Origin of the sequence: Streptomyces sp. NPDC048415, assembly GCF_040651675.1 — a bacterium.
Classification (GTDB): Bacteria; Actinomycetota; Actinomycetes; order Streptomycetales; family Streptomycetaceae; genus Streptomyces.
Genome location: NZ_JBEZKJ010000043.1, coordinates 1 through 57541, shown reverse-complemented (window position 1 = coordinate 57541; position 57541 = coordinate 1). Strand labels below are relative to the sequence as shown.

General features: G+C 72.3%; 46 protein-coding genes and 4 pseudogenes (1 of these 50 cut by a window edge). 18 read left to right on the top strand and 32 right to left on the bottom strand.

Annotation, left to right across the window (positions count from 1 at the left end; all coding sequences use genetic code 11):
• The 12 genes and pseudogenes from AB0D27_RS25795 to AB0D27_RS25740 form a co-directional block, all read right to left on the bottom strand.
• On the bottom strand, window positions 1–145 hold the 5' end (the start) of the coding sequence (locus tag AB0D27_RS25795) for a hypothetical protein (protein ID WP_362513155.1). The gene continues 3974 nt to the left of window position 1, outside the view; 145 of the gene's 4119 nt are visible here — the first part of the coding sequence; the start codon lies at window positions 143–145; its stop codon lies beyond the left edge, outside the window.
• Window positions 142–1917, bottom strand: a complete 1776-nt coding sequence (locus AB0D27_RS25790; RefSeq protein ID WP_362513154.1) for a toll/interleukin-1 receptor domain-containing protein — start codon at window positions 1915–1917, stop codon at window positions 142–144. Before AB0D27_RS25790 ends, AB0D27_RS25795 begins: the two co-directional genes overlap by 4 nt.
• Entirely contained in the window at window positions 1914–3791 is a 1878-nt protein-coding gene (locus AB0D27_RS25785) for a hypothetical protein (RefSeq protein WP_362513152.1), read from the bottom strand. The genes AB0D27_RS25790 and AB0D27_RS25785 overlap by 4 nt, the downstream gene beginning before the upstream one ends.
• Window positions 3788–4090, bottom strand: coding sequence for a hypothetical protein (locus AB0D27_RS25780; RefSeq protein ID WP_362513149.1), 303 nt, complete (start codon window positions 4088–4090; stop codon window positions 3788–3790). The genes AB0D27_RS25785 and AB0D27_RS25780 overlap by 4 nt, the downstream gene beginning before the upstream one ends.
• Window positions 4071–5621 carry a hypothetical protein gene (locus tag AB0D27_RS25775; protein WP_362513148.1) on the bottom strand — a complete coding sequence of 517 codons (1551 nt, stop codon included), beginning with the start codon at window positions 5619–5621 and terminating at the stop codon, window positions 4071–4073. The genes AB0D27_RS25780 and AB0D27_RS25775 overlap by 20 nt, the downstream gene beginning before the upstream one ends.
• Window positions 5618–7111 (bottom strand): hypothetical protein, encoded by a 1494-nt coding sequence (locus AB0D27_RS25770; protein WP_362513145.1) that lies wholly within the window; start codon window positions 7109–7111, stop codon window positions 5618–5620. The genes AB0D27_RS25775 and AB0D27_RS25770 overlap by 4 nt, the downstream gene beginning before the upstream one ends.
• Before the next feature lie 8 nt (window positions 7112–7119).
• Entirely contained in the window at window positions 7120–9090 is a 1971-nt protein-coding gene (locus AB0D27_RS25765; protein WP_362513142.1) for an Hsp70 family protein, read from the bottom strand.
• 16 nt (window positions 9091–9106) lie between these two features.
• Window positions 9107–9559, bottom strand: coding sequence for a hypothetical protein (locus AB0D27_RS25760; protein WP_362513139.1), 453 nt, complete (start codon window positions 9557–9559; stop codon window positions 9107–9109).
• Window positions 9560–9923: 364 nt separating this feature from the next.
• Entirely contained in the window at window positions 9924–10199 is a 276-nt protein-coding gene (locus AB0D27_RS25755) for an iron-containing alcohol dehydrogenase (RefSeq protein ID WP_362513136.1), read from the bottom strand.
• Between the two features lie 44 nt (window positions 10200–10243).
• A pseudogene (locus tag AB0D27_RS25750) lies at window positions 10244–10555 on the bottom strand (iron-containing alcohol dehydrogenase); the annotation flags it as partial.
• A complete protein-coding gene (locus tag AB0D27_RS25745) occupies window positions 10552–11523 on the bottom strand; it encodes a lysylphosphatidylglycerol synthase transmembrane domain-containing protein (RefSeq protein WP_362513182.1) in 972 nt (323 codons plus the stop codon). The pseudogene AB0D27_RS25750 and the gene AB0D27_RS25745, both read right to left, overlap by 4 nt.
• A 156-nt stretch (window positions 11524–11679) precedes the next feature.
• Window positions 11680–13026, bottom strand: a complete 1347-nt coding sequence (locus AB0D27_RS25740) for a hypothetical protein (protein WP_362513134.1) — start codon at window positions 13024–13026, stop codon at window positions 11680–11682.
• Window positions 13027–13139: 113 nt separating this feature from the next.
• Here AB0D27_RS25740 and AB0D27_RS25735 point away from each other — a divergent pair, with 113 nt between their 5' ends.
• Window positions 13140–14366: a molybdopterin-dependent oxidoreductase gene (locus AB0D27_RS25735; RefSeq protein ID WP_362513131.1), complete on the top strand. Its 1227-nt coding sequence runs from the start codon at window positions 13140–13142 to the stop codon at window positions 14364–14366.
• A gap of 319 nt (window positions 14367–14685) precedes the next feature.
• Here AB0D27_RS25735 and AB0D27_RS25730 read toward each other — a convergent pair whose 3' ends face one another.
• Genes AB0D27_RS25730 through AB0D27_RS25720 form a run of 3 tightly spaced genes read right to left on the bottom strand, consistent with a single transcriptional unit; the run spans window position 14686 to window position 16966 of the window.
• The gene (locus AB0D27_RS25730; protein ID WP_362513128.1) at window positions 14686–15621 is read right to left on the bottom strand and encodes a methyltransferase domain-containing protein; all 936 of its coding nucleotides are present in this window, start codon (window positions 15619–15621) and stop codon (window positions 14686–14688) included.
• Window positions 15618–16235 carry a DUF2064 domain-containing protein gene (locus AB0D27_RS25725; protein ID WP_362513125.1) on the bottom strand — a complete coding sequence of 206 codons (618 nt, stop codon included), beginning with the start codon at window positions 16233–16235 and terminating at the stop codon, window positions 15618–15620. The genes AB0D27_RS25730 and AB0D27_RS25725 overlap by 4 nt, the downstream gene beginning before the upstream one ends.
• Window positions 16232–16966: a glycosyltransferase family 2 protein gene (locus AB0D27_RS25720; protein WP_362513122.1), complete on the bottom strand. Its 735-nt coding sequence runs from the start codon at window positions 16964–16966 to the stop codon at window positions 16232–16234. Before AB0D27_RS25720 ends, AB0D27_RS25725 begins: the two co-directional genes overlap by 4 nt.
• A gap of 104 nt (window positions 16967–17070) precedes the next feature.
• On the opposite strand from AB0D27_RS25720, the gene AB0D27_RS25715 reads away from it, so the two are divergent.
• A complete protein-coding gene (locus AB0D27_RS25715; RefSeq protein WP_362513119.1) occupies window positions 17071–17847 on the top strand; it encodes a response regulator transcription factor in 777 nt (258 codons plus the stop codon).
• Entirely contained in the window at window positions 17840–18952 is a 1113-nt protein-coding gene (locus tag AB0D27_RS25710; protein WP_362513116.1) for a HAMP domain-containing sensor histidine kinase, read from the top strand. Before AB0D27_RS25715 ends, AB0D27_RS25710 begins: the two co-directional genes overlap by 8 nt.
• Window positions 18953–18977: 25 nt before the next feature.
• On the opposite strand, the gene AB0D27_RS25705 is transcribed toward AB0D27_RS25710, so the two are convergent.
• The 7 genes from AB0D27_RS25705 to AB0D27_RS25675 all read right to left on the bottom strand — a co-directional run bounded on the left by AB0D27_RS25705 (window position 18978) and on the right by AB0D27_RS25675 (window position 27502).
• Entirely contained in the window at window positions 18978–19973 is a 996-nt protein-coding gene (locus tag AB0D27_RS25705; RefSeq protein WP_362513114.1) for an NAD-dependent epimerase/dehydratase family protein, read from the bottom strand.
• A gap of 174 nt (window positions 19974–20147) precedes the next feature.
• Window positions 20148–20909: a hypothetical protein gene (locus AB0D27_RS25700; protein WP_362513111.1), complete on the bottom strand. Its 762-nt coding sequence runs from the start codon at window positions 20907–20909 to the stop codon at window positions 20148–20150.
• Between the two features lie 300 nt (window positions 20910–21209).
• Window positions 21210–21851: a DUF305 domain-containing protein gene (locus AB0D27_RS25695; protein ID WP_362513108.1), complete on the bottom strand. Its 642-nt coding sequence runs from the start codon at window positions 21849–21851 to the stop codon at window positions 21210–21212.
• A 95-nt stretch (window positions 21852–21946) separates the two neighbouring features.
• Complete coding sequence (locus AB0D27_RS25690; protein ID WP_362513105.1) at window positions 21947–22369, bottom strand: DUF6153 family protein; 423 nt, start codon at window positions 22367–22369, stop codon at window positions 21947–21949.
• Between the two features lie 54 nt (window positions 22370–22423).
• A complete protein-coding gene (locus tag AB0D27_RS25685; protein WP_362513103.1) occupies window positions 22424–24808 on the bottom strand; it encodes a SpoIIE family protein phosphatase in 2385 nt (794 codons plus the stop codon).
• 188 nt (window positions 24809–24996) lie between these two features.
• Entirely contained in the window at window positions 24997–27228 is a 2232-nt protein-coding gene (gene katG / locus AB0D27_RS25680; RefSeq protein WP_362513100.1) for a catalase/peroxidase HPI, read from the bottom strand.
• On the bottom strand, window positions 27221–27502 hold the full coding sequence (locus tag AB0D27_RS25675; RefSeq protein ID WP_362513098.1) for a hypothetical protein: 282 nt from the start codon (window positions 27500–27502) through the stop codon (window positions 27221–27223). The genes katG and AB0D27_RS25675 overlap by 8 nt, the downstream gene beginning before the upstream one ends.
• A 159-nt stretch (window positions 27503–27661) precedes the next feature.
• On the opposite strand from AB0D27_RS25675, the gene AB0D27_RS25670 reads away from it, so the two are divergent.
• The gene (locus AB0D27_RS25670) at window positions 27662–28072 is read left to right on the top strand and encodes a Fur family transcriptional regulator (RefSeq protein WP_362513096.1); all 411 of its coding nucleotides are present in this window, start codon (window positions 27662–27664) and stop codon (window positions 28070–28072) included.
• A gap of 91 nt (window positions 28073–28163) precedes the next feature.
• Here the strand turns inward: AB0D27_RS25670 and AB0D27_RS25665 are convergent, their stop codons facing one another.
• Both AB0D27_RS25665 and AB0D27_RS25660 read right to left on the bottom strand, forming a co-directional pair.
• Window positions 28164–29414 (bottom strand): cytochrome P450, encoded by a 1251-nt coding sequence (locus AB0D27_RS25665; RefSeq protein WP_362513094.1) that lies wholly within the window; start codon window positions 29412–29414, stop codon window positions 28164–28166.
• 204 nt (window positions 29415–29618) lie between these two features.
• Complete coding sequence (locus AB0D27_RS25660; RefSeq protein ID WP_362513093.1) at window positions 29619–30026, bottom strand: DUF6114 domain-containing protein; 408 nt, start codon at window positions 30024–30026, stop codon at window positions 29619–29621.
• Here AB0D27_RS25660 and AB0D27_RS25655 point away from each other — a divergent pair.
• Window positions 30015–30398 (top strand): annotated as a pseudogene (locus AB0D27_RS25655) (Tat pathway signal sequence domain protein); the annotation flags it as partial. The gene AB0D27_RS25660 and the pseudogene AB0D27_RS25655 overlap by 12 nt on opposite strands.
• A gap of 4 nt (window positions 30399–30402) precedes the next feature.
• Here the strand turns inward: AB0D27_RS25655 and AB0D27_RS25650 are convergent.
• On the bottom strand, window positions 30403–31332 hold the full coding sequence (locus tag AB0D27_RS25650; RefSeq protein ID WP_362513090.1) for a lytic polysaccharide monooxygenase: 930 nt from the start codon (window positions 31330–31332) through the stop codon (window positions 30403–30405).
• 351 nt (window positions 31333–31683) lie between these two features.
• Between AB0D27_RS25650 and AB0D27_RS25645 the strand changes: the two genes are divergently transcribed.
• Together AB0D27_RS25645 and AB0D27_RS25640 are read left to right on the top strand one after the other, a co-directional pair.
• A complete protein-coding gene (locus AB0D27_RS25645; RefSeq protein WP_362513088.1) occupies window positions 31684–33483 on the top strand; it encodes a S8 family serine peptidase in 1800 nt (599 codons plus the stop codon).
• Between the two features lie 85 nt (window positions 33484–33568).
• Window positions 33569–34759 (top strand): damage-control phosphatase ARMT1 family protein, encoded by a 1191-nt coding sequence (locus tag AB0D27_RS25640; RefSeq protein ID WP_362513085.1) that lies wholly within the window; start codon window positions 33569–33571, stop codon window positions 34757–34759.
• A gap of 7 nt (window positions 34760–34766) precedes the next feature.
• On the opposite strand, the gene AB0D27_RS25635 is transcribed toward AB0D27_RS25640, so the two are convergent.
• Complete coding sequence (locus AB0D27_RS25635; protein ID WP_362513082.1) at window positions 34767–36029, bottom strand: cytochrome P450; 1263 nt, start codon at window positions 36027–36029, stop codon at window positions 34767–34769.
• Between the two features lie 254 nt (window positions 36030–36283).
• On the opposite strand from AB0D27_RS25635, the gene cyc2 reads away from it, so the two are divergent.
• The 3 genes and pseudogenes from cyc2 (at window position 36284) to AB0D27_RS25620 (ending at window position 40152) form a co-directional block, all read left to right on the top strand.
• Complete coding sequence (gene cyc2, locus AB0D27_RS25630; protein ID WP_362513079.1) at window positions 36284–38461, top strand: germacradienol/geosmin synthase Cyc2; 2178 nt, start codon at window positions 36284–36286, stop codon at window positions 38459–38461.
• A gap of 127 nt (window positions 38462–38588) precedes the next feature.
• Window positions 38589–39454, top strand: a pseudogene (locus AB0D27_RS25625) (LysR family transcriptional regulator).
• Window positions 39455–39546: 92 nt separating this feature from the next.
• Complete coding sequence (locus AB0D27_RS25620) at window positions 39547–40152, top strand: PDZ domain-containing protein (RefSeq protein WP_362513076.1); 606 nt, start codon at window positions 39547–39549, stop codon at window positions 40150–40152.
• A 2-nt stretch (window positions 40153–40154) separates the two neighbouring features.
• On the opposite strand, the pseudogene AB0D27_RS25615 reads toward AB0D27_RS25620, so the two are convergent.
• Window positions 40155–40926: pseudogene (locus tag AB0D27_RS25615) on the bottom strand (metallophosphoesterase).
• Between the two features lie 194 nt (window positions 40927–41120).
• Between AB0D27_RS25615 and AB0D27_RS25610 the strand changes: the two are divergent.
• Window positions 41121–42242, top strand: a complete 1122-nt coding sequence (locus tag AB0D27_RS25610) for an aminopeptidase P family protein (protein WP_362513073.1) — start codon at window positions 41121–41123, stop codon at window positions 42240–42242.
• 128 nt (window positions 42243–42370) lie between these two features.
• Entirely contained in the window at window positions 42371–43303 is a 933-nt protein-coding gene (locus AB0D27_RS25605; RefSeq protein ID WP_362513070.1) for an aminoglycoside phosphotransferase family protein, read from the top strand.
• 212 nt (window positions 43304–43515) lie between these two features.
• Here the strand turns inward: AB0D27_RS25605 and treZ are convergent, their stop codons facing one another.
• Entirely contained in the window at window positions 43516–45261 is a 1746-nt protein-coding gene (gene treZ, locus AB0D27_RS25600; protein ID WP_362513067.1) for a malto-oligosyltrehalose trehalohydrolase, read from the bottom strand.
• A gap of 193 nt (window positions 45262–45454) precedes the next feature.
• Here treZ and AB0D27_RS25595 point away from each other — a divergent pair, with 193 nt between their 5' ends.
• From AB0D27_RS25595 to AB0D27_RS25585, 3 genes are all read left to right on the top strand, one after another.
• Entirely contained in the window at window positions 45455–46006 is a 552-nt protein-coding gene (locus tag AB0D27_RS25595) for a DUF1707 and FHA domain-containing protein (RefSeq protein ID WP_362513065.1), read from the top strand.
• A gap of 353 nt (window positions 46007–46359) precedes the next feature.
• A complete protein-coding gene (locus tag AB0D27_RS25590) occupies window positions 46360–47685 on the top strand; it encodes a M14 family zinc carboxypeptidase (RefSeq protein WP_362513062.1) in 1326 nt (441 codons plus the stop codon).
• Complete coding sequence (locus AB0D27_RS25585; RefSeq protein ID WP_362513059.1) at window positions 47682–48095, top strand: SSI family serine proteinase inhibitor; 414 nt, start codon at window positions 47682–47684, stop codon at window positions 48093–48095. Before AB0D27_RS25590 ends, AB0D27_RS25585 begins: the two co-directional genes overlap by 4 nt.
• Window position 48096: 1 nt before the next feature.
• On the opposite strand, the gene AB0D27_RS25580 is transcribed toward AB0D27_RS25585, so the two are convergent.
• Together AB0D27_RS25580 and lpdA are read right to left on the bottom strand one after the other, a co-directional pair.
• Entirely contained in the window at window positions 48097–49344 is a 1248-nt protein-coding gene (locus tag AB0D27_RS25580; RefSeq protein ID WP_362513056.1) for a M14 family zinc carboxypeptidase, read from the bottom strand.
• A gap of 220 nt (window positions 49345–49564) precedes the next feature.
• On the bottom strand, window positions 49565–50989 hold the full coding sequence (lpdA, locus tag AB0D27_RS25575; protein ID WP_362513053.1) for a dihydrolipoyl dehydrogenase: 1425 nt from the start codon (window positions 50987–50989) through the stop codon (window positions 49565–49567).
• Between the two features lie 99 nt (window positions 50990–51088).
• On the opposite strand from lpdA, the gene AB0D27_RS25570 reads away from it, so the two are divergent.
• Window positions 51089–52033 carry a LysR family transcriptional regulator gene (locus AB0D27_RS25570; protein WP_362513050.1) on the top strand — a complete coding sequence of 315 codons (945 nt, stop codon included), beginning with the start codon at window positions 51089–51091 and terminating at the stop codon, window positions 52031–52033.
• A gap of 61 nt (window positions 52034–52094) precedes the next feature.
• Here the strand turns inward: AB0D27_RS25570 and AB0D27_RS25565 are convergent, their stop codons facing one another.
• Window positions 52095–52379 (bottom strand): hypothetical protein, encoded by a 285-nt coding sequence (locus AB0D27_RS25565; protein ID WP_362513047.1) that lies wholly within the window; start codon window positions 52377–52379, stop codon window positions 52095–52097.
• A gap of 79 nt (window positions 52380–52458) precedes the next feature.
• On the opposite strand from AB0D27_RS25565, the gene AB0D27_RS25560 reads away from it, so the two are divergent.
• The gene (locus AB0D27_RS25560; RefSeq protein ID WP_362513044.1) at window positions 52459–53463 is read left to right on the top strand and encodes a cytochrome P450; all 1005 of its coding nucleotides are present in this window, start codon (window positions 52459–52461) and stop codon (window positions 53461–53463) included.
• Here the strand turns inward: AB0D27_RS25560 and treY are convergent.
• Window positions 53423–55783, bottom strand: coding sequence for a malto-oligosyltrehalose synthase (gene treY / locus AB0D27_RS25555; protein ID WP_362513180.1), 2361 nt, complete (start codon window positions 55781–55783; stop codon window positions 53423–53425). The two genes, AB0D27_RS25560 and treY, sit on opposite strands and share 41 nt — an antisense overlap.
• 381 nt (window positions 55784–56164) lie before the next feature.
• Between treY and AB0D27_RS25550 the strand changes: the two genes are divergently transcribed.
• On the top strand, window positions 56165–57541 hold the full coding sequence (locus AB0D27_RS25550; RefSeq protein ID WP_362513041.1) for an MFS transporter: 1377 nt from the start codon (window positions 56165–56167) through the stop codon (window positions 57539–57541).

The following is a 57541-nucleotide window of genomic DNA, read 5'->3' as shown; positions in this document are numbered from 1 at the left end:
GCACACCGATCCGGAAGCAGGCCTCGACGACCGCGTCCAACTGGCCCTGGGTGAGCGGCAGCCCCTGTTCGAGGTTCGACCACAGCCCGGAGACCATGCGCCACAGCACATCGGGCCGGTTCTCCAGCGGCGTACGGGACGTCATGCAGGCTCCTCCCGCCCGCTCCCGGGATCCGCGCTCCCGTCGGCGGCGTCCAGCTCCTCGGACGACAGGATCAGCAGCCGCTCCCCGTCCGACACCGCCGCCAGTCGCCCGTCCGGGGAGACGGTCATCGGGTGCCCGGAGACATAGGTGGTACGGCCGTCGCGGACCAGGGCGTGGGAGCCGTCGGGGTATTTCAGGACCAGCAGTCGCCCGTCCCGGCCGGAGCCCACCGGCCGGGCGCCCGGCACGGTGCGGAACCCGACGCGCACCGCCAACTCGGCATCGAAGGAGACACCTTGGCCCGCCGCGTCGACGATCGCGGTCAGTTCGCCGCCCGGCAGCGTCCCGGTGATCGCCGTCACGGGCTGGGTGACCTGCAGCAGCCGTCCACCGGCCAGATCCAGCCGGTGGATTCGGTGTTCGCCGACGACGAGTGCGAAGTCCCGCACGCGCGTGAGGGCGAGAAGCACCGGTTCCAGAGTGCGCTCCGCTCCGGCCCGGCCCTCCGCGTAGTCCTCGTAGCCGGTGAGCTTCCCGTCGAGACCGCCCACCAGCAGCCCCGCGCCGTCGGCCGCCAACACCTGGACGCCGGACCGGTGTTCCAGCGCCAGCTCCGGCTCCTCGGAGTCGAGGGACAGGGACCACACGGCCCCTCCCCACATGCCGACGTGCAGGACGTCCCCGGCGAAGGCCAGCGCTCCCGGCACGTTGAAACGCGCACCACGCGGCGTCGGGAGGTCCACGACCCGCACCGGCCGGTCCGGGGCCGCCAGGACCACCCGCCCCGACCAGTCGGCGACGGCCAGGCAGTGCTCCCCGCGCGCCCACAACCGCGGCCGCTCCCTGAGCCGCGCCGTACCCGTGACCTCGTACTCCGCCGAATGGAACGTCAGGGTCCGCCCGTCGCGTACGGCCAGCGTCCGGCCGTCGGGGAAGAAGACCGGCTGCCCGCGCGCGGCGAGGACGGGACGGTCGACCTCGTCCCAGGACGGCTGCTCGTCGGGTGCCCGCACCGGGAAGGGCGCCGTCATGGCCGGTTCGCAGCCGGGGGCGGTCGCGATGAGCCGCACCTCGGCCGTGGGCGTGCGGAACGCGAGGTCGCCGAAGACAGCCGTGCTCTCGGTGATCGGTGCGGACAGCGTCCCGGTCAGTTCGACGGTGGGCGGTTGCGCGGAGATCGCGACCGTCGCCCCGGCCGGCCACGGGGATACGCCCTCCGGGGTCGAGCCGGTCACCCTGAGGGGCGGCAGCGTGTGGCCCGCGACCGCGCCGGCGACCGATGTGTCGAATCGGAGGGCGGGGCGTGTCTCGGCAGCGCGCAGCCCCAGGACCTTGCACACCTCATCGATCCAGTGCGGCCTCGACGTGGGGATCCAGTTGATCCGGTGCACGAGGTAGGGGATCTTCTTGACGGCCCCCGGATCGATCAGCAGCGGGATGAGCCGACCGCCCTCCGGCGGGTTCAGCTTGTACGCCTCGTGCAGCTCCCACTGGCAGACGTCCTTGTCGAAGTACGTCTGCGAATAGAGCGCCACGACATGGCGGCTGCGGGGGAGGGCCTCCTCAAGGAAGCTCTGCCAGTCCGCGCCCAGGGGTGTGCCGCCGGTGCGGGACACGTCGAGGTAGATCCTCGGCGCCGCGCCGTCGGCGGTCACACACCCGCTCAGCGCGTCGTGCAGGTCCTTGGCCTGGATGTAGTCCTCGCGGGCGTAGCTGATGAACACGTCCCAGCGCTCGGCCCCGGACGCGGCCCCCGTCGTGTCCGTCGTCATATCCGCGTCCTCGTGATCGCGGCGATCAGCTCGTCGAGCAGCTCCAGGTCCCGCGGGTCCAAGGCGCGCTTGGAATCGCGACGCAACTTCTGGGCGTCGTCGCGGATGCTGATCAGCCTGGTCCGCATCGTGTACACATCCCGCGGTCCGAAACTGGTCGCCGTCAGCTCGGCCAGCTCGTTGAACCGTCTGACGAGAGCCGACACCTTCAGTCCCGTCTTCACCCGCTCGACCTCCGAGCGGCGCGCCGACACCAGTTTCGCCAGCTCCTCGAAGGAATCGCCTCCGGTGTTCTTCCCGGTGCCCCGGCGTCCGTCCTTGATCCGTGCGGCCAGTTCGTCGAGGGAGCGGGCGAGCCGGTCCGCCGCCGCGGCGTCAGGGACACCGCCTTTCACCGTGGACATGATGGCGTCGTACCGGTCGTAGAGCTCGCTGACGACCATGGCGTCAGCGATCTCCGCGAGCCGCTGGCCGATCGCCTTCCCGAGCTCTTGGACGGCCTGTCCGCCCCGCTCGGTCCGGGCCGCCCCCCGCAGCGTGGGCAGTTCGCGCTGCAGGTCGAGCAGCCGGGTGCGCAGGGCGGCCAGCCGGCCGGAGGACACCCCGCCGCTGACGGACTTCATGGCGGCGACGTACTCGGCGACCGCGGGGTTGATGACCGTCGCCTCCTGCCAGCCCCTGATGGCCTCCAGCAGCTCGCCGGCCTGGGTGATGGTGGGATCGCGCCGGGCGATCTCGGCGCAGGTCGCCGCACGCTCCGGATCGCGGCCCAGCCGCAGGAGGCAGGCCGCGTAAAGGAAGTTGAGCCAGCGGAAGCCCGGGATCAGGGCCAGGACACGGGCCAGCAGCCTTTCCGCCTCGTGGGCGAGGCCGGCCTGCATCAGCGCTGCGGCCGTCTGCCCGTCCGACTCGGCGATCAGTGAGTAGACGTCCTCGGCACGGTCGGCGGGCAGGTTCGGCATCGGCGGCGAGGTGCTGTTCGGGCGGGCGATCCACAGGGCGAGGATGGCGTCGAAGTCGTCGACGACGGCGTTGTGGCGCCACCGGGGGGCCATGCGGGACAGCTCGGCGCGGGCCCGGCGCGGGTCGCGTTCCTTGAACGCCGTGACGGCCGGCTCGGCGACGGGGCACAGGAACGGGAGGAGCAGCCTGCGCGCCAGCGACGAGACCTGTTCCTTGTCGACGTCCGCCTCGGCGGCGCCCCGGGTTGCGGTGTCGAGGGCCTGCTCCAGCGCGCCGTCCCGGGCCTGGCCGAGGGCGACGAGATGGGACAGGGAGCCCTCCTCCGGGGCCAGTTCCAGGAACGCCTTCGCACGGTCGAGCGCACCGTGGGGATCGGAGCGGACCGTTTGGGCGTAGGCGGTGATCTCGAGCGGGGTGAGACGGCGGCGCAGTTCGCGGCGGAGGTCGCGGACCCGCTCGCGCAGCTCGTCCGCCATCGGCTCGTCACGCAGTGGACGCAGGATCCGCAGCGCCTCCACCTGGTCCTGCCCGTCCAGGCGGTACATGCAGAACGCGCGCAGGTAGCGGGCCTCCTGGTGCTCCGGCCTGATCCGCAGGTACTCGCTCAACTGTTCCAGAGCGAGGTCGTACGCGCCGGACTGGGCGTTCGCCCGCGCGTCCTCCAGGAGATCCTCGTCGTCGCCGAGGTTCAGCGACATCTCGGCGAGCGCACCGACGACGGGCGTCAGGACCAGCAAGCGGTCCGAGACGGCCTCGGCGGCCGCCCTGCGGGCCAGCTCCTCCAGCCGCCGGTCGTGTTCGGCCACCTCCCCGTGGCCCCTGACCTCCGTGAACTCGAAGGCGGGCGTCCGCAGCGACGGGACGGGGCCGATCTCCCGGAACGAGTGGCGGTCACCTTCGCTGCCGGTCACGCGTACTCCTCTCCGAGGTCCGGCGACTCCCCGGGCTCGGGCACACTGCCGAGCGCGTGCTCCGCCAGCTCCCGGCAGAGCAGATACTCGGCCTCCTGGTCCACCTTCACCATGAGCAGCAGCACCCGGGCGAGCCCGGCCTGCTCGAAGAGCTGCTCCTCGTCCGCCGCGGGCCGGTGCTCCACGGGGGCGAGCCGGTCGAGCAGCGCGGCACGGTCCGCGATACGGCCCCGTCCGGGCACGAGTTCGGCCAGCCGGGACCGTGCGCCGGTCCGTCGCCTAGGCACGATCCTGGTCATCGGTCTCCTCGGGCAGCAGGATCTCTCCGGTACTGGTGATGAGCTTCCGCTCCGCCCCGTGCAGGACCTCGGCGCCGTCGGCGTACACCTTGGAGGCGGCCTCGAGTTCCTCCAGCAGTGCGTGCAGGGCGAGCCTGGCCGGGTCGTCCTCGGCGAGGTCGCGGAGCCTCGGATACACGATCAGCTCGATGCGGCGGCGCAGTGCCTCGGAGCGGCGCCGGAAGTCGTCGAGCGGGGCCCGCTGTTGGGGTACGGCTCCGTCGTCGAGGTCGCCCGGGTCGCCGAACCGCGTGAACTTCGCCTGGAGACGCCGGTATTGGGCCCGGTCCTCGGAGGAGCGGTCCGGATCCTGGAGGAACTCGCCCACGAGGGCGAGGTACCGGGAGACGGCGTCTCCCTCCCCGCCGAGCGCACGCTCGCGTTCCATGAGGTCCAGCACCTCGGGCAGCATGATGCCCTTGGCGAGGCGTGTTCCGCCGTCCAGCACGTCGAGGGCCTGTTCGCGTTCGGGCTGGCTCAGGGCGAAGTAGTAGCGGATCAGACCCTCGACGAGGGCGGCATCGCCGAGCTCGGGATCGGCCTCGCGCAGCGCCGCCACCCGCCGCTCGAACTCCTCGAAGTCGGGCGGCCACGGCGCCCCGGACAGGGCGGGCCTGAGCAGCCACTCCCGCAGGAGCGCGAGCAGTCTCAGCAGCGCGATGCCGGTGCGCAGCAGTCCTGTCGTGGGATCGTCCGGTGGCCGCTCCTCCATCTGCCGCGTCAGCCGGTCCAGCCGCTCGCCCAGGTCATGTGGATCGCCGTCCGCCCAGTCGCAGACGAGGGTCCCCAACGCGGCCTCGGCAGTGGACAGTTCCCGATCGGCGGCGCGTTTGTGCGCCTCGCCGAACGCGTCGCGGGCCTCGTCGGTCCGACCGTCGAACACCGCCTGAACGCCCTTGACGAGTTGCAGGTCGTTCACCTCGGGCGGGATCCGTTCGGTGAGCTCGCCGAGCTCACGGACGCGGTCGAAGTGGTGCAGTGCCCCGTCGGTCTCCCGCCGCCGCCAGTGCCCGACGGCCAGCTGGAGGTGGGAGATGGCGGCGATACGGCGGCTCTGCGGGCGGGCGTTCAGCAGCGCGGTGTGCTCCGCGTACAGGTCGGTGACGCGGTCGTGGTTGTCCAGTCGTGCGTGCAGCCACAGTTCCAGGTAGGCGGTGTGTTCCGTGCGGCCCTCGGTGGCGATCAGCTCGTCGAGCACGGTCGCGGCGGCGCCGTAGCGTGCCGGTTCGTACCTCCCCAGCATCGCTCGCGCATAGGCCTGCGCGAATCGGATCCGGTCGAGCGCCCGCCCCCGGGGCCCCGCGTTGACGGCCTGCCCGAGAAGCCGGTCGGCCCGCTCCAGCTCGTCGCGGTCGTCGCTGTCGAGCAGCTCCAGCGACTGCTCGTAGGGAAGCCGCCAGCGGCGCGGCAGTACCACGAGGAAGTACGAGGCACTGGCCACGGTCGACAAGAACAGCACCGGCAGGACGGCCGCCAGCAGAATCGTGATCACGCCCCGGCCTCCCCGCCTCGCCTCTCATGCAGGTCCCGGACGAAGTCCGCGTACCGCATGCCGTGTCGATGGATGTCGCGCTGTGTCATCCGGCCGCTCTCCCGGACGCGCCGCAGGCCCGCCCTGACCTGGTCGGCGACCTGCTCGGCCGCGTCGAGTCGGCCGAGCAGCAGGAAGGTCTCGGCGTAGTCGAGCATGAGGTCGAAGCGCCACCACATCAGCGTGTCCCCGTCGTGCAGCCACTGGTGCACGAAGGCGTTGGCCTCACGCAGTTCGCCCTGGCCGATGAGGCAGAGGGCCATCTCGTGGGCGTGATCCCGGCGCAGTCCGGGCGGCAGGCGGTCGAAGGCGGTACGGGCCGTCGTGAGGAGCCGGTGTGCGAAGGAACCATCGGTGGCCCCGGCGAGCCGGCCCTGGACCACGGACCACAGGCCGCCGGTGATCGACAGCTGTGCCGCGTAGGCCTCGCCGCGCTCCGGGTCCGCCTGCACCGCGCGCTCCAGCAGGGACAGCGCCTCCAGCGGGTCCCGCAGATCCTGGTGGGCGATCTCGGCCGCGAGGAGCAGCAGCGCATACCCGGGCCGGTCGACCAGAGCCGCCTGAGCGAGTCCGACGGCCTTGCGCGGTTCGCCCGCGGCACGGAGCGCACGTACCGGCACCACGGGGTCCATCGCACGGCGCGCCTCGTCGAGGGCGTCGGACAGGAGCAGCGGATCCAGGTTCACCTTCCCCGCGGTGTGGGGGCCGGTGAGGGCGCGCAGCTGTTCCCGTACCGCCCGCACGGGCTCCACCCGCCGCATCCAGGACGGCAGCCGGCTGTCGCGCGGGCGCGGCGCGAACACGGTGGCGCAGGCCGCGCGTTGGAGGAGCCGCTCGGTGTCGGCGTCCGGCGGTTCCTCGAAGCAGCGCAGCGCCGCGACGCCGAGGGCGTGCAGCCCGGGGTCCCGGTCGCCGGCCGGGACACCACGGGCCGCTTCCGGCGTGAGATGGGCCAGCCGCTCCGGCTCGGCGAAGACCTCCCCGAGGGAGGGTGCCCCCCAGGCCGGCAGCGGCAGCAGCAGCGGGCCGTGCCCGGCCAGCACGATGTCGGCGGGCAGCGGGACCAGGTCGGGGCCGATCGCCGCGCGCCAGCCCGGGAGCGCCCGCAGGGCGTCGGCCACGGACGCGACCCGTCCGGCCGGTTCGCGCCCGGCGAGGGCGTCGGCGAGGCTGCGTCCCGCGTCGGTCTCGTAGCAGACGACCTGGAACCAGCGGCCGGCGAGCTGCCGCTGCTCGCCCTGCTCACCGGGCACCACGGGGACCAGGTCGGGACGGCGCGGGCGGGTCTGCCAGGCCAGCAGTTCGGACCGCTGCTCTCCGTTGATCTCCTCGACCGGGATCAGCCGGTACCAGCGGCGGCGGCGCGGCGCGCGGTAGAGCGTGCCCCACCAGCCGACTCCGGCGTACTCGGCGTCGAGCTCCCGCGCGATGGCCTCTGCGCGTGTACCCACGGTTGTCGTCAAAGCTCGTCCTCGAGCCGGTCGGCGAGCTCGTCCAGCGTGTCCTCGTCCGCACCGGCGCGTACCGCGTCCCAGAACGCGCCCAGGGCCGCGGTGAGAACGGGCGGCGCCTGGCCGTCCCGGCCCGCCCGGAGCGCCTTCTTGACCGTGCGCCGGTACTCCGCCGGTACGGCAGCGGGGTCGACCTCTCCAGCAGGGGCGGGCACGGTGGCGGAGACCGGTTCCGGCACCGCGGCGGCCACGGGCGCGGGCACCGTGAACTTCACCGGCCCGGCGTCCGGTTGCCCCGCCGGGGACCTCTCCGCGCCGGCGGCCTCAGCCCGGTCCTGTGCCCCGGCGGCCCTGACCGTGGCGAACAGCTTCACCAGGGCGGCCCGCCGCTCCGCCAGCTCGTCGAGCTTGCCGATGGTGGTGCTCTGGTCGAACGTCGCCTGGTACTCCCGCCCCGTGTTGGTGTGGGTGACCTGCACCCCGAGCAGTCCGTTCACATCGAGCGCGAACTCGACCTCGAACTCGTGGTAGCCCTCCGGGCGGCGCTCGATGTCGTCGAGGTGGATCGTGCCGATGAGGGAGTTGTCGTAGATGTACTCACCCTCGCCCTGATAGATGGCCGCCTCGATGCGGTGGGCCTGCTCCGGGTTCGTGTACGTCTTCACCTGGCGGGCCGGAATCTTGGTGCCCCGCGGGATCAGCGCGTTGAACTTGCCCTGCTGCACGCCGACACCCAGGGTGTGCTCGGTGATCAGCGTGACGGCGTAGTCCTGTTCGTCCGCGGACCGCTCGGCGGTCGGCCGGGTCGCGAGGTCGAAGGCGGACGAGGGCTCGAACCGGTGGGCCACGATCGCGGCGCCCCGGGCCACCAGCGTGTCGGGGTTGGCGTCGCCGCGCACGAATCCCTCGTCCCGGTCGAAGTGCTCGAGCAGCATCCGCTTGACCTGCGGGATACGGGTCGAACCACCCACGAGGAGCACCGCGTTGACGTGCTCGCGCAGGACGCCCTTGGCGCTCTGCGCGAAGCGCAGGGCCTCGTCGACCTGCCGCAGGGACCGGTCGAGAATCGGCTGGATCAGCGCTTCGAAGGTGGCCCGGTCGAGCTCCATAGGAGCGGTGGCGCCACCGAGGTCGATGGTCGTCGCGGCGCGCAGGGACAGCTCGCGCTTCGCCACCTCCGCCGCCGCCTTGATCCGCAGCCGCTCGGTGTCCTTCGGCAGCGTCTCGCCGCACTCCCGGATGATCCACTCGACGACGGCGTCGTCGAAGTCGCCGCCGCCGAGGCGCTGGTCGCCGGCGGTCGCGATGACCTCGATCTCGTCTTCCCGGGTCTCGATGATCGATACGTCGAACGTGCCACCGCCGAGGTCGAAGACCAGGTAGATCTGCCGCTCGGACTCGGCCCGGTCGACCCCGTAGGCGATGGCGGCGGCGGTGGGCTCCGGAATGAGCTGGCGAGGATAGAGGCCGGCCAGCAGCGCCGCCTCCTCGGTGGCCTTCTTCTGCCGCTCCATGAAGTAGGCGGGTACGGTGACCACCGCGTCGTGGATGTCCCCGCCCAGCGTCTGCTCGGCGATCCGCTTCATCCGCATCAGCACCAGCGCGCTGATCTCCTGCGGGCGCAGCCATGCGTCGCCGAGCCTCGCCCGCACGGGGTCGTCCACCTCGTAGACGCCCCGCGCGCCGAAGTGGTCGAGCAGTTCCGGGGTGAACACCGCTCCCATCTCGCGCTTGATCTCCACCAGCGTGCCCTCGGCGCCCGGTCCTTCGCTGATGGCGTCCTTGGCGTCGTGCCCGACCACGAGGGTGCCGGTGTCGGGGTCGAGCCGTAGGATCGAGGGCGTGGCCACGGCGGCGGCTCCCTCGCGTTCGGGGTCGGCGAGGATCTTGGGGGCGAAGTCGTCGGGGGCATAAGCGGCGACGGCCGAGTAGGTGGTGCCGAGGTCGATGCCGACGACCCGGTGCAGCTCGTCTTCCATGGGGGACCTCCGGGGTTCACTCGTCGGCGAAGCCGTCGAGCAGGTGAGTGCGGGCGAAGTCGCCGGTGAAATCCGTGCGGGTGGTGTCCGTGGGACGGTGAACACATTCACCGGCGGCCGTCAGGAAGGACTCGATCTCCCTGCGCAGCACGGTCAGGCCGACGGCCTTCGCGTCCTCGTCGAGGATCGGCTCCCAGGTCGGCTCGAGCTGCAGCAGCGGGAGCGGTGGATACCGGGCGTCGTGTGCGGCGCGGGCCTCGGCGTTCTCAAGATTGACGGCATGTGCGGCGGCGATCTCCTGCTCGCTCGCACCGCGCGCCCGGAGCCGGGCGTCGCATCGGTTCGCCGCCGCGCGGATCTCGTCGGCCGTCGCCTCGGGCGGTACGTCGAGGCGCGTGTACTCCGTCGATCTCGGAACGACCAGCGGCAAGGCGAACAGCGCCCCACCCGCCATGTCGGCACCGGGCATCCCCACAGCCCCCGTTCGCTCACGCTACGCATCGAGGGGACGAGACTGGGCGTGCTCGCGCTCGACACGGTCTTTCTCGACGCCGGACGACCATGTGCCGCCGTGATGTTGCGCCGATTCTAGAGGTGCCCTCCAGCAACTCACCCCCGATCTCCAGCAGTTGCGGCATCTGGGATCGACATGGCTGGAATTGGTCCCCCGTGCGGCACCGTCGGCGCGTCGATGCGCCGATGGCCCCCTGCCCCCGCTGAAAAAGGCGCAGCGCCTGGTGGGCCACCAGGCGCTGCGCCTCGGACTCTCACTCGAAACTCTCACTCGGGCGAATCGCTAATACGTCCGAGTGAGGATCCGCAGCACCTCGGACTCACTCGGCGGCAGCGGCGAGTTCTTGGGTCACCGCGTCCGCCACCGCGCCCGCGGCGATGGACGGCCGCATTCCGCGGCCGGTGCCCAGTTCGCGCAGCGGTCGCTTGATGTCCAGCGTCCCGGAGAGCGCCCGCACGCCTTCGACGGCGGCCCCTGCCCAGTCGCCGTCCGCGGGCGGGGCGAGCCGCATCGCGCGTCCCACCCGCTCGTACGCGTCCTGGGCGGCCGGAGCGCTGACCGCCATGACCTCCTCCAGGACGGCGGCGAGCGCCACTCCGTGCGGGGTGCCGGTGTGGCGGTGAGCGCGTGACCGATGCCGTGGCCGAGGCCGAGGCCGGAAAGCGTGAGGGCCTGGCCGGCCAGATGGGCACCCATCATCAGTTCGGCCCGGGCGTCGAGGTCCGAGCCGTCCCGGTACGCGGCGGGCAGCGCGCGGCTGACCATGGTCACCGCCTGGGTGGCCTACGCGACGGAGAACGGGTTGGCACCGCGCGAGGCCGGCGACTCGATGCCCTGGACGAGCGCGTCGATGCCGGTCGCCGCGGTGGCCGGCGCGGGCAGGCCGAGCGTCAACTCCGGGTCGAGAAGTGCCCTCGGGTGCGTCCGCGGCGCGGCGCACCCGACGGTCACAGCACCTCGCGGCGTACCAGGGCCGCCAGCACGATCGCGCCCGGTAGCAGGGGCAGCCAGACGGTCAGGACGCGGTAGCCGATGACGGTCGCCACGCCGAGGTTCAGCGGTGCGCCGAAGGCGACCAGGGTGAACACCAGCGCCGCGTCCACCGGGCCGATGCCGCCCGGCGCGGGCACCGCTCCGACGGCGGTGGTGGCGAGGAGCAGCGCGAGAACCACCTGCGCCCAGGACAGCGGCAGCCCGAGTGAGAACCCGACCGAGGTGACCACGCTTCCTTGGAGCAAGGGGGTGGCGGCCGCCCCGCCCCAGAGGGCGAGGACGCGGCTGGGCCGGGTGTGCAGGAGCCGCGCGTCGACCACGGCGGTGCGCAGAAGGCCGAAGGCCGGGCGGCGCAGCGGCCGTACGAACGCCAGAAGCAGGAACGCCGTGGCGAGCCCGAGGACCACGCCCCCGGCGGCCAGGAGCAGCATCCACTCGTCCGGGACGAGGTGGCCGAGCGGCAGCATGTCCGGGAAGGCCACCAGGAAGACGAGGAGCACCAGCGTCTTGGCGAGCGGCTTGACCAGCGAGTACAGGGCGAGCGAGGCGGTGGCCCGCGGCAGGGGTACGCCGCGTCTCTGGAGGAAGCGCAGGGTGACGGCATGGGCGCCGATGCTCGCCGGAAGCACGTGGTTCGCGGCGCCTGCGGCGAACTGTGACGCGAGCAGCGGCCCCGGCGGCAGCCTTTCCGGCAGGGCGCCCTGCCGGACGCAGGAGGCGGCGACCCAGCCGAGGCAGGTGAACACCAGGCCGGTCAACAGCCACCAGGGGTTCGCGGAGGCCAGCCGAGCCACGCCGTCGTGCACCGCGCGCCAGTCGGCCGCGGCCCATGCGCCGATCAGCAGGAGGGGAAGCAGAGTCAGCGCCCGGCGGACATGGACGGCCGCGGAGCGCGAATGAGTCGGGGCGAGCCGCGGCTTCGGCAACTCGTCGAGCCGGATCTGGGACACGGCGCACGTCGTCCTTCGAACGCGGGGCGGGACAAGAGGGGACGCCGGGAGGTTTCCCGCCCCGCGTGACCGCACGGTGTCCGGGAGCCGAAGGTCGAGGGCCATCTCTCGGTGTCGGTCCGCGAGAAATGGTCACCAGCCCGTCAGCAACAGGTGGTTGAGGAGGAGGGCCAGGGTGGCCTGGGCGGCGAGCCAGGCGCGCGGCCGGGGGAGGAACGCGCACGCCGGCAGCAGCCACATCGCGAACGGCAGCCAGATGCGCTCCGTCTCGGCCTTGCTCATGCCGGAGAGGTCGGCGGCGAGGAGGGCCAGCAGGGCGGCGAGTACGAGCAGGGCGAGCCGGGGTTCGGGGGTGGACGTGCGCAGGGTGGTGCGGACACCCGGGCGCAGGGGCGACGCGCCGGCTCGGCGCAGGCCCGCCACCGTCGCCGGGCCCACGATCAGCGCCGTACACGCGAGGTTCGCCCACACCCAGTAGGCGTACGGCCGTACCCCGCCCGCTCCCTCGTAGTAGCGGGTGACCAGCAGGCGGTACGCCTCCCACCAGTTGAAGCCGAGCAGCGTGAACACCGCCGGTACGACGGCGAGTCCGGCGATGACATAGGGAAGAGGCCTCAGCCGTCCGGAGCCCAGCAGCAGGACGGCGGCCGCGATCACCGCCATCAGTGTCAGCCCGTACGACAGATACGCGGTGAGGCCGAACAGGAGCCCGGACGCGAGGCCCGTCACCCGTGGCCGGTGTCCGGTCACCGCGAGGGCGAACAGCGCTACGGCCCAGGCGGCGACCGCCGCGAAGTACCCGTCCGCCGAGGTGCCCATCCACACGGCGGCCGGCGCGAGGACGAGGAAGGGCGCGGCGCGACGGGCGAGGGCCTCCCCGGCGAGCGTTCGCACGGTGACGAGGACCCCGACCCCCGCCGTCGCCCCGACAGTGACGCACCAGACGCCCGCCCACGCCCCGCCCCCCAGGCCGATCCGGTCGAGGAGGACGAAGGTGAGGGTGGCCGCGGGGGGATGCCCGGCGACGTGCGCGGGCCAGTGGCCGGGGGAGTGGATCAGGATGTGGTGGGTGAAGTCCCGCAGGGCGGCGGGAATGTCGTGGAAGCGGTTGACGGGGTCGATGACCTGCAGGTACTCGTACTGGGTGGTCAGGCGCCGTGCCACGCCCCGCTGCCAGCCGTCGATCAGCGCCAGGGAGAACGTCCACGCCATGGCCGTGCTCCAGGCGGCACCGAGCAGCGCGCGCCAGGGCAGCCGGGCGGCGACGGCGGGACCGTACGCGACCACGGCGACGGCCACCGCGAGTGCGGCCGGGGTGCCGGGGCCGATATGCGGTTCCCAGTGCGCGTACAGCGGCGGCCAGCTCACATGCAGCGTGCCGTCGCGGTGCTCGATGGCGGTACCGACCAGGACGGCCGCCGTGACGAGGGCCGCCGCGGCCAGGGCGGCTGACAGGTCACGCAGAAGATCGCGGTTCACACCGGCACGCTAGGCCGACAGACGTCCCGCACGGCCGCCGCCAGGGTGGACGTCAGAGTTTCGTCATGGTTCGCGGACCCATTCGGGGGGTGTCCCCGGCCTACGGTCGGGACATGCCACGGTCTCCCTCATCCCCCGCGTTCTGGCGCAGCCCGCTGCGCGGCCCCTGGTTCACCTCCGTGCTGGGCCTGGTGCTGCTCGGCGGGATCACGGTCCTGTTCGTGACGGGTCTGGTGTCGTACGCCGCGTACAACCCGGACCTGTCACCGGTGAACGACATGACCCCGGACAAGGGCCTGCTCGGCTTCTACCTCTTCTCCTGGCCGACCGACCCGACCTGGCTGTACCGCCTCACCCAGGGCGTCCACGTCACCCTCGGCGTCGCGCTGATCCCCGTACTCCTGGCGAAGCTGTGGTCGGTCGTGCCGAAGCTGTTCACCCTGCCGCCCGCCCGGTCATTCGCACACGCGCTGGAGCGGATCTCGCTGCTCCTGCTGGTCGGGGGCGCGTTGTTCGAGTTCATCACGGGTGTGCTCAACGTCCAGCTCGACTACATCTTCCCCGGCTCCTTCTATCCGCTGCATTTCTACGGGGCCTGGGTGTTCTTCGCCGCGTTCCTGACGCACGCCGTGCTGCGGGTGCCGGCGGCCATCCGCAATGTGCGCAAACTGCGGGAAGAGACAGGCGAGTTGGTGTCGCCGGACCCCGCCGAACCCACGGTCTCGCGGCGCGGGGCCCTCGGGCTGGTCGGCGGCGGTTCACTGCTCCTGTTCGGTACGACGGTGGGGCACAGCTTCGACGGGCCGCTGCGGGAGACCGCCGTACTGGCCCCGCACGGCGGCCCGGAACCGGGCTCAGGACCCGCCGGATTCCAGATCAACAAGACGGCCGCGTCGCGCGGGATCAGCGCGACGGAGACGAGCGAGGAGGCGTGGCGGCTGGTCGTCGAGGGACGCGGGCAGACCCTCCGGCTCAGCCGGAGCGAACTGCTGCGACTCCCCCTGTACAGCGCCGCGCTGCCCATCGCCTGCGTGGAGGGCTGGTCGACCTCCGACCAGTGGTGGCGCGGGGTGCGGCTGCGGGATCTGGCGGCGCTCGTCGGGTACGAGAACGGCGCGGCGCCGGACGTGCTGGTGGAGTCGCTCCAGCGGCACGGGGCGTTCCGCCGGGCGGCCCTGCGCGACAACCAGGTGCGCGACCCGCGCTCCCTGCTCGCCCTGTATGTCAACGGCGAGCCCCTGACCCCCGACCACGGCCACCCGGCACGCGTCATCGTCCCCGCGGCGCCCGGCGTGCTCAACACCAAGTGGGTGGCCCGGATGACGTTCGGAGACCTGTGATGCGCCACCCGTACGGGAAGTACCTCGGCAGCCCCCTGCAGATCCTGCTGCTCGGCTGCTCCTTCGCGCTCGCCGGATACGCGGGGGTGCGGCTGCTCGCGGGCGACTGGTTCGGGGTGGCCGTGTGGTTCGTGGCCGCGGCGGTGGTGCACGATCTGGTGCTGGTGCCCTTGTACGGGGGTGCCGACCGGGCTCTCACGCGGGCGCTGGGCGATGCCGGCCGCCGGGAGTGGACGGTCTACGTCCGTGTCCCGGCGGCGCTCTCCTGCCTCCTGCTGCTGGTGTGGTTTCCGCTGATCAGCGGGCAGGTGGCGGGCCACTACCGGTCGGCCACCGGCCTGTCGGGCGACGGCTTCCTGTCCCGCTGGCTGCTGATCACGGCGGTGCTGTTCGGGGGCTCGGCGGCGCTGCTCGTGCTGCGGTCGCTGCGTGCGCGCCGGTTGCGCAGGACGACGAAGGAGCGGCCGCCGGTCGCCCACTGACCGTCGGGGCGCCAGCCCGCCCGCGCCGCGTGCCGCAGCAGGGCCGGGGTGCCGAGGCGGGCCCAGGGGAAGGCGGGGCCGGCGGCGTCGTGGGCGTCGGTGACGCCCACGACATGGACGCTGACGCGTTCGTCGACGTCCACGTCCGGCACGGTCTCAGCGATCAACAGGCCGCCGCGCGCGAGGAGTTGGGACATCCTTCGCAGGAGCGCGGCCGGGTCGCCGCCGATGCCGATGTTGCCGTCGATGAGCAGGGCGCTGTCCCAGCGGCCCTCACCGGGCAGCGGCTCGAAGACGGACCGGCGCAGCGCGTGCCCGCCGAGCCGCACGGTGTGGGCGACCGCGGCCTCGCTGACGTCGATTCCGAGCGCGGCGCGCCCCTGGGCGGCCAGCTCGGCGACGAGCCGCCCGGGCCCGCACCCCACATCGAGCACCGCCCCCTCGCAGTGCCCCAGCACCTTCAAGTCCACGGCGTCGGCGCGCGCGCACCAGCGCTCCACCTCCAGGGGCAGCAACCAGCCGTCGGTCCGGCGCAGGAAGAGCGGACCCCTGCCCATGACGAGGGCGTCGGAGTAGGGGTCGGCGGACCAGGACACCGGGGCGCCTTCGCCCGCACGGCCCGGGCCGGTGACTTCCGGGGGCGTCGGCCGGCGTGCGGCAGAGTGGTCCGGGCCGGTGACTGCCGGGCCCGCCGGCTCGCGTCGGGTGCCGTCCGAGGCGGTGAGGCCCGGGTGGCTCATCCCCGCCGGCGTCAGCTCGCGTGCGGTGCTCATCGGCCGGTGGCCGTCCGGAGGCGGTCCAGCTGCGCGGCGAAGCGGCTGCCGGGCGCGGCCCTGGCGACCGACTCCGCGTCACGGGCCGTGTCGACGTCCCGCAGGCGCGGCAGATCGCGTACGCGCAGCCCGGCGGCGACGAGCCGCGCGCGCTGCACGGCACCCGTCGTGGGCGTCGACATCGGTACGCCGCGCAACAGCTCGGGATCGGGCACGGCGAGCCCCAGAGCCCAGAAGCCACCGTCCTCGGCCGGCCCGAAGTACGCGTCGCAGGCGGAGAAGTCCACGGTGAGGTGTTCACGCGTCACCTGGGGCGTGTCCATGCCGATGAGCAGCGCGGGCCCCTCACACCCCGCGAAGGCGGCGGCCAGCCGCTCGTCCAGACCTCCCGCGCACTGCGGTACGACGTCGAAGCCGGGCGGCAGCCAGGGGCCCGGTGCTCCCTCGAGCACCAAAACCCGGCGCCGCGCGGGCGCCGCCGCCACCGTACGCAGGGTGTCCACGAGGGCCGCCTCGGCGAGCGACGCCGCTTCCCGGGGCGTGAACGGCGGCGTGAGCCGTGTCTTCACCCGACCCGGCCGGGGCTCCTTGGCGATGACGAGGAGAGTCGTCACTGGGCGGTTCCTCCCTGCGAAGAGGCGGTGGCGCGGTCGGCGGCGGGCGGTTCGGCCAGCACGCGGCGCATGTCCCGTACCGCCTGCCAGGTACCGCGCCAGGTGCCGGTGACCTTCGAGGTGCCGGTGCGCGGCAGGTAGGGCACGTCGTGCTCGGCGACGCGCCAGCCGGCGTCGGCGGCGCGGACGACCATCTGGAGCGGATAGCCGCTGCGGCGGTCGGTGAGGCCGAGGGCGAGCAGCGGTTCGCGACGGGCCGCGCGCAGCGGGCCGAGGTCGTGCAGACGCAGCCCCGTGCGGCGGCGCAGCATCCGCGCGAGCGCGAGATTGCCCGCCCGGGCATGCGCGGGCCAGGCGCCCCGGCCCAGCGGCCGGCGCCGCCCGAGTACGAGGTCGGCCTCGCCGTCCCGTACCTCGCGGACGAAGGGGGCGAGCAGGGACGGATCGAGCGAGGCGTCGCAGTCGCAGAAGCACACGATGTCCGCGGTGGCGGCCAGCAGTCCGGCATGGCAGGCCGCCCCGAACCCGCGGCGCGCCTCGCGCACCACGTGTGCGCCGAGGTCATGGGCCAGCTCCGCCGAACCGTCCGTGGAGCCGTTGTCCACGACCAGCGGGCGCCAGCCGGACGGGATGCGGGCGAGCACCCAGGGCAGGGCCTCGGCCTCGTTCAGACAGGGGAGGACCACGTCGACCGACGGGTCCTTTGCGGGAGAGGTCGTCACGGCTTTCACCCTACGAACGTGAAACGGGCATTTCGGACTCCGGCTCCTTACGAAACGCGGACGTCGGGGTGGGCGGGCGGCACGCGGGACGGGCCGGTGGGAGGCTGGACGGCATGCAGCAGCCGTACGAATCCCCAGGTGCCGGACCCGCCCCGAGCGAGTACGCGGACACGACGCGCGTTCTCGTCGTGGACGACGATCCGACCGTGGCCGAGGTCGTCTCCGGCTATCTCGACCGCGCGGGGTACGTCGTGGACCGGGCGGCCGACGGCCCCGCCGCGCTCGCCCGGGCCGCCGCGCACTGGCCGGACCTGGTGGTGCTGGACCTGATGCTGCCGGGCATGGACGGCCTGGAGGTGTGCCGCCGGATGCGCGGACACGGACCCGTGCCGGTCATCATGCTCACCGCGCGGGGCGACGAGGACGACCGGATCCTGGGCCTTGAGGTGGGGGCCGACGACTACGTCACGAAGCCGTTCAGCCCGAGGGAGCTGGTCCTGCGCGTGGAGTCCGTACTGCGCCGCACGCGTCCTTCCGCCGCCGCGCAGCCCCTGCACGCGGCCGGGCTCGCCGTCGACCCCGCCGCCCGACGTGCCACCAAGAACGGCACCGAACTCGCCCTCACCGTCCGCGAGTTCGACCTCCTCGCCTTCTTCCTTCGGCATCCCGGGCGCGCGTTCAGCCGCGAGGACCTGATGCGCGAGGTCTGGGGCTGGGACTTCGGGGACCTGTCGACGGTCACGGTCCATGTGCGCCGGCTCCGGGGAAAGGTCGAGGACGATCCGGCGAGGCCGCGGCTGATCCACACGGTGTGGGGTGTCGGCTATCGCTTCGATGCCACGCCCGCAGGGACTTCCGAGACTCCCGAGGGACGGTCTGACCATGCGTGACATGCTGCTCATCGCCCTCTTCGCCTTCCTCGGCGCCGCGGCGGCCGGGCTGCTCGGCGCGGGCGCCCTGTGGCTGATCCGGCGCAGATCGCTGACCGCGTCCCTCGCCGTGGTCGCCGCCGTGGCCGTGACCGCGATGCTCGCGGGGACGCTGGCCGTGGCGTGGGCGATGTTCCTGTCCTCGCACGACCTGTCCGTCGTCACGACCGTCGTCGCCATGGCGGCGGTCGTCTCCCTCGCGACCGCCCTGCTGCTTGGCCGCTGGGTCGTGGCCCGCAGCCGAGCCCTCACCCTCGCCGCCCGCTCCTTCGGCGACGGCGGCGCCTTCGCGGCCCCCGACGGCCCGTCAACCGCGGAACTCACAGCGCTGAGCCGGGAGTTGGCGGCAACCAGCGCCAAGCTCGCCGAGTCCCGCGACCGTGAACGCGCCCTGGAGACCTCGCGCCGTGAGCTCGTCGCGTGGATCTCCCACGACCTGCGCACCCCGCTCGCGGGGCTCAGGGCGATGTCCGAAGCCCTCGAGGACGGAGTGGCCGCCGACCCCGACCGCTACCTCCGCCAGATGCGCACCGAGGTGGAACGCCTCAACGACATGGTCGGCGACCTCTTCGAACTCTCCCGCATCCACGCCGGGACGCTCGCCCTGTCCCCGTCCCGCATCTCCGTATACGACCTGGTCGGCGACGCCCTCGCGGGCGCGGACCCGCTGGCCCGCTCGTGCGGGGTGCGGCTGGTCGGCGACCGGATCGAGCAGGTCCCGGTCGAGGTCGACGGGAAGGAGATGAGCCGCGTCCTGGGCAACCTGCTCATCAACGCGATCCGCCGCACGCCCGCCGACGGCACCGTCGCGGTGGCGGCCGAACGTTCGCCGGACGGTGTCGTCCTGTCCGTCACCGACGGCTGCGGCGGCATCCCGGAGGAGGACCTGCCGCGCGTCTTCGACACCGGCTGGCGCGGCAGCCACGCCCGCACACCGCCCGCTGGGGCGGGCCTGGGCCTCGCGATCGTCCGGGGCATCGTGGAGGCCCACCAGGGCCAGGCCGCCGTACACAACGTCCCCGGCGGCTGCCGCTTCGAGGTCAGACTGCCCATGGCTGAGGCGTGACGTTTCTTGAGTGGGACGCCGGTCGTCACGCCCCGCGCAGTCCCGCCGAGGCGAACTCCCGCATTCCCTGCGCGAATCCGACCTCGGGCTTCCAGCCCAGCTCGGCCCGCAGCCGGGACGAGTCGGCCGTGATGTGGCGTACGTCCCCCAGGCGGTACTCCCCGGTCACCACGGGCTCGGGCCCGCCGTACGCGACGGCCAGTGCCCGCGCCATCTCTTCGACGGTGTGCGGCTCCCCGCTGCCGGTGTTGTAGGCCCTCGACGCGCCCGCTCGCGGCTCGGCCTCCAGCGCGGCCACGTTGGCCGCCGCGACATCCCGCACGTGCACGAAGTCCCGCCGCTGCCCGCCGTCCTCGAAGACGCGCGGGGCCTCGCCCCGGGCGAGCGCGGACCGGAAGAAGGACGCGACACCGGCGTACGGGGTGTCGCGCGGCATCCCCGGTCCGTAGACGTTGTGATAGCGCAGCGACACGGCCCACCCGCCGGTCGACCGGGCCCACGCCGCCGCCAGATGCTCCTGGGCCAGCTTGGTCGTCGCATACACGTTCCGGGGATCGACGGGAGCGTCCTCGCCGACCAGTCCAGGCGTCAGTTCCTCACCGCAGCGGGGGCACCGGGGCTCGAAACGCCCCGCGTCCAGATCGGCCACGGCCCGCGGCCCCGGCCGCACCACCCCGTGCCACTCGCACGCGTACCGCCCCTCCCCGTACACCACCATCGACCCGGCGAGCACCAGCCGCCGTACCCCCGCGTCGGCCATCGCCGCGAGCAGCACCGCCGTTCCGAGGTCGTTGCGCGACACGTATTCCACCGCGTCGCCGAACCCCGTCCCCAGGCCCACCATCGCCGCCTGATGACAGACGGCGTCCACGCCCGGCAGGGCGGCCGCGACCGCCTCGGCGTCGCGCACGTCCAGGCCGTCACGCAGGTCGAACACCACCGCCTCGTGACCTCGCCCGCGCAGCGCCTCGACGACATGGGACCCGATGAACCCGGCTCCGCCGGTGACCAGTACTCGCATGGTCGAAACGCTAGGACCACGAGCCCACCGCACGGCAGCACCGCGCCCTTGACGTCACGGGTCCGTAAGACCTGAAGACGATCGATCCGGAGCCGGAGGCCGCGAGACGGCGGGCGGGCGGGCCGCCGGTGGGGGATGTCCCGGCGGCCCGCCCTGTCGGGGACGGTCGGTGGGTCAGCTGACGTCGGAGGCGTCCAGGCGGTACAGGCCGCCGTTGCTCGACGAGGACGTAGCGGACGAGGACGACGACGAACTCGAGCCGTACGCCGATGACTTGACCGCGGTGCCGTGCTCGGCGACCCAGGTGGCGATCTCGGAGTTGGTGCCCTGGCCGCCGGTGCTGCTGATCACGATGCAGTACAGCTTGCCGGACTGCACCAGGCTCTTGAGCCTGGCGAGGGTCATGGCGTTGTCGCTGCCGGACCAGCCGCCCATGGAGATGACGGGCTCGCCGGACTCCAGGATGATCGACGAGGCGGTCTGGTCGGTGGCCACCGCCACCAGCCAAGTGGCGCCGTCCTGGTGCTTCTTCAGATACGTGATCATGTCGGAAGTGACCTGGCTGCCGCCGCCCGTCTGTCCGCCGCCGCCCGCCTGACCGTCGCTCGGCCGACTGCCCGACTCGGCCGTGGACGACGAGCCGTCACCGCTCGGGGGCTCGCCCATGGCCGTGTCGCCGGTGCGGGTGGGTGCCTCGCCGCGCAGGGTTCCCTTGCCGCCCGCGCCGCTGCCCATGCCGCCGCCGGTGTTCGGTCCGGCCGTCGGGTTGGTGCCGTTGCTGGACGAGCCGGTGGCCGCGGAGAGCGAGTACGCGGTCGGGCCGGCCAGCAGGGCGACGATCGCCGCGAGGGCCGCGAAGCCCAGCAGCCGGTGCCGCTTCAGGAACCGTCCGGCGAGCAGACCGAGCACCGAGGCGGCGCCCGAGACGCCGACCACGATCTCGGCGACGGTGTAGAGCGTCCCCGAGCCCGAGACTCGCTGGAGCAGGACGATCGCCCAGCCGGCGCCGACCGCGATCGCCGCCGGCAGGATCCAGGCTCAGATCGCCGCCGACCCCTCGTGCAACGCCCGGTACAGCATCACGCCGCCCGCGCCCGCCAGCGCCGCGATACCCGGGGTCCCACAGCCGGGTCACGCCGGGCCCCAAGGAAGCGCCGGGAAACGGCAGTTGGGGGCTGACCGCCCGGGCTTCCCGGCGTCGGCAGGGAAGCCCGGGCGGTCAGCGCGAGCCGGGGATCACAGCCGGTCGAGGATGCCCTTGAGCTGCTTCACCTCGGCGGACTGGCCCGTGACGATGGCGTCGGCCATCTTCTTGGCGTCGGTGTTCCGGCCGCTCTTGCGCTCGGTCCCGGCCATGCTGATCGCGCCGTTGTGGTGGTCGATCATCATCTGGGCGAACGTCTTGTCGAACTCGGTGCCCTTCATGGCCTTGAGTTCCGTCATGTCCTTGTCGGACATCATGCCGTCCGTGCCGGAGTGGTCCATGCCCGCCATGGACGGCATGCCGGTCGGCCGGCCCCAGGAGTTGAGCCACCCCGTCATCGTCTTGATCTCGGGGTCCTGGGCCTTCTCGATCTTCGCGGCGATGTCCTTGATCTCCGCGTCGGAGGCGCGGCCGTCGGCCAGCTGGGCCATCGCCACCGCCTGCTCGTGGTGGGGGATCATCGCCTGCGCGAACGTGACGTCCGCGTCGTTGAAGTCCCCGGCCCGGGCGGTCGCGGTCGCCGTGCTCGCGCCGCCGCCGTGGCCCATGGGGTTGGCGCCGTCGTGGTCGCTGCCGCAGGCGGAGATCAGCAGGGCTCCGGCTGCCACCAGGCCCATGGCCGTGATGCGGTGGCGGGCAGGCCGGCGGCGCGGGGCGCGCGTGAAGGCGGTCATCGTCAATTCACCTCGTATGTCAGTTCTTTGGCTGTTTTCGGCGTACGCGTCGTCGTGGGAGCGCATGAGACGCGCGCCCACGAGGGCGGTTCGGCCTACAGCCGCAGGACCGACAACTGGGTGAGATCGGGGCCGCGAGGCGGTGGGTTGGGCCGCAGCACGACCGGGGCGTCCCGGAGGAGATCCGCCAGCCAGTCGGGACGGCGGGCGAGCGCCGATCTCAGCAGCGCGGCGAGCACCCACGCGCCGAGCAGCACCGCCATGCACAGCGACAGCATGTCCATCGCCATGGCGGGCTCGTGCGGGGACGCCGTGTGCGTACGATCCGCCGCGTGGCTCTGCTCCGGCGCCGCCGCGGCCTCCATGCGGCTGTGGGACGCGTTGCCCATACCGTGACTGCCGGTCGACCCATCGGGGTGCCCCAGGGTGTGCATCACGAACACCCCCAGCGCGAGCACCACGACCAGCAGCAGGTGCCCAAGGGCCCCTCCTGCTCGTACGCATCGGCTCACCGGCACTCGGCGCTCTCCGCTGTGATCGTTCCGGACGGCGTCCGTCCGACGGTATCGCGACTAGACCGGGAGCGCCTGCTCCGCCCAGATGGTTTTGCCGGTGCCGGTCGGGCGGGTGCCCCAGCGGTCGGTGAGCTGGGCGACGAGAAGGAGGCCGCGGCCGCCCTCGTCGTGGGTGCGGGCCCGGCGCAGGTGGGGCGAGGTGCTGCTGGCGTCGGAGACTTCGCAGATGAGGGCGCGGTCGCGGATGAGCCGGAGCTGGATGGGCGAGCCGCCGTAGCGGATGGCGTTGGTGACCAGTTCGCTGACGACGAGTTCGGTGACGAAGGCGGCCTCGTCCAGACCCCAGTCGGTGAGCCGCTCGGTGGCGTACTGCCGGGCCGTGGCCACCACCGCCGGATCGGCCGGCAGGTCCCAGACGGCCACCTGCTCGGTGTCCAGGGCGCGGGTGCGCGCCAGCAGCAGCGCCACGTCGTCGGCGGGGCGCTCCGGGAGCAGGGCCTTGAGCACGTTGTCGCAGGCGTCCTCGAGATTCCCGGCCGGGGCCGCGAGGGCGGTGCACAGGGCGGCGGTGCCCGCGTCGACGTCCAGGTCGCGGGCCTCGACGAGACCGTCCGTGTACAGGGCGAGTACGGCGCCTTCCGGCGCGTCCAGCTCGGTGGACTCGAACGGGAGGCCGCCGACCCCGAGCATCGGCCCCGCGCTCACCCCGACGACCTCGACCCTTCCGTCCGGGAAGAGCACGGCCGGTGGCGGGTGCCCCGCGGAGGCGATCGTGCAGTGGCGGGAGACCGGGTCGTACACCGCGTACAGACAGGTGGCGCCGATCTCGCCGCCCACCCCGCTCTCGTCGGCCGCCAAGTGCCCGACCAGATCGTCCAGGTGCGTGAGCAACTCGTCCGGGGGCAGGTCGACATCGGCCAGCGTCCACACCGCCGTACGCAGTCGTCCCATCGTGACGGAGGCGTGGATGCCGTGTCCGACGACGTCTCCGACGACGAGCGCCACCCGCGTGCCGGACAACGGGATCACGTCGAACCAGTCGCCGCCCACGCCCGCCCGGGACAGCGCCGGAAGGTAGCGGGAGGCGATCTCGACCGCGGCCTCACCCGCCATCACCTGGGGCAGCAGACTGCGCTGCAGCGCCTCCGCAGTGGTGCGCTCCCGGGTGTAGCGGCGGGCGTTGTCCACGCAGACGGCCGCGCGGCTGGCCAGTTCCTCCGCCAGTGACACGTCGTTCTGGTCGAAGGGGTCGGGGCTCTGCGGGGTGAGCAGTCGTACGACGACCGCCACCCCGAGGGGCGTACCGCGCGCCACCAGCGGTACGGCCATCAGCGAGAAGTCGCTGCCGACGTTCTCCCGCAGCTTGGCGGACCGGTCGTCGTGGAGCCCTAGCCAGGTGTCGAGGACACCCTCGCCGGTCCTGGTGAGCACCACGCTGCCGGTTGCCAGCGCGCGGGCCGGTGGTGAGGCGGGCGGATAGACGTCGGCGGCGCCCAGGTCGATCGCCGCCTCGGGCACTCCGGCGCTGCGCGAGGAATGGGCGACGCGGCGCAGCTCCAGGTCGGCGCCCATCGCGCCGACGGCGGGCTCCTCGCCCTTGAGCACCGAATCCAACAGGTCCACGCTGACGAAGTCCGCGAGCCGGGGCGCCACCAGATCCGCCAGCTCCCGCGCGGTGTGGATCACGTCCAGCTTCGTACCGATGCCGGCGGCGGCCTGGTTCAGCAGTGCGAGCCGCTGTCTGGCCCAGTGCTGCTCGCTGCTGTCGAACGCGGCCAGCGCGACCCCGAGGAGCTGTCCCGAGGGGTCCCGCAGCGGCCACATCTCGGTGTTCCAGGCGTGCGTCCGCATCCCGGAGGGCGCGCGGGTCCAGCTCTCGTAGTGGAGGGGCCGGCCGCTCTCGACGACCTTGCGCAGATGGTGCAGCAAGCCGCGGCTGTGCTCCGCGTTCTCCACGGTGTCGGGATAGAACCGGCCCAGGAACTCCGCCTCCGGCCGGCCCATGATCCGGCACGCCGTGTCGTTCATCCGCAGATACCGCTGCTCGGTGTCGAAGACCGACATCGACATCGACGACTGCCGGAACGCCAGCTCTCCCAGCGCACGGCTCTCGTCGCCCGGCGCCACCATGATCACGTATGCCCGCGGTTCTCCCGTGGCGCCCCGCAGCGGGCACGCCCGCAGGGCCAGCTCCGTCAGCTTCCCGTCCCGACGTCGTACGGCCACCGCCGCGCCGCCGCTCGTCCGCAGGTCCCGCCATGCCGCGTCGAAGTCGCCGTCCACCAGTTCGGACAGGGGCCGTCCGGTGATCTCCTCGGCGGGACATCCGGTCAGCAGACGAGCGCCTTCGCTCCAGCCCGTGACGACCCCGTGTGCGTCGACCACCGCCATGGCGTCGCCGGCCGGGGTCGCGCGCCCCGCGTCGCCCGGCAATATCACCATGTGTACAAGGATGATCCGGTCGGGCAGCCACATCAAGCCAGGAACGGACAGGGCTGAAGCGCACGGCGGCAGCGGACACCGCCTTGGACCTACCAGGGTCCGGAGCACGAACGTCCAGGCCGGCCGCCGCGGGCCGACCTGGACGTCGTGAACAGACTCGTCAGACTGATCAGAGCTCGTCAGACTGATCAGACGAGGTCGAACCGGTCGAGGTTCGACACCTTGACCCACGCCGCGACGAAGTCGTTCACGAACTTCTCCTTCGCGTCATCGCCGGCGTAGACCTCCGCGAGCGCGCGCAGCTCGGAGTTCGACCCGAAGACGAGGTCGGCACGGCTGCCGGCCCACTTGACCTCGCCCGTGGCGGCGTCGCGGCCCTCGAAGGTGTTCGCGTCCTCGGACGTCGCCTTCCACGTCGTGCCCAGGTCGAGCAGGTTGACGAAGAAGTCGTTGGTCAGCGACCCGGGGGTCGTGGTGAGGACGCCGAGCTGCGACTGCTGGTAGTTCGCGCCCAGGACGCGCAGGCCACCGACGAGGACCGTCAGCTCGGGGGCGCTCAGGGTCAGCAGGTTCGCCTTGTCGAGCAGCAGGTACTCGGCCGGCAGCCGGTTGCCCTTCCCGAGGTAGTTGCGGAACCCGTCGGCGGTCGGCTCCAGCGCGGCGAACGACTCCACGTCGGTCTGCTCCTGCGACGCGTCCACCCGCCCCGGCGTGAAGGGGACCTCGACGTCGAACCCGGCGTCCTTGGCCGCCCGCTCGACGCCGGCAGCGCCGGCGAGCACGATCAGGTCGGCGAGCGAGACCCGCTTGCCGCCGGTCTGGGCGGCGTTGAAGGACTCCTGGATCCCCTCGAGGGTGCGCAGCACCGTCGCGAGCTGGTCGGGCTCGTTGACCTCCCAGCCGCTCTGCGGCTGGAGGCGGATGCGCGCGCCGTTGGCGCCGCCGCGCTTGTCGCTGCCGCGGAAGGACGAGGCCGACGCCCACGCGGTGGACACGAGCTGGGACACCGACAGGTCCGAGGCGAGGACCTGCTCCTTGAGGGAGGCGATGTCCGCGGCGTCGATGAGCTCGTGCGTCAGCGCGGGCAGGGGGTCCTGCCACAGCAGCGTCTCGCTGGGGACCTCCGGGCCGAGGTAGCGCACGATCGGACCCATGTCGCGGTGGGTCAGCTTGAACCACGCGCGGGCGAACGCGTCCGCGAACTCGGCGGGGTTCTCGAAGAAGCGCCGCGAGATCTGCTCGTAGGCCGGGTCGAACCGGAGCGAGAGGTCGGTCGTCAGCATCGTCGGGGCGTGGCTCTTCGACGCGTCGTGGGCGTCGGGCACGGTGCCCGCCCCGGCGCCGTCCTTCGGCCGCCACTGGTTGGCGCCGGCGGGGCTCTGGTACAGCTCCCACTCGTAGCCGAACAGGATCTCGAAGAAGCTGTTGTCCCAGGTGATCGGGGTGTTCGTCCAGATGCCCTCGAGACCGCTGGTGATCGCGTCGCCACCCTTGCCGGTGCCGAAGGAGTTCTTCCAGCCGAGGCCCTGCTCCTCGATCGAGGCGGCCTCCGGGTCGGCGCCGACGCTTTCCGCCGGGCCGGCGCCGTGGGTCTTGCCGAAGGTGTGACCGCCGGCGATCAGGGCGACGGTCTCCTCGTCGTTCATCGCCATCCGGCGGAACGTCTCGCGGATGTCGCGGGCCGCGGCGATCGGGTCCGGGTTGCCGTTCGGGCCCTCCGGGTTGACGTAGATGAGGCCCATCTGGACCGCGCCGAGGGGGTTCTCCAGCTCACGGTCGCCGGTGTAGCGCTCGTCGCCGAGCCAGGTGGTCTCGGGACCCCAGTAGACGTCCTCGTCGGGCTCCCAGACGTCCGCACGACCGCCGCCGAAGCCGAAGGTCTCGAAGCCCATCTGCTCCAGGGCGACGTTGCCGGTGAGGATCATCAGGTCGGCCCACGAGAGGCTCTTGCCGTACTTCTTCTTGACCGGCCACAGCAGGCGGCGGGCCTTGTCGAGGTTGCCGTTGTCCGGCCAGCTGTTGAGGGGGGCGAAACGCTGCTGTCCGGCCCCGGCGCCGCCGCGGCCGTCGCTGATCCGGTACGTGCCCGCGCTGTGCCACGCCATCCGGATCATGAACGGGCCGTAGTGGCCGAAGTCCGCCGGCCACCAGTCCTGCGAGGTCGTCAGCACCTCCGCGATGTCCTGCTTCACGGCCGGGAGGTCGAGGGTCTTGAACGCCTCGGCGTAGTCGAAGTCCTCGCCGAGCGGGTTGGCCACCGCCGGGTTCTTGGCGAGGATCTTCACGTTGAGCCGCTCCGGCCACCACTGGCGGTTTCCGCCGCCCTGCGTCGGGTGCGGGGCGCGGCCGTGCGCGACGGGGCAGCCACCTCCGCCCTCCGTTTTCGCGTCTACGACGATCGCATCATGGTTCTCAGACATGGGAATCCTTCCGGACGGGGCGGATCACGGTGCTCAGGAACTGCGGGCGGTGGAACAGTGGGCGCACAGAGTCCAGTGGATGACCTCGGCCTCGTCGATCGAGAAGCCGTGGTCGGGGCAGGCTGCCGGCCGGTTCGAGCACGGCGTACGAGTCCCGTCGCAGGGAGCGCGTGTCACCGTCCCGGGCCTCGAACAGCGCGACGCGGGCGGCCGTCATCCGCCGGCCGACACCGCGCAGCTCGTCGGCGGTGGTCCCGTCACGTCTCTGTCTCATCCCGTACTGGAGTCTTCCTGTCCCTTGGCTATCGCCGGAACCGATCCTACGATGGACAGAGTCCAAGTCAAGAAGCGTGCCATGCCCATATCCAATCGGAACCCGGACGTCCACCGGTAAACTCCGGGTATCCCACCGAACCTGAATAGGTGAACCGATATGAGTGACCTGCTGGAGCGACTGCGAGGGCGTGGCTGGCGGATGACCTCCCAGCGGCGTGTCGTTGCGGAGGTCCTCGACGGCGACCACGTGCATCTCACGGCCGACGAGGTGCACGCCCGCGCGGCACAGCGGCTGCCCGAGATCTCCCGGGCGACCGTCTACAACGCCTTGGGCGAGCTGGTCTCCCTCGGTGAGGTCATCGAGGTCTCCACCGACGGCCGCGCCAAGCGCTACGACCCCAACGCACACCACCCGCACCAGCACCTGGTCTGCTCCCGCTGCGGCACCGTCCGCGATGTCCACCCGACCGGCAATCCACTGGCCGACCTCCCGGCGGACGAACGCTTCGGCTTCACGGTGTCCGAGGTCGAGGTCACCTACCGCGGACTGTGCCCGTCCTGCGCCTAGGTGTACTCGGCCAAGAGGTTGGTAACTCGCGTCGGTAGTTGATCAACCGCAGGACGGGCACAGCCCGCGTGGCCGGCACGCACGTGCGCGCTCAGCGTCCGGCGATCCGGGCGGGCAGGGAGCGGTGGCCGTTGGAGATGAAGGAGTCCACTGGCCGCAACCCCTCCTGAGGGACGGCGAGTTGGAGGCCGGGGAACCGGTCGAAGAGCGCCGGGAGCGCGATCCGGGCCTCCAGGCGACCCAGCGGGGCGCCCAGGCAGTGGTGCACGCCGTGGCCGAAGGCGAGGTGTTCCTTGTCGGCGCGGGTGACGTCGAAGCGGTCGGCGTCCTTCCCGTGGCGCTCGGGGTCGCGCCCGGCGGCGGCGTACGCGGCGAGGATCGCGTCGCCCTTGCCGATCACCGTGCCCCGGGGACCGCCGAGTTCGCCGATGTCGAGGTCCTCCACGGCGTACCGCAGGGGCAGACTCGCGACCGGCGCGTCCACCCGCAACGTCTCCTCGACCACGTCGTCCCAGCTGGCGCGGCCGGCACGCACGTGCGCGTGCTGCTCGGGATGGGTGAGCAGGGCATGGATGGCGTTGTCGATGAGGTTGACGGTGGTCTCGTGACCGGCGCTGACCATGAGCACCAGCGTGTCGAGCAGCTCCTGCTCGCTCAGCCGGGTGCCGCCCTCCTCGTCGCCGGCCGCGATGAGACCGGAGGTCAGATCGTCGCCGGGCAACTCCCGCTTGGCGGCGACGAGTTCGGCCAGTACGACATACAACCGCTCATAGGCGGCGGTCATCTCGCCCGGCTCGGCGGAGGTGTCGAACATACGGTCCACCAGCCGCCGCAGCTCCGTTCCGCGCTCCTCGGGCAGGCCGAACAGCTCGCTGATCACCTGGATCGGCAGCGGATAGCAGAGTTCCTCGCGCAGATCGACGACCCGGGAGTCCCGTCCGGCCTCCTCGATCCGGTCGAGGAGCTGCTTGGTGATCTCCTCGATACGCGGCTGGAGCGCGGCCGTTCGGCGGGCGGTGAACGCCCTGGAGACCAGAATGCGCAGCCGTTTGTGGTCCCCGCCGTACGCGGTGAACATGTTCTGCACGGCGACCCAGGTGAACAGCGGCCACTGAGGCGTGATCTCCCCGGCCGCGAATCGGGGCCAGTGCTGCCGGGCGTCCTTGGACACCCGCGGATCGGTGAGCAGTCGCTTGAGCAGATCGGGACTGCTGACCGCCCAGGCCTCCACGCCCCCGGGAAGCGCCACCAGCGTCACCGGCCCGTGCTCGCGGATACGGGCGGCTTCCGCGTGAATGTCGCGGCCGCTCGCGTCTATCACTAAGGGGGTCGGGTCTTCCATCGGGAGCCTCCCTGGCACTCGAACGCCGATACGACTCGCCACGCTACGCGGTGGTCATGTGGCGCAGCGAGGCCACATGCCGTTACGAGGGCAACTTCCGCGCATGTGCCCGAAAGTCGACCACGAGCGGGCGGGAACGTGACGACCGTCCCGCTGGGCCCGGGTCGTCAATTCCCGTCCGCCCCGCGAATGTGACGACAGGACCTACGACTCGATCGCCGCACCTCGCTCGCGACGGCGGCGCGGCAGACGTCGGCGTGGTTCCTGGTCCGGGAGCCAGCCGAAGGTGAGACAGCTGCCGATGGCTCCGAGGAGGAGGCCGACGAGGAAGCCGCCGAGGTTGGAGGTGAGCCAGGTGCCGAGGGAGAGCAGGATGCCGAGGAGGGAGTAGAAGAGGCGCTGCGTCGGGTTGAAGAGGATCAGCAGCCCGCACAGCAGCATCAGGGTGGGCAGCAGATAGCCCGCCAGGCCCTGCATGCCGATGTGCAGGACGACCTTCAGGGACGCCTTCTCGGTGAGCAGGATCTCCGCCCCGGCCAGGGCGAGCAGCAGCCCGCCCCAGAAGGGACGGCGCGCCCGCCACTGCCGGAATCCGGACCGCTCACCGGGCACACCTTCGACAGCGGTACGTGCACCAGCAACGTCGTCGGCGTGCTCGGCGTCACCGGCATCACGGTCGACAACCTGCCGTACACCACCACGGTGGGCTCCGACGGCACGGTCACCGTCACCCCGGGCGCCGACTCCACCATCCAGACGACGGTCAAGCTGCGCACCTTGCTGGGCACCCTCACCTGCGTCTACCGGGCGGCGAGCCTGTCCGGGACGGCGAGCAACACCGACAACAGCATCGCCTTCACCAACCAGCAGTTCACCAAGTACTCGGGCTCGTCCCTGTGCTTCAGCAATGGCTACTTCACCGCCAAGTACGCGCCCGTCTCGGACACCAGCCAGTCCGGGAGCCCCGCGGTCTTCGTGAACTGACCGCTCAGCGGCGGCGCCGGAGGGTGACGGCGACGCCCGCCGTGAGCAGGAGCGCCGCCGTTCCCCCGGCGATCAGGGGGAGCGCGGCGCTGCTGCCGCCCGATGTGCTGTCGGCGGCGGGCGTCAGGTGGTCCGGCCCGGACTCCTGAGCCGGTGAAGTGGTCACCAGGGTCGGCGATTTGGTCGTCGGTGACGGCGAGGTGGTCGTCCGCGTGGGAGCGGGCTCCTGCCTCGCCGGTGCCGTCGGCTTGTGCGTGTTCTTCTGCGCGTTACCGGTCGGCGTCGACGCCTCGCGTCCGCCCGCGAGGACCACGTCCGAGCACGAGTAGTACGTATCCGTCGTGCTCGAGTTCTGCCAGATCGTGTAGAGCATCTGGCGGCCGGTCCGGTCGGACGGCAGCGTGGCCTTGATGCGGTAGGCGCCGTCGACCAAAGCCGGGTCTGTGGCGGTGGCGAACGGCTTCGCGGGCAGGTCGGACCACGTCAGGGGCTTCGTCGGGTCGTAACCCGCCTTGGTCAGATACAGCTTGAAGGTCCCGGTGTGCGCAATGGTCGAGCTGTAGGTGAGGGTGAAGCCCGCACCCGGGGTCAGCCGGGTCGACGGCCAGTCCGCGCGGGCGAGGTCGAGGCCCTTGTACGCGGACAGACCCCCGCTGCACAGCTTCCCGTCGGGGATCACCTGCCGGTCCCTGCCGTTGACGCCGGCCACCCGGAGGTTGTCCCAGGCCGTGAAAGGCGCGCCGTTCGCGGCGATCGCCGCCTTGCAGGCCGCGGTGGCGATCAGGCTCCCGCCCTCGGGCGAGCACGCCACCACCCGGCTGACCGGAGACGTCGGCGCGCCGTGCGCCTGGGCGGGCCCCGCGGCCCACGTCGCGAGGAGGAGCGGAGCCGCCACGGCGACAGCGGCCGCGGTGGCGGTGCGGTAGGCGGTCATCCGGAGGGTCTCCTCGATACGTCGGCGAGAGCTGCTGAGGGCACCGTGAAATACGGGGCGACAGCGCCGTACGTTCAGATCCGCAATCCGCGCGAAACGGGATCTCACCGGCCAACTGCCCGCGTCCGAGGGTCGATTACCGGCCCGATCGAGGGTTTCCCCTGTATCCCGCTCACCTGCCGTTTGCCTATCGTTCGAGCACAGCCGACCCACAGGAAACCTCTGACCGGGTCGCTCGCGCATGGCCGGCCGCCGCGCTGCTTTCTGGATACGCACCCCCCGCCGCTTCGACGACGAGGCGAATCGACCGCTGCTCCGCGCTGCCCGCAGCCGGCTCCGAAAGGCAATCCCTTGCGTCCCACTCCCTCCCGCGACGCCGGACGGAAACTGATATCCGTCGCCGCGATATCCGCCGCGCTGCTGGCCGGAATGACCACCACGGTCGTCGCCGCCCAGCCGTCCACCCAGCGCGCGGACATCACCCCCGCCGCCCGGGCCGCCGCCCCCGCCGAGCGCCTGATCGTCGGCTACCAGCCGGGCGCCGCCGGGGCCAAGTCCAACAAGGCCGCCGACGCCGATGCCGCGGCGAAGGGCAAGAAGGTGGGCGCGGACCTCGACTTCCAGCGCCGTCTCGGCACCGGTGCCGCCCTCGTCGACCTGGGCGCCGAGCTCAAGAAGACGGACGTCGCCGACGTCATCGCGCAGTACCAGGCAGACCCGCAGGTCGCCTACGTCGTACCGGACCGCCTCAACAAGCCGCAGGCGGACCCGAACGACACCGAGTACGGCAAACAGTGGGACCTGTTCGAGTCCACCGCGGGCATGCGTGTCCCGGGTGCGTGGGCCACCTCCACCGGCAGCGGTGTGACCGTCGCCGTCATCGACACCGGTTACGTCGCCCACTCCGACGTCGCCGCGAACATCGTCGGCGGCTACGACTTCATCTCCGACACCGCGGTCTCGGTCGACGGCGACGGACGCGACAGCAACCCGGCCGACCCGGGCGACTGGTACGCGACCGACCAGTGCGGCACAGGCACCGGCTCCAGCGGCTCCTCCTGGCACGGCACGCACGTGGCGGGCACCATCGCCGCCGTCACCAACAACAACAAGGGCGTCGCGGGCATCGCGTACAACGCGAAGATCTCCCCGCTGCGCGTTCTCGGCAAGTGCGGCGGCTACGACTCGGACATCATCGACGCGATCACCTGGGCGTCCGGCGGCACGGTCTCGGGCGTCCCGGCCAACACCAACGTCGCCAAGGTCATCAACATGAGCCTCGGCGGCTCGGGGGCCTGCACCTCGGCCACCCAGAGCGCGATCACCGGCGCCGTGAACCGCGGTACGACGGTTGTCGTCGCCGCGGGCAACGACAACGACAACGCCTCCAAGTACTCCCCGGCGAGCTGCAACAACGTCATCACCGTCGCGGCGACCGGCCGCACCGGCTCCCGTGCCTCGTACTCCAACTACGGTTCGATCGTCGACATCGCGGCGCCCGGCGGCGAGATGAGCACCGGTAACGCCAACGGCATCCTGTCCACGCTCAACTCCGGTACGAAGACGCCGTCCACGGAGTCGTACGCGTACTACCAGGGCACCAGCATGGCCACCCCGCACATCGTCGGCCTCGTGGCACTGATGAAGTCGGCGAACCCCTCGCTCACCCCGGCGCAGATCGAGGCGGCCATCAAGAACAACGCCCGTGCGTTGCCCGGCACTTGCTCGGGCGGCTGCGGCGCGGGCCTGGCGGACGCGACCAAGACCGTGCAGGCGGTGGCGTCGAGCGGTGGCACCACCGGCGCGACCACCTTCTCCAGCACGTCCTCCGTCGCGATCCCGGACGCGGGCTCGGCCGTGGAGTCGCCGATCACCGTGAGCGGCCGCAGCGGCAACGCGCCCACCACTCTCCAGGTCGGCGTCGACATCACCCACACCTACCGCGGTGACCTGGTGATCGACCTGGTCGCCCCCGACGGCTCGACGTACCGCCTGAAGTCCTCCAGCACCTCGGACTCCGCGGACAACGTGAACACCACCTACTCCGTCGACGCCTCCAGCGAGACCGCGAACGGCACCTGGAAGCTCCGCGTCCAGGACGTGGCCGCGCAGGACACCGGCTCGCTCAACAGCTGGAAGCTGACCTTCTGACCAGCTGAGCCCTACGGGGGGAGGGGCCGTCCGACGCGCGCGCGGGTCGGACGGCCCCTTCTGCTCAGCCGGTACGGTGAACGGCATGTCCGACCCCGCCGCATCCGCCCGCTCCGCCGATCCCGCCGACGCTCTCGTGATCCTCAGCAACGCCGTGGGCTCGTTCCCCTGGAGCGTGCTGGCTGAGCGGCATCCGGCACTCATCAGAAAGGTGCGGGACGCCTTCCCGTACGGCCCTGAGCAGCACCGCGCGCTCGACGCCCTGCTGAAGAACGCCACCGAGGGAGTCATCGAACCGCTCGGCGCACAGGCGGTGGACCGCGGGCAATGGGAGGCATGGGGCGCCGGGGAGTACGTCGGCCGGTCCTGGTTCGACGTGCCCTTCCTATGGGCCGAGAGTTACTTCTACCGCCAACTCCTCGAAGCCGTCGGTTACTTCGCGCCGGGCCCCTGGAAGGGAATCGACCCCTTCCGCCCCTTCAAGCTCGCCGAACTCGACACCCCGGAGGCCGACGAGGAGCTCGCCGCGCTGGACGAACTCCCGCACCAGCCGGTCGAGGACCAGGAGCTGGCGCTGCTGCACGGCTCGCTCTGGGGCAACCGGGCGGATCTCGGCTTCCGCCTGGCCCAAGCGGACGGCACGCCGCCGGTCGACTCACAACTCGTCGTCGATGACAGCGAGTTGCTGAGATCGTCCCTCTCCGGCACCCTCTGCCTGGTGGCGGACAACGCGGGCCGCGAACTCATCCCCGATCTGCTCCTCATCGACCACCTCCTCCACCACCACCGCATCGAGCGGGCCGTCCTGCACGTCAAGCCGTACCCGTACTACGTCTCCGACGCCACGACGGCGGACGTGATCGACGCGCTCCGTCGCCTCACCGCCGCCAAGGGTGCCGCCGCCGACTCCGGCCGCCGCCTCTGGTCGGCCATGACCGACGGCCGCCTCACGGTCCGGGCGCACCCCTTCTCCTGCGCCCCGCTGCCGTACGCCGATATGCCCGACGACCTGCGTCAGGAGTTCGCCACGGCCGACGTGACCGTCATGAAGGGCGACCTGAACTACCGCCGCCTCATCGGCGACCGACTCCGCCCCGCCACCACCCCCTTCGCGCTCCCCACCGCCTACTTCCCCGGCCCGGTGGCCGCCCTGCGCACCCTCAAGTCGGACGTGATCGTCGGCCTCGACGCTCCCACCGAGGCCGCGCTCGACGCCGCCGAGGGCCGGCGCTGGCGCATCAGCGGCACACACGCGGTGATCCAGATGAGGCGCTGAACGCCGCTCAAGTCAACTGGACCGGAAGTGACTTGATGCCGTTGATGAAGTTCGAGACGAGCCGCCGGGGAGGTCCGGCGATGCACAGGGACGGCAGCGCTCGCAGCGTCTCCTCGTACAGCACGCGCAGTTGCAGTCGGGCGAAGTGGGCTCCGAGACAGACATGCGGGCCGTCGCCGAAGGAGACGTGCGGGTTCGGGGCGCGGGCGAGATCGAGCCGGTGCGGGTCGGTGAACACCCGCTCGTCGTGGTTGGCCGAGGCGTGGAAGACGACCACCTTGTCGCCCGCACGGATGCGCTGCCCGGCCAACTCGGTGTCGACGGATGCCGTACGGCGGAAGGTGAGCACGGGAGGGTGCCAACGCAGCAACTCCTCGACAGCGGTGTTGAGTCGCGCGTGTCCGACGCGCAGTGCGCCGTACGCCGCCGGGTCCTCCGCCAGCGCCAGCAGGCCCCCGGGGGCCGCGCTCCGCACGGTGTCGTTGCCCGCGACCGTGAGCAGGAAGAAGAACATCTCCAGCGCGGTGGAGTCGAGTTCGGGGTCGGCCGCGAGGGTGGTCATCACATCGTCGCCCGGATGACTCCTCTTGTACGTGGCCAACTGCCGCGCGTACGCGAACATGTCCTCCAGCATGGCCGGGGAACGCGGATTGACCGGCTTCCCGGCGGCGTCCAGCGTCGGTGGGCCCGCCTCGTCCGGGTCCTGGTAGCCGATGACGCGGCGCGTCCAGTGCAGCAGCAGCCCCCGGTCGGGCTCCGGGATGCCCAGCAGGTCGGCGAGGTTGAGCAGCGCGTAGTCGTCGGTGACGGCGGTGACGAGATCGCGGGTGCCGTCGCCGGCGCGGGCCTCCTGAACCGCCCGCTCCAGCAGCGTACGGGCCCTCGCGCGCGCGACCGCCTCGAAGTGGTCGACGCGGCGCGGCGTGAACGCCCGGCTCACCAGACGCCTCAACGCGCCGTGTCCCGGCGGATCCTGATTGAGCATCATGCGCCGGATGAACGACAGGTCCTCCGGATCGGGATCGCGGATCTGGGTCGCTCCGAGATACGAGGAGTACGTCGTCGAGTCCTTCAGCACCCGCACCACGTCCGCGTGCCGGGTCACCGCCCAGAACCCGGGCCCCGCGGGCCAGCCGAGCACCTCGGGCTCCTCCTGCCGGACGACGGGGTGGTGATCGCGCAGCACCCGATACGCGGCGTGCGGGACCCCGACGGCATACAGCCGCGGATCGAAGACGTCCGGCACGGCCGGCTGGCGTGCGCCGCTCATGGCAGGGCTCTGCCCCCAACCCCCCGCTCCTCAAACGCCGGAGGTATATCTAGCCCGTCCGGCGTTTGAGAACGAGCGCGAAGCGCGATAACGAAGGCTGGGGGCGGAGCCCCCAGGTACGGGGACGGGCAGGGGCGGAGGGGGCGAACCCAGCCCGGAGGACCACCGTGCTGGGACCCACGGAATTCACGCGATGGTGTGATCATGTCCCGCCCCGCGGATGTCCCGGAAGGGCCATGGGTAGGGCCCGGGCCATGACGCAGCCGTTCGAACTCCCGCACTTCTACATGCCGTACCCCGCGCGCCTGAACCCGCATCTCGACGAGGCCCGAGCCCATTCGGTCGAGTGGGCGCGCGGAATGGGCATGCTGGAGGGTTCCGGCATCTGGGAACAGTCCGACCTCGACGCCCACGACTACGGCCTGCTGTGCGCGTACACACACCCCGACTGCGACGGACCCGCGCTCTCCCTCATCACCGACTGGTACGTGTGGGTGTTCTTCTTCGACGACCACTTCCTGGAGACCTTCAAACGCAGCCAGGACCGCGATGGCGGCAAGGCCTACCTGGACCGGCTGCCGCTCTTTATGCCGCTGGATCTGTCGACCCCCGTACCGGAGCCGGAGAATCCCGTCGAGGCGGGCCTCGCCGACCTGTGGGCGCGCACGGTGCCCTCGATGTCGATGGCGTGGCGGGAGCGCTTCGCCGTCTCCACCGAGCACCTGCTCAACGAGTCGATGTGGGAGCTCTCCAACATCAACGAAGGACGGATCGCCAACCCGGTCGAGTACATCGAGATGCGCCGCAAGGTGGGCGGCGCGCCCTGGTCCGCAGGGCTTGTCGAGTACGCGACCGCCGAAGTGCCCGTGCCCGTCGCCGGGTCCAGGCCCTTGCGCGTACTGATGGAGACGTTCTCCGACGGCGTCCACCTGCGCAACGACCTGTTCTCGTACCAGCGCGAGGTCGAGGAAGAGGGCGAACTCAGCAACGGCATCCTGGTATTGGAGACCTTCTTCGGCTGCACCACCCAGGAGGCCGCCGAGACCGTCAACGACATCCTCACCTCACGCCTGCACCAGTTCGAGCACACCGCGCTCACCGAAGTGCCCGCGCTGGCCATGGAGAAGGGGCTCAGCCCGCAAGAGGTCGCCGCGGTCGCTGCGTACACCCAGGGACTTCAGGACTGGCAGTCCGGCGGCCACGAATGGCACATGCGCTCCAGCCGCTATATGAACGAGGGGGCCGTGGAGGGCGTGCGGCCGTTCGGTGTCGGCGGGTTCGGCACGTCCGCCACCGACGTCGGCGCGCTGCTCTCGGCGGCCGGAGCGGAGCGGCTGCGCGCCTACACCCACGTCCCCTTCCAGAAGGTCGGCCCGTCCCAACTGCCTGACTTCTACATGCCGTTCGAGGTCACGCTCAGCCCCCACCTGGACGGCGCCCGGCATCGCGTGACCGGCTGGACGTACGCCATGGGCATGCTCCAGGAGGGCGTCTGGGACGAGGACAAACTCGCCGCCTATGACCTGCCGTTGTGCGCGGCCGGCATCCACCCGGACGCGACACCCGAGACCCTGGACCTCAGCTCCCAGTGGCTCGCCTGGGGCACCTACGGCGACGACTACTACCCGCTCGTCTTCGGCCACCGCCGCGATCTGGCCGCCGCCAGGCTGACCACGGCCCGCCTGTCGGCCTGCATGCCCGTCGACGGAGAGGCGCCCCCGCCTCCGGTCAACGGCATGGAACGCGGCCTCGTCGACCTGTGGCAGCGCACGACGGCGGAGATGACCCCGGATGAGCGGCGCCAACTCCGGTCCGCCGTCGACAAGATGACGGAGAGCTGGGTCTGGGAGCTGGTCAACCAGATCCAGAACCGCATCCCGGACCCGGTCGACTACCTGGAGATGCGCCGCGCCACCTTCGGCTCCGACCTCACCATGGGCCTGTGCCGCCTCGGCCACGGCCCCAAGGTCCCCCCCGAGGTCTACCGCAGCGGCCCCGTCCGGTCGCTGGAGAACGCCGCCATCGACTACGCGATGCTCCTGAACGACGTCTTCTCGTACCAGAAGGAGATCGAGTACGAGGGCGAGGTCCACAACGGCATCCTCGTCGTGCAGAACTTCTTCGGCTGCGACTACCCGACCGCGCTCGGCATCATCCACGACCTGATGACCCAGCGCATGCAGCAGTTCCAACACGTCGCAGCCCATGAACTGCCCATCTTGTACGAGGACTTCAAGCTCTCGGGGGAAGTGCGCGGCATCATGCAGGGCTACGTGGTGGAACTGCAGAACTGGCTGGCCGGGATCCTGAAGTGGCACCAGGACTGCCATCGCTACGGCGCGGCGGACCTGGTCCGGCGCGCCCACGGCTTCATGCCCGACCAGGTCCCCGCAGTCCCCTTCACGTGGAAGGTGGAGTCGATGGCGAGCTGAACACCGGCTGACCCTGCCGTGCGACGGACGCGTGTGCGACGGCGGCCCGCGCCAGCGCCCGCACGATCGGGTGCGGGCGAGAGCCGTCCCCGTACTGCTCGGGCTGGAACAGGGTCCCCAGGAGCCCATGGATCCGCATCTCCTGCGTACGTACGTCACCGTGGCCCGCCTGGCGTCCTTCTCCGAGGCCGCGCGGGAGCTCGGCTACACCCAGTCCGCGGTGTCCCAGCACATCGCCGCCCTGGAGCGGGATCTCGGCGCGCCCCTGCTCACCCGGCGCCCCGTCACTCCCACCGCCGCGGGCGAGCGGCTCCTCGAACACGCGGGGCCACCGCTGCTCCGCCTGGACGCCGCCCGCGCGGATGTCCTGCGGCTCGTGGCGGCACCCGAGCACGGGCTGACGCTCGCGGCCGCGCCGACGGCGCTCGGACCGCGTACCCTCGCGTCGCTGCCCGCCGCCGGTGTGACCCTGCGGGTCCTGCCCCGGGCCGAGATCCCCGCCGCTGTCGCCGAGGGCAGGGCGGACATCGGCCTGGTCGACGGTCTGACGGCGCCCAACGACCCGTTGCGACTGCCTGACGTGGCCCCGCTGACCACGCACGGAGTAGCGGAGGAATCCGTCTGCGTCCTGCTGCCCGAGTCCCATCCGCTGGCCCGGCGCGCGGGGCTTCGCCTCGGCGACCTCGTCGACGCCCGCTGGCTGGACGCCCCCGGCGCGGGCCTGCCTCTGGCCCACCTTCGCAGGGCGAACGGCAGTGGAGGCTTCCGCCCGGCCCTGCGCTACGAGGGCACCGACATCCGTACCCTCACGGTCCTGGCCGCCGCGGGACACGGCCTGACGCTGCTGCCCCGCACCGCCGCCTGGGCGTGCCCGGAGGGGCGGCCGTCCCCCTTGTGGCGCCGCGTGTGGTGCACCGTACGGAGCTGGTGCACGGCGGATCGCCGCGCGGGGCCGCGGCGACCGTGGTGGACAGACTTCTCGAACGCGGTTGACAGTCTCACTCGTTCGTGAATCGTCGCGCGCCGGGGCGCCGGGTAGAGCAACAGCCGGAGGCGATCCGTAGAGCTTCCGCCGGAGGCGAACCATGGAACAGACCGCGTTGCGTCCCAAGCCGATGCCCGGTCAGGAGCCCGGCGGCGGCCGTCCGTCCGGCACCGCCCGCCGCCCGCACGCCGCACGGCGACGCGGCAAGCGGCTGATGACTCTGCTGTTCAGCCTGTTCGTCGGGACCATTCTGGTCCTGTCGGGCGTCGGGCTCGGCACCGTGGGCGCCACGGTGATCGCCATGAGCAAGCTGGCGGACCTGCAGAAGCAGGCGGGAGCGCCGGGCCCGTCCGGGCCGTCGGCGCGCGGCTCCGGCTCTGCGTCGCCCAGCGGCTCCAAGGCGGCACCGACGGACGGGGGTCCGGCGAAGGAATCCGTGCGGGCGACCCTGGGCGTCGAGGCCGTCGACTCCCCCAAGAGCGCGGGCGCACTCGTCGTCGGCGTCCATGTCCCCGGCCCGGGCTACTCCGCGGGCCTGGTCCGCGGTGACGTCCTGCTCGCCCTCGGCGACAACCGGATCGGATCGGCCGCCGACCTCGTCCGCGCGCTCGCGGACGCACACCCCGGAACCTCCGTCACCCTCACCGTCCGGCACGTCAACGGCAGCCGTCAGCAACTGTCCGCGGTCCCTGGAGTCATGACCTGAGCTCAGCCGACGACCCTGAAATGGCTCGTCAACCGTCCCTCGTCGTCGAGCACATGAAACGCGAACCCGGGAGGCGCGTCCCGGTCCGCCGCCCCCTCGCCCTCCCAGGGCAGCCGCAGGGTCCACGTCACACCGGGGCCGACGACGAGCGGCCGTCCTGCGAAGACGGTCGCAGCAGGTGTGTGCGCGTGACCGGTGATGAGCCCGGCGATCTCGGGCCTGCGTGCCAACAGAGCGGCCAGTTCATCGGGTTGGCGCAATGCGTAGGCGTCCGGCAGCGGGTGGTGCAGTGCCACCGGCGGGTGGTGAAAGGCGAGCAGCGCCGGAAGTGTGCCGTCCAACTCGTCGAGCGTCGCCTCGATCCAGGCGTACGTCTCCTCGTCGAACTCTCCCTCGTCCCGGCCCGGAATACTGGAGTCGCACATCAGTACGGCAGCGTCATCGAAGACGTGGACGCTGTTGATCGGACCGTCGGCTGCGGGCGCTCCGAGCAGCGCCTTGCGGTAGGGCACGCGGCTGTGGGGGTTGCCCGGGCAGGTGAGCACCGAGAAGGGGGCGCTCCGCGCCGGGGTCCCGGCGTCGCGCAGCCCGAGCACCCCGGGCCGCCTCCTCGTACTCGGCCTCCGCGCCGTGATCCGCGATGTCCCCGGTCACCAGGAGCGCGTCCACCTTTCCGGGCAACCCCCACAGCCGGTCGCGCACCCGCTCGACCCGCTCCGTCGCCTGCCCGGTGCCGTCCAGATGGAGGTCACTGATGTGTGCCAGTACCAGCATGCCCGCCCTTTCCCAGGGGTACGCCGTCCATCTAAGCATTAGTGTTAACGGCAAGGTAATGGGCAACCGTTAAGGCCTCGGCTGGGAAGGAACTGAGGACGAGAGGCGGCCGCAACCGGCTCGCGCACGCCCCGCCGGGAGGGCAGGATGCTGCCCGTAGCCCCCTGGGGAACTCCGGACAGACGGAGGCATGGATGACCGCCACGCCCGCGCCCTTCACCGCCGGTGACTACGAGGCCCGTATGCGGCGCGCGGCCGAGACCGCCGCGGACGCCGGGCTCGACGGGCTCCTGGTCGCGCCCGGCCCCGATCTCGTATGGCTGACCGGGTACCGGCCCGTGGAGACCGAGCGGCTCACCCTCCTGGTGTTGCGGGCCGGACAGGACCCGGTCCTCGTCGTGCCCACCCTGGAGGCGCCCGACGCGGCCAAGGCGGCCGGCGCGCCCGCGCTGGCCCTCCGCGACTGGCCCGACGGCAAGGACCCGTACGAGGCGACCGCGGCCCTCCTCGACCCGGCGGGCCGCTTCGGAGTCAGCGACAACGCCTGGGCCCTGCACCTGCTCGGACTCCAGAAACGACTGCCCGGCACACGCCATCTCGGCCTCACCGAGGCCCTGCCGATGCTGCGGGCCGTCAAGGACGCGGCGGAACTGGAGCGGCTGGCGGCGGCGGGCGTGGCGGCGGACGCGACGTACGAGGAGATCCGCGAGGTTCCCTTCGCGGGCCGCAAGGAGACGGACGTGGCCGCCGACATCGCCGATCTGCTGCGGCGGTTCGGCCACTCCCAGGTCGACTTCACCATCGTGGCCTCGGGCCCGAACGGCGCCAACCCGCACCACGAGGCCGACGACCGCGTCATCGAACGCGGCGACATGGTCGTCCTCGACTTCGGCGGCCTCAAGCACGGCTACGGCTCCGACACCTCCCGCACGGTCCACGTCGGCGAACCGGACGACGAGGAACGCGAGGTGCACGACATCGTGCGCGCGGCCCAGGAGGCGGGCTTCCGGGCGGTACGGCCCGGCGCCGCCTGCCAGGACGTCGACCGTGCGGCCCGCGCGGTCATCACCGAGGCCGGGTACGGCGAGTACTTCATCCACCGCACCGGACACGGCATCGGCGTCACCACCCACGAACCGCCGTACATGATCGAGGGCGAGGAACAGCCCCTCGTCCCCGGAATGTGCTTCTCCGTGGAGCCCGGCGTCTATCTGCCCGGCCGCTTCGGGGTCCGTATCGAGGACATCGTGACGGTCACCGAGGACGGCGGGCGCCGACTCAACACCACCTCCCGCGAGCTGGTGATCGTCGACTGACCGATCACCAGGAGTCTTCCCCACCGCCCCCGACGGCACCAACGCCCCGACGGCACCACCGCCCCCGACGCCCCGACGGCACCACCGCCCCCGACGGCCCCAACGCCCCCGACGACAAGGGCGCGACCATGATCCAGGCACCGACACCGACCGCGGACACCGTCCGCCGACTCGTCCGATCCCTGCTCGCCGACGGCGCGGTGGCGGGCGCCGGGCCCGACGTGCGGCCCGTCACCGAGGGCGGGGAGCACTCCACCTGGTGGGTGGGCAGTCGCCATGTGCTGCGCCTCGCCCACGACCGCGACGCCTCCGTACGCCAGCGCCGCGAACTGCGGCTGCGTGACCTGGTCCGCCCGCACATCGGGGTCGCGGTCCCGGTGAGCGTCGCGCACGGCGAGTGGGCGAGCGGACTGAGCTACACCCTCGACACCCGGCTGCCCGGCGACTCCGGTGAGAAGCAGGACGTATCGGCCGTCGGCGAGGCCGACCTCGCGGGACTGCTGACGGGGCTGCGCGAGGTGCCCGTACGCCAGGCCGAGACGCTCGGCGTCCCGCGCGCCGCGCCGCGCTCCCTGGAGACCCTGCGGACAGCCGCCGCGCATGCCGCCGAGCGGCTCGCCGCCGCCGAGGAGTTCGACCCCGCGCGCCTCGCCCAGCTCACCGCGCCCGCCGCCGTCCAGCTCGCCGCACAGCCCGGCGCCACGTTCCTCGTGCACCACGGCCTCAAGGGCGAACACCTCGTGGTCAGCGCCGAGGGGCGGGTGCGCGGCGTACTCGACTGGACCGACACGGTGATCGGCGACCCCGCCGAGGACATCGCCGGGCTCGCGATCGCCGTCGGCGCCCCCGCGGCCGTACGCGCCGCCACCCTCGCCGGGTACAGCGCCCGCCCCTGTCTGCGCGGCCTCTGGCTGTCCCGCTGCGACAGCCTCATCCGCCTCGCCGACCGCCCGCAGGGTCGACACGACAGCCCCGTCCCCCTGCTGGAGACCCAACTGCGCCGCGCTTGGGAGTCGATCCTGCTGGAGCGGGTGACTGATCTGCGGGAGGGGATGGACTAGGGGGTGTAGCGAGCGGAGGGGGGCGTGGGCGTTTACGCAAGCGTTTGCGCCGCGGTGTACGCAAGCGCTCACGCAAGCGTTCACGTAAGCGTTTGCGCCGCGGTTCTCGCAGGCGCGTACGTAACCGCTTACGCGGCTCCGCGTAAACGCTTTTCGCAAGCGCTTACGTCAAACGTTTGCGTAGGCGCTTACGCAAACGTTGACTCCCGGACTCACGCCTGTGTCAGCACCACGCACGACTCACCCGGCACGATCAACACCCCGTCGCTGCTGGGCGCTTCGACCGGCTCCCAAGCTGCCAGCACGCGCGCGTGGCGGATGCCCAGGGGGATCGCCGCGGAGTCCTTGGCCAGGTTCACGGCCACGCGGATGTCCCCGCGCCGGAGGGCGAGCCAGCGGGCCTGAGCGTCGTGGGCGACCCTGACCGCCGCGAGATCCGGGTCCGAGAGGTCGGGCTGGCGGTGGCGCAGGGCGATCAGATCGCGGTACCAGGCCAGCACGCGCGCGTGGAGGGCCTTTTCGGGTTCCGACCAGTCGAGGCAGGAGCGGTCCCGGGTCGCCGGGTCCTGTGGGTCCGGCACGTCCTCCTCGGCCCAGCCGTGCGCCGCGAACTCCCGCCGCCTGCCCCGCCGTACGGCCTCGGCGAGCTCCGGATCGGTGTGGTCCGTGAAGAACTGCCACGGCGTGCCCGCGGCCCACTCCTCGCCCATGAAGAGCATCGGCGTGAAGGGGCCGGTGAGTGTCAGCGTGGCGGCGCAGGCCAGCAGGCCGGGGAAGAGGGAGGCGGAGAGCCGGTCCCCCTGGGCGCGGTTGCCGATCTGGTCGTGGGTCTGGGTGTAGCCGACCAGGCGGTGCGCCGAGAGGCGCGTACGGTCGAGGGGGCGGCCGTGAGACCGCTCGCGGAAGCTGGAGTACGTGCCGTCGTGGAAGTAGCCCGACGTCAGCGTCTTCGCGAGCGCCGCGAACGGGGCCCGCGCGAAGTCTGCGTAGTAGCCCTGGGCCTCGCCGGTCAGCGCGGTGTGCAGCGCGTGGTGGAAGTCGTCATTCCACTGTGCGTGCAGCCCGAGACCGCCCTCCTCCCGTGAGGTGACGAGGCGAGGGTCGTTCAGATCCGATTCGGCGATCAGGAACAGTGGCCGGCCGAGATCCTCGGCGAGCGCGTCCACGGCCGCCGACAGCTCCTCCAGGAAGTGGCACGCGCGCGTGTCCCGCAGCGCGTGCACCGCGTCCAGCCGCAGCCCGTCGAGCCGGTAGTCGCGCAGCCATGCCAGCGCGCTGCCGACGAGGTACGCCCGCACCTCGTCCGAACCGGGCGCGTCCAGGTTCACGGCGGAGCCCCAGGGCGTCTGGTGGGTGTCCGTGAAGTACGGCCCGAAGGCGGGCAGGTAGTTGCCGGACGGGCCGAGGTGGTTGTGCACGACGTCGAGGACGACACCCAGGCCGAGTTCGTGCGCCCGGTCGACAAAGCGCTTCAGCGCCTCGGGGCCGCCGTACGGCTCGTGCACGGCCCACAGCGAGACACCCTCGTAGCCCCAGCCGTGCCGCCCGGGGAAGGGGCACAGGGGCATCAACTCGATGTGAGTGATCCCCAATTCCGCGAGATGTCCGAGCCGCTCGGCGGCCGCGTCCAGTGTGCCCTCGGGGGTGTAGGTGCCCACGTGCATCTCGTACAGGACCGCGCCCTGCAGCGGGCGCCCGGCCCAATCGACGTGCCATGGGTAACGCTCCTGGTCGACCACCGCGCTCAGCCCGTCCGGGCCGTCCGGCTGCCGCCGTGAGCGGGGATCGGGCAGCACCGGGCCGTCGTCCACCGCGAAGCCGTACCGCGTTCCGTCCCGCGCGTCCGCCTCGCCCGTCCACCACCCCGCACGCTCCGGATCGCGCTCCAACGCGCGCGTGGCGCCCTCGCAGTGGAGCGTCACCCGGTCGGCCCGCGGTGCCCACACTTCGAACCGCACAGACGGTTCCCCCTTGTCAGCTCACCGTGACGTAGCTCGTCCATGGTGCTGCACGTGAGATCAATTCGCTTTTGAATCCACCCTTTTGCCGCGTGTTCGCGGCGCATTCGCCGAGTGGGGTGAACCGTTCGGCCGCGGCGGCCGTTTCCGGGTTTTCTGGACACCCCGAGCGCGCTGCCCGACAATCACCTGCGTGACGTCGTCTTTCGAGTTCCACACGTACCCCGCGCGGCTGTCCGACGCGGAGCGCGACCGGGCGCTCAAGGCGCTCCGTGACGGCGTCGCCCTCGGCCGCCTCTCGCACGACACGTTCATCCGCCGCATGGAGCTGGCGCTGTCCGCCCGCAGATCCGACGAACTCGCCGTTCTCACCGCCGACCTGCCCACCGAGGGCCGCTGGTCGAAGCTGGTGTTCGGCACCGTGGAAGCGGTCTCCGGCTTCCACGTACGGCTGCGCAGGGCCTGGCAGGCCGAGCGCCTGCCGAAGCTGCAGCTGCCCCAGCCGGGCAGCCCGTACCCCTTGCGCATCGGCCGCGATCCCGCGAGCGGACTGCGGCTGAACCACGAGACGGTGTCCCGGGTACACGCAGAACTGAGCCGGCAGGGCGGCCTGTGGGTGCTGCGCGACCTCGGTTCGACCAACGGTACGACCGTCAACGGACGACGTGTCATCGGTGCCACAGTCGTGAAGGACGGCGACCAGATCGGCTTCGGGCGGATGACGTTCCGGCTCGCGTCGGACTGACTGGCCGCAGGGGGGCCTGCGGCGGTCGGACTGGCCGGCCGCGGGGTGGGCCTCGAGGACGGTCGGACTGGTCAGCCGCGGGGTGGCCTCCCAGTCGGTCGGCCTGGCCCGCCGCAGCGTGGGCCTCCCGGACGGTCCGACTGGCCGGCCGCAGCGTGGGCCTCCAGGATCGGCCTCGAACCGACCTCTGGCCTTGGTTTCACTCACCGATTTCCTCAAGTTCCCTTACGTTCAGCGGTGTTGACGTACCCCCACAGTCGTGACTGACTGTGCCTACACCATGCACATCAGGTGAATCGACGGCACCACAAAAGTGGAGGTGCGCCCTGCCGCCACTCCACCGCTACCCGACTGTGGACGAGCTGGGCGCCCGCGCGGCCGCGCTCGTCGCGCGCCGTCCGCAGGACGCCCGGTTGCGCCGCGTGGGCACCTCACGAGCGGGTACGCCGCTGTGGCTCCTGTCCGTCGGACACGGTAGCCGCCAGGCCCTCGTCGTCGCCGGACCGCACGCCAACGAACCCGTCGGCGGGGCCACGGCCCTGCGGCTGGCCGAACGGGTGCTCGCCGACCCCCGGTTGTCCGAGGGCGCGGACGCCACCTGGAACCTGCTGCTCTGCCTCGACCCCGACGGCGCCCGCCGCAATGAGGCCTGGCTGTCCGGCCCGTACACGCTCGGCCACTACTTCCGGCACTTCTTCCGGCCCGGATTCCTGGAACAGCCCGAATGGCTGCCCGACGGCGCGGACGGCGCGGCCCTGCCCGAGACCCGCGCGCTCCTCGAACTCCAGGACGAACTGCGGCCCTTCCTGCAGTGCTCCCTGCACGGCGTCGACGTCGGCGGCGCCTTCGTCGAGCTGACCCGCGAACTGCCCGGTCTCGCCCAACGCGTCGCGCACGCCGCCGCGCGTCTCGGCATCCCGCGGGAACTCGGCCCGTACGACACCCTGTACTGGCCGACGCTCGGGCCCGCCGTATACCGGATCCCGCCGCCGCACCGGGGAGACCTGGCAGCGGCCATCACGGAGGCCGCGGTGGAGTCCACCTGGTTCCACCCGCACCCGTACGGCACGGTGACCGCGGTCGTCGAGGCCCCCATGTGGGGTGTAGCCGCCGTGGAGGACCCCGCAAGACCCGCGGACGCCGAAGGGGTGCTGCGCATCGTCAGTCGCACGCTGCGACGCGATACGGGGCTCCTGGAGGGCATCCTCGCGCGCGTGCGGCCCAGCCTCGGCGCCTCGCCGGACGCGGCCTGTCTGCTCGCGCCCGTCGACGACTATTTACTGGTCGGACCCGGACTCGCCGACTCCTGGGATCCCGACGTGTACGACGCCGGGGACCGCCCCCTGCCCCCGCTCGACACCGCCCGTCTGACCGCCCTGCGCCTCGCGGGACGCCGGGTCGCCCTGCGCACGGCCGGGCTGCTGCACCAGCTCGTGACCGCCTCCGGGGAAGATCCGCGCGACGCGCTGCCCGAGCTGGACCGGCTCATCGACGCGTGGTGCGCCGACTACCGCGACGGCTGCGCAGCGCGCTGGATTCCGGTCGCCCGCCAGGTCGAGTACCAGGCACGGGTGGTGCTTGCCGCGTTTGACCTCGCCGGGCGGCACGCGCGCGTGCGCTCCCGTTCGGGTGACGCCGGGTGGGGTTCGGGAGCCGCGGTGCCGATGCACCTGGAATGACTACAACCATGCAAGCGGTACGGGTCGGCCTGCTCGCCGCGGTCGCCCTCACCATGGGCGCGAGCCCGGCCCAGCCGGCACCCCAGGAGGCCGTCCCGGGCAACCGGCTCTACCTCAGCGTCACCCGCGGTGACGCCCGCGCCGGCCACACGCGGGGCACCGAACTGATCTGCGACCCGCCCCAAGGGCACGCGCACGCCGCTGAGGCCTGCCAGGAACTCGACGCCGCCAAGGGCGACATCTCCCGGATCCGGTCCAAGGCCGACGTCTTCTGCTCCTTGATCTACGCGCCCATCACCGCTTCCGCGCGCGGCGAGTGGAACGGCCGGCCGATCGACTACACGCACACCTTCTCCAACTCCTGCGTGATGGAGGCCGAGACAGGAGCGGTGTTCGACCTGCCGGAGTGAATCAGGCGGCGTCGCGCGCGTGCCGGGCCGCCGCCACCACCGTACGGGCCTGATGTTCGACCTGGTGCTCCAGCGGGACCCAGCGGGCGCGGAAGCGTTCGGCGAAGGCGTCGCTCCAGGCGGCGACGAGGCGTTCGAGGCGCGCCGCCTCGCGGTCGTCGGTCTCCTGGAGGACCCGCAGCAGCATCGAGGCGGCCCGCAGCGGAAGCCGGCGGCCGAACGCGTCGACACTGCCGACGTACGCCATCGTCGTGTCCGGAGGCGGCGTCCGCGCCCAGTCGTCGGCGAGGCCGGGCACCAGCTCCAGCGCCCACTTCGCGGCCCGCAGGAGCGGTCCGTCGGGGCCCGGCAGCCGCGGCAGGGTCTCCTCGAGCACCGCCTCCACCTGGAGCGCGTCGCGCGTCAGCCGGTGTGCCAGGCGCCGCATCGCCGCCGCGGGGGCGGGGTGCGGCGCCGGATCGTCCACCAGGTCGCTGGCCCACATCGGCACCTCGACGACGGCGGTCAGACCGCCGTACCGGTGAGCGTGGTACCAGGTGCTGTGCCGCGCGTCGTCGGGCATGCTCGGGTACGCCGTGTCCGAGCCGGGTGCCGGCATCACATGCACCCCCGGGCCGGAGGCGGGCCAGCCCGCGGCATCCGACGCTGCCGTCTCCACCGGAATGTGCAACTCCGCCGCGGACTTCGCGAAGGGCTCGGCGAGCCCCGGGATGTCCTTGGTCAACTGCACCCAGCTGCCGCCCAGATCGGTCCCGTGCAGTGTCACCTGGAGGTAGGGCCGCAGCTCGTCGATGACCCGGGTCAGTGCGCGGGTCTCCGGCGGCAGCCGGTCGGGCGGCAGGACGGAGGGCGACCACTCCGGCTGTTCGGGACCCGCCGGACGGAAGAAGCCCAGGTGGTAGTCGAGCAGCGTGCGCGGCGCGGGTGTCACATGGAGGCTCGCCCCGTCCGGATCCGCGCAGAGCAGGAAGTGCCAGGAGGTGTCCCGGCGCAGGTCCCTCTCGCGCAGCGCGCGTTCGGCGAGCGCCAGCAAGGTCGAGCCGCCCGTCGGCTCGTTCGCGTGGGCACCCGCCACGACGAGGACCGCGCGCTCGGCGTGGCCGATGGACAGCAGGTGAAGGGGTCTGCCCGCGCGCGAGACACCCACTTGTCTGAGGACGCACAGGCTGGGTCGGTGAGCCGCCAACGCCCGGGCGGACGAGACGATTTCGGTCACACTGGGGTAGCGCAACTCCGGCAGGAGACTCACCCCCGACTTGTCCGCCCTGCGTCGCTTTTGGCAGTACTCCACGGTCTGGGTGAACTGTCAAGCAGTTGACGGGGCGGCGCCAGGGGGCGCCAGGTGGCATTTACCGTTGGCAGGGGGGTGCGTTAAGGGTGGCTGGGGGGAGTCCACCTTCATACGGCGGCTCCGGAGTCCGTGGCGAAGGGGACTCGCCGTCGGCCGAAATGTGGGCCGCGTCGGCGGGTCACTGCTGGTGCAGGCCGCGGCCGGCGAACGTCAGGAACGTCTCGCCGACCGCCTCCGAGAGCGTGGGATGCGGGTGGACGTGCCGGGCCACGTCGGACGGCTCGGCGTCCCAGCCGACGATCAGCTGGCTCTCCGCGATCATCTCCGAGACGTTCGGGCCGACCAGATGGACGCCCAGCACCCGTCCGCCGTCCGCCTCGGTGACGACCTTCACCATGCCGCCCCGGCCGTGCACCATGCCCTTCGCGACGGCGGTCAGCGGCATCGTGTTGACGTCCACCTCGTGTCCACGCGCGCGTGCCTCCGCCTCGCTCAGTCCCACGGCCGCTGTCTGCGGCGACGAGTAGGTGACCCGGGGCACGGCCGCGTAGTCGACCGGCGCGGACGGCACTCCGGCCAGCGTCTCGGCCACCAACAGGCCCTCCGCGAAGGAGGCGTGGGCGAGGCCGAGGGACGGAGGCGGCAGCAGATCACCCACCACATGGATGCCGGGCACCGCCGTCTCCAGACGGTCCCAGTCGGCGGGCGCCAGGAAGCCCCGCTCGTCCGTTCTGAGGCCCGCCGCGACCAGCTCCAGCCCGTCGGTCACCGGCGTCCGTCCGACGGCCACCAGGAGCCGTTCCGCCTCGACGACGCGTATCTCACCGCGCGCGGCGCGCACCCGGGCCCGTACGCCGTCGTCCAGGACCTCCGGGTCGAGCAGCCGGGCCCCCACCTGCACGTTGATGCCGCGCTTCTTCAGACCACGCGTCAAGTGGCGGCTCACCTCCGCGTCCTCGAGCGGTACGAGCCGGTCGGCGGCCTCCACGAGCGTCACGTCCGCGCCCATGGAACGGTGGAACGAGGCATACTCGACGCCGATCGCGCCCCCGCCGAGCACCAGCACGGATTTCGGAAGCCCGGGCGCGAACAGGGCGTCGTCGCTCGTCACCACGCGCCGTCCGTCCGGCGTGAGCCCCGGGAGCGTGCGCGGGCGTGAGCCGGTCGCGAGGACGATGCCACGGCGCGCGATGAAGTCGCCCGCGCCCTCAATGTGCGCCCCGCGCACGCCTGTCAGCCGAGCGCTGCCCCGCACGACCCGCACGCCGGCGTGGGCGAGGTGCGCCTCCACCCCCTTGTGGTTGCGGTGCACGATGTCGTCGCGCGTGGCCACCAGCGCGGGCCAGTCGACCTCCTCCAGGGTGGCCTTCACACCCCAGCGTTCACGCGCCTCCGCGATGCCGTCCACCAGTTCGGCGGCGTGCAGCATCGCCTTGCTCGGGATGCAGCCGCGGTGCAGGCAGGTCCCGCCGACCTTGTCGCGCTCGGCGAGCACGACGTCGAGACCGAGGGCGGCGGCGCGCAGGGCGGCGCTGTAGCCACCGGTGCCTCCACCGATGACGATCACGTCGCAAGTGGCCTCGGATGTCTTCGTGATGTCCATGCCCACAGCCTCCGTCCGAGCCTTGCCATGAGTCCAAGGCAATGTTCTTGTGGAACTCATGCAGAACGCTTATGAGTTCGCTTGCGGAAGGTCCCGGGGATGAGCCTGCGGCAGATGGAGTACTTCCTGACGGTCGTCGAGGAGGCGTCGTTCACGCGCGCCGCCGAGGCCCTCCATGTCACCCAGCCCGCGCTGTCCCACCAGATCAAGGCCCTGGAAAAGACCGTCGGCGGCGCGCTCCTGGAGCGCATGCCGCGCGGTGTGCGCCTCACGCCCATGGGGCGCGCCTTCCGGCCGCACGCCGAACTCGCCGTCCACAGCGCGGCACAGGCCCAGCGGGCCGCTCGCGCCGCCGCCGGCGCGGAGGGCGGCGAACTGCACATCGCCGCCGTGCACTCCATCGCCGTCGGCATCCTCCCGGACGTCTTCGCGCGCTGGCGGACGGCGCACCCCGGCGTCCTGCTGCACCTCCACGAGTACGCCACCTCGCAGGCACTGGAGGAGCAGGTCGAGCGCGGCATCGCCGACCTCGCCGTCGGGCCCGCGCCCGCCGACTGGCCCGGCAGTGTCCTGCCGGTCGGCGAGGAGGAGATCGTCCTCGTGGTCCCCTTCGACGACCGTTTCGCCGGCCGCACATCGGTGACGCTGGCCGAGCTGTCGGACCGCCCCTGGATCCGCTGCGCCATGGAGCCGGTGGTCCACGGTCAGCGCTTCCTCGACTGGGCGTGCGGACAGGCGGGCTTCCGGCCGCGTACGGCCGTGTTCACCGAGCACACCTCGACGGCCGTGCGGATGGCGGCGGCCGGGGTAGGTGTCAGCACCGCGCCCTCGCACATCGTGCGCGGCGCCGTCGGCGAGGACTGCGTGGTGCTTTCCGTCGAGCCGCCCTGGAAGCGTGGCCTGACCGTTTTCTCGCGCGCGGCGCCGACGGGCGCCGCCGCGGCCTTCGTGGAGCTGTTGCGTGCGTCAGGGCCCTACGGACAGCCAGATTCACCCGTTCGGGCGTACGAGAACTGCGGTCCTGAGCCCGCGGTGGTCGGCTGAGAGCAACCGCGCGCGGGTCCGGCGCGCAGACCCGAGGTGGGAGGCCGGCGGTGCTGTGTCCTCATGGCATTCCCGGCGAAGGCGCGCATGCGGCGGTGCCGACGGAGCCGCCACGACGTGCCGGCCCGCAGACGGCGCCTTCGAGTGCCGGTCCCGCAGACCGGCCCGCGCACCGGGGCTCGCATCCGCTGAGCCCGGCACCGGCGACCTGGGCCGCGCCGCCGAGCCCGCCGTTGACGACCCTGTCCACGCTGACGAGCCCGCCACCGGCGCCCCACGCCGCGCCGCCGGGGCCGCCGGTGACTCCGGCCGCGCCGCCCGGCCCGCCGTCGGCCAGTCCGTGCACGCCGCCGAGCCTGCTCGCCCCAGGTGTCGAGCGTGACCCCTACCCGCTGTACCGCACCCTCCGGGGACGCTTCCCGCTGGTGTACGACGCGCCGTTCGGCGCCTGGCTGGTCAGCAGGTACGCCGATGTGCGCGCCGCGCTCGCTGACCCGCGGCTCGTCGCGCCGCCGCCCGGACGCACCCTGGCGCATCTGGAGGGCGGTACCCACAGCGCGCACCGGGCCCTCGTCTCACCGGCGTTCCGCGGGCGTGCGCTGGCCGCGCTGACGGCCGGGGTCGAACGCACGGCGTACGTCCTCGCCCGCCGCCTCGCCGCCCGTCAGGAGGCCGATCTCGTCGCCGAGTTCTGCCACTGGCTGCCCACCGCGGCGGCCGTCGCCGCGCTCGGGCTGCCCTACGAGGACACCGCGCGCGTGCACGCGTGGTGCCGTACCGGCCTCGACCACCTCAGTGGGCACCACTCCGAACTCGATCTCTTCCTGCGGCCGTACATCGCGCGCCGCCGCGCCCACCCGGGCGGCGATCTGCTGTCCGCGCTGTGCACGGCCCGGGCCGACGGGCGTCCGCTGCCGGACGAGGCCGTGGCGGGTCTGGCCGGGACCCTGCTCGGCGCGGGCGGCGAGACGACCGCCCGCGCCCTCGCGTCGTTCCTCGCCAACCTTCTCGACCACCCGGGTCAGCTGGCCCTGATCCGCGCCCGTCCCGCGCTGACGGCCGGTGCGTGGGCCGAGTCGCTGCGCCGCGATCCGCCGCTGCACGTCGTGCGGCGCCGGGCCGTCGAACCGGTCGGCCCGATACCCGAGGGCGCCGCCGTGGCCTGTCTGCTCGGCGCCGCGGGCCGCGACCCGGCGCGGTTCGCCGACCCGGACCGCTACGACGCCTTCCGCGCCGACCCCGGAGAGCTCGCCTACGGCTCCGGACGGCACTTCTGCCCGGGCGCCCTGCTGGCCCGGCTCACGGCGGAACACGGGCTGCACGCCCTGCTGGCCGCCCTGCCGGACCTCCGCTGGGCCCCGGGTTTCCGGCCCGCTGTGGAGGGCCTGATCAGCCGCTCTCCCCGGACGCTGCGGGTGCGCCTGCGCTGATGCGCTCCAGCAGCACCACGGGCAGCCGCTCGAACAGCTCCTCCATGCGCGCGTGCCCGGTGAACTCCCTCCCCGGAGAGAGCAGATCGGCCCATCGCCCCTCGGGGAGCGGGAGCCGGGTGTCGCGCCAGCCCCCGGCGCCCGCCAGCCGCAGCGACAGCCGCGTGACAGCGGTGATCACCTCTGCGGAGCGGACGAACGCCACGCAGTGCGCGGCCCCCGGGCCCTCGGCCGCCAGCGGCGCGTAGGTCGCCGAATCGCCGAAGAGGGCGGGGCGCCGCGCGCGCAGCCGCAGGGCCACCCCGGTGAGCGCGGCTTTCTCCGACCGCCGCTCGTGCGGCGCGAACGCCCCCCGGTTGTCCGGATCCACCAGCGCCAGATACTCGTCCTCGGTGCCCTGGTAGACGTCCGGTACCCCTGGCATCGTCAGATGGACCAGGGCGGCCCCCAGAACGTTCGCCCGCACATGCGGCGCCAGGGAGTCCCGGAAGGCCGCCACGCGCCGCCCAGGCGCCCCGCACGGTCCTTCGGCGACGAACGCCGCCACTGTGTCCTCGTACGCGGGATCCTGCTCGGTCCAGGCGGTGTGCAGTCCGGCCTCCCTGACGTGCTTCAACAGGGCGCCCTGGACTCGCTCTTCGGAGGCCGGACCGAGCCCGAACACGGTCTGCCACGCGGCCCACGCCAGCTGTGGGTCGGGCATCCCGGTGCCGTCGCGTGTCACCTCCGCGAGGAGATCGGACCACCGCTGAGGACACTGGGCGAGCACCCAGAGCGCCGCGCGGACATCGGCGCTGCGTTTGGTGTCGTGCGTGGACAGGACGGTGCCGGTGGCCGGCCAGTCGCGCTGCACGCGCGCGCAGAAGGCGTGGAAGTCCTCCGGTGACACGGCCGGGCTGCCAGGATTGCCGCCCACCTCGTTCGCCGACAGGAGCGGCACATAGCGGTAGAACGCCGTGTCCTCCACGGACTTGGCCCGCAACGCGGACGAGGTCTGGGCGAACCGCGCCCGGAACTCCGCGTGTTCGGGCCCGTCTCCGGCCCGCCCGAGCACCAGCTCCCGTACGACGTCCACGGCGTGCGCCTCCTCGGGCACCGTGAACACCGCCCGGGCCTCGTCGGCGGCCTGCTCGGTCACCACCAGGGAGGCGTCCGTGGAGGGGTAGGGGCGGTACACCTCGAGGCGTACGAGGAGTTCCCGCAGCGCGGTACGCAGGGCCCACGGGGCGTGATCGCGCAACGCCGGGTCCGGGGACGTGGCGCACACCTCGCTCACCACGCGCGTGAGGCGGTCGACCTCCGTGGCGAGTTCGTGTGTGATCACCTTGTACGCCGCCCGACGCGCCGTCGCCTCCCAGTGGCCGCCCCGGTCGGCCCGGGGGGCCGCGAAACGCCGGTATTCCCCGAGGAGTTCGCCCGCGCCCGACGGGTCCGTGAAGAGGCCGTCCACCTGTCGCAGCGCGTCGTAGCCTGTGGTGCCCGCCACGGGCCAGGCGGCCGGGAGCGGCTCGCCGTCCGCGAGGATCTTCTCGACGACCGTCCAGCGGCCTCCGGTCGCCTCGTGCAGGCGGCGCAGATAGGCGTCCGGGTCCGCCAGACCGTCCGGGTGGTCGATGCGCAGTCCCTCGATCACGCCCTGGTCGAGCAGCTCGAGGATCTTCGCGTGGGTCGCCGCGAAGACCTCCGGGTCCTCGACGCGTACTCCGATGAGCTCCGAGATGCTGAAGAAGCGGCGGTAGTTGAGCTCGGTGCGGGCCAGACGCCACCAGACCGGGCGGTACCACTGCGCGTCGAGGAGCCGCGGCATCGGCAGGTTCTCGGTTCCCTCGCGCAGCGGGAACACGTGGTCGTAGTAGCGCAGTACGTCGCCGTCGACCTTCAAGTGGTCGATCTCCGTGCCGAGCCGGCCCCCGAGCACCGGCAGCAGCAGCTGGCCGCCCTGGGCGTCCCAGTCGATGTCGAACCAGCGCGCGTACGGCGCCTGAGGGCCCTCGCGCAGCACCTCCCACAGGGGACGGTTGTGGCGCGGTGCCATGGCCATGTGGTTCGGCACGATGTCCACGACGAGGCCCAGGCCGTGGTCCCGCGCCGTGCCTGCCAGGGAACGCAGGCCCTCCTCGCCGCCCAGTTCGGCCCGCACGCGCGCGTGGTCCACCACGTCGTAGCCGTGCTTCGAGCCCGGGACGGCCTCCAGGACGGGCGACAGATGCAGATGCGAGACGCCCAGCGAGGCCAGATACGGCACGACCGCCTCGGCGCCCTCGAAGGGGAACTCCGGCTGCAGCTGCAGCCGGTACGTGGCGGTCGGCGCGGCGGTCATCACGCGGCCGGGGACCACCGAGTCCGTAATCACCGGGTCGGGACGCTCAGGTGTCATGCGAAGCTACGTACCCGCCTCGTCGGCTTTCGTGTCATCGACGCATGCATCCGTGCACACGCGCGTGCCTAACGTCGAACGATGGGCAACACGGGCCGGCACAACAGCCGGGACACGCAGGGCGCGGCCGCATCCCAGCCGCACGCCGACCCCCCGGACGCACCACACCCGAGCGGCGGCACGCCGGGCACACGGCACCCGCCGGGCGCACCGCATACGTCGGTCACACCGCACCCGCCGAGCACACCGCACTCGCCAGCCACACCGCACCCGCCAGGCACACGGCAGACGTCGGTCACACCGCACCCGCCAGGCGCACCGCACATGCCGAGCACGCCGCACCCGCCGAGCACACCGCAGCCGCCAGGTGCCCGGCGCACGTCGGTCACACCGCGCACGCCGGGCGGTGCGAACGCCCTGCCCGGTGCCTACCGCCGTGTCATCGCGTTGACCGGCGCGTCGCTCCCCGTCGTGTCCTTCCTGGCCCGGCTGCCCACCGCCACCGTCCAGTTCGGCAGTGTGCTGCTGGTCGCGCGGACGAGCGGCTCGCTGGGCACCGCGGGACTGGTCGGTGGCGCGCTCGCCGTCGGGCAGGTCGCCTGCGGCCCTCTCGTGGGCCGTCTGGCGGACCGGCACGGCCAGCGCACGGTCGTCCTCGTCTTCTCCTTGGCCAACGCCCTGGCGATCGCCGCTCTGGTGACGGGCGCGCTCACCCATCTGGCCCCGGCACCCCTCGCCCTGCTCGGCGCCCTCGCCGGCGCGAGCGTCCCGCTCATCGGCCCGCTGGCCCGTGCCCGCGTGGTCGCCCTGGCCCGTGGCACCGGGGCGGACGACCGCACGGTGAACGCCGCGCTCTCCTTCGAGAGCACCCTGGACGAGATCTCCTTCGTGCTCGGCCCCGCCTTGGTGGGGGCCGCGGCGGTGCTGGCCCACCCGGCGTACGCGCTGGCCGGCGCGGGCCTCCTGGCGGCCGTGTGCGGAACGGGTTTCGCCCTGCACCCCACGGCCACCGCCGCGCGCCCGGCTCGGAATCGGGCGCGCGCCCATACCGCGCGCCCCCGCATCCCCCGTTCCGTGCACGCCCTGCGCGTGGCTCTCGGTCTCCAGGGCGCCATGTTCGGCGCCTGTCAGGCCGGCATCACCGCGCTGACCGAGCGCCTGGGGCAGGAGGACCAGGCCGGTCTGGTGTACGCCACCATGGGGATCATGAGTGCCGTGGCGGGCTTCTCGATGGCCGCCGTACCCGCCCGGTTCGGGCCCGGGGCCCGCTGGAGGTCAGCCACCGCGGCGGCTCTCCTGCTGTCCTTGCCGCTGCTGTGGACGCAGAACCTGTGGGGGCTGTACGCCGTCGTCACCGTCCTCGGTGTCGCGTACGCCCCGCATCTGATCACCGTGTTCGGGCTGACCGAGCGCGCCGTGCCACCTGCACGGCTGGCCGAGTCGATGGCCTTCGCGACGAGTGCGATCGTCGGGGGTCAGGCCCTCGCCGTCGCCGTCAGCGGACGCCTCGCGGAGTCCTACGGCCCCACCGCGGCGTTCGCGGTGGGCTCTTCGGCCGCCGCGCTCGCCTGCGCCATCGCCCTCACGGCGCGCCCCACGACGTACACCGGAACTCGCACTCGCTGTGCGGCTGCGCCCGCTCCACGAGCCGGCCGGCCAGCCCATGCCGGCGCAGCGCCCGTACCGCCCACTCCTCGATGA

Excerpts from the sequence above, each read along its gene's own strand:
- AB0D27_RS25685 (WP_362513103.1), bottom strand. The coding sequence starts at position 24,808 with ATGGTGATATTGCCGGGCGACGCGGGGCGCGCGACCCCGGCCGGCGAC.
- AB0D27_RS25675 (WP_362513098.1), bottom strand. The coding sequence starts at position 27,502 with ATGAGACAGAGACGTGACGGGACCACCGCCGACGAGCTGCGCGGTGTC.
- AB0D27_RS25790 (WP_362513154.1), bottom strand. The coding sequence starts at position 1,917 with ATGACGACGGACACGACGGGGGCCGCGTCCGGGGCCGAGCGCTGGGAC.
- AB0D27_RS25715 (WP_362513119.1), top strand. The coding sequence starts at position 17,071 with ATGCAGCAGCCGTACGAATCCCCAGGTGCCGGACCCGCCCCGAGCGAG.
- AB0D27_RS25585 (WP_362513059.1), top strand. The coding sequence starts at position 47,682 with ATGACTACAACCATGCAAGCGGTACGGGTCGGCCTGCTCGCCGCGGTC.
- AB0D27_RS25605 (WP_362513070.1), top strand. The coding sequence starts at position 42,371 with ATGATCCAGGCACCGACACCGACCGCGGACACCGTCCGCCGACTCGTC.
- AB0D27_RS25570 (WP_362513050.1), top strand. The coding sequence starts at position 51,089 with ATGAGCCTGCGGCAGATGGAGTACTTCCTGACGGTCGTCGAGGAGGCG.
- AB0D27_RS25665 (WP_362513094.1), bottom strand. The coding sequence starts at position 29,414 with ATGGAAGACCCGACCCCCTTAGTGATAGACGCGAGCGGCCGCGACATT.
- AB0D27_RS25610 (WP_362513073.1), top strand. The coding sequence starts at position 41,121 with ATGACCGCCACGCCCGCGCCCTTCACCGCCGGTGACTACGAGGCCCGT.
- AB0D27_RS25550 (WP_362513041.1), top strand. The coding sequence starts at position 56,165 with ATGCCGAGCACGCCGCACCCGCCGAGCACACCGCAGCCGCCAGGTGCC.
- AB0D27_RS25650 (WP_362513090.1), bottom strand. The coding sequence starts at position 31,332 with ATGACCGCCTACCGCACCGCCACCGCGGCCGCTGTCGCCGTGGCGGCT.
- AB0D27_RS25635 (WP_362513082.1), bottom strand. The coding sequence starts at position 36,029 with ATGAGCGGCGCACGCCAGCCGGCCGTGCCGGACGTCTTCGATCCGCGG.
- AB0D27_RS25695 (WP_362513108.1), bottom strand. The coding sequence starts at position 21,851 with ATGACCGCCTTCACGCGCGCCCCGCGCCGCCGGCCTGCCCGCCACCGC.
- AB0D27_RS25735 (WP_362513131.1), top strand. The coding sequence starts at position 13,140 with ATGCCACGGTCTCCCTCATCCCCCGCGTTCTGGCGCAGCCCGCTGCGC.
- AB0D27_RS25705 (WP_362513114.1), bottom strand. The coding sequence starts at position 19,973 with ATGCGAGTACTGGTCACCGGCGGAGCCGGGTTCATCGGGTCCCATGTC.
- lpdA (WP_362513053.1), bottom strand. The coding sequence starts at position 50,989 with ATGGACATCACGAAGACATCCGAGGCCACTTGCGACGTGATCGTCATC.
- AB0D27_RS25730 (WP_362513128.1), bottom strand. The coding sequence starts at position 15,621 with ATGAGCACCGCACGCGAGCTGACGCCGGCGGGGATGAGCCACCCGGGC.
- AB0D27_RS25640 (WP_362513085.1), top strand. The coding sequence starts at position 33,569 with ATGTCCGACCCCGCCGCATCCGCCCGCTCCGCCGATCCCGCCGACGCT.
- AB0D27_RS25780 (WP_362513149.1), bottom strand. The coding sequence starts at position 4,090 with ATGACCAGGATCGTGCCTAGGCGACGGACCGGCGCACGGTCCCGGCTG.
- AB0D27_RS25760 (WP_362513139.1), bottom strand. The coding sequence starts at position 9,559 with ATGCCCGGTGCCGACATGGCGGGTGGGGCGCTGTTCGCCTTGCCGCTG.
- treY (WP_362513180.1), bottom strand. The coding sequence starts at position 55,783 with ATGACCGCCGCGCCGACCGCCACGTACCGGCTGCAGCTGCAGCCGGAG.
- katG (WP_362513100.1), bottom strand. The coding sequence starts at position 27,228 with ATGTCTGAGAACCATGATGCGATCGTCGTAGACGCGAAAACGGAGGGC.
- AB0D27_RS25765 (WP_362513142.1), bottom strand. The coding sequence starts at position 9,090 with ATGGAAGACGAGCTGCACCGGGTCGTCGGCATCGACCTCGGCACCACC.
- cyc2 (WP_362513079.1), top strand. The coding sequence starts at position 36,284 with ATGACGCAGCCGTTCGAACTCCCGCACTTCTACATGCCGTACCCCGCG.
- AB0D27_RS25710 (WP_362513116.1), top strand. The coding sequence starts at position 17,840 with ATGCGTGACATGCTGCTCATCGCCCTCTTCGCCTTCCTCGGCGCCGCG.
- AB0D27_RS25670 (WP_362513096.1), top strand. The coding sequence starts at position 27,662 with ATGAGTGACCTGCTGGAGCGACTGCGAGGGCGTGGCTGGCGGATGACC.
- AB0D27_RS25620 (WP_362513076.1), top strand. The coding sequence starts at position 39,547 with ATGGAACAGACCGCGTTGCGTCCCAAGCCGATGCCCGGTCAGGAGCCC.